Below are 57,671 nucleotides of genomic sequence, written 5' to 3'. Positions count from 1 at the left end.
AGTACTCCAAGTGAGCCTGAACAGGGCAGTGCAAATGCCCGGTATGGTTCAAAGAACCTGAAAAAAGGCAGTAAAGGCAGCAAAGTTAGAGTACTTCAGCAGGATTTGAAATCACTGGGATACAATATTGCTGTAGACGGTGACTTTGGCGCAAAAACGGAGAAGGCAGTTAAAGCTTTCCAGAAAGCGCACAAACTGACGGCGGATGGCATTGTTGGACCGAAGACCAGGCTGGAACTGTACATGGCTATCAAATACAGATAATGATTTGTATCTAAAAAAACGGAAATAAATATGGCTGCCAATGGATTCTGATTTCAGGAATGCCATTGGCAGTTTTTATGTTGATATTTTCAGGGGAAATGACCTTTTCATATTCCGACAAGAAATTTACGAAAATATTAAGAAAATGTCATAAATAACGAAAATGGGGTAAAAACGCACCTTTCCGTCGCCCATAATGGTCCTGTACCGAGAGGGAAGCAAACGAAAGGACAGGTGAGCGGGATGGAAATCAGGATCGCGGGAAAAACGGGGTACAGGATGAACTGGCTGCAGGCCGCGGGGAAAAAGGCGGCGGAGATCATGGAGCGGCTGGCAAAGGATACCGAACCCAGTGAGGAAGAGATCCGTGCCTGCGTGAAGGCGGAGCTGGAAGCGGAAACCGCCGCCATGTTCCGGGAGCTGATCATCTGACAGGACGGCCGGTTGCCGCGGCCCCTTCCGGATGGTATAATCCGGACAGAAAAACGAAAGGGGCGCCTGCGTATGATCCGGCCTATTGTCCACGATCCCCTGTTCCTGGCCCAGCCTTCGGAACCGGCTTCCCGGGAGGACCTGCCGGTTGCCCGGGACCTTGTTGACACCCTGACCGCCAACATGGACCGCTGTGTGGGCATGGCCGCCAATATGATCGGCGTCTCGAAACGGATCATCGTTATTGCCCGGGGCCCCATGGCCGTGGCCATGCTGAACCCGAAGATCCTCAGCAAAAGCGGGGAGTATGAGGCGGAGGAAGGCTGCCTTTCCCTGGAAGGTGTCCGGAAAACAAAGCGGTACAAAACCATCCGGCTTTCCTGGCAGGATATGCGGATGAAAGAGCATACCGAAACCCTGGAAGGCTTTCAGGCCCAGATCGTCCAGCACGAGCTGGATCACTGCGACGGGATCCTGATCTGAATAGAAAAAAGTGACGGCGCCGGTGGATGGCGCCGTCTTTTGAAAAAAGAGAAAGGAATGAAAGTGCGGATCAGACAGGTGCGTGGAAATATTCGATCCGCAGGGTAGGGCTCGTCCGGATGACAAAATTCAGGCCTTGCCATTCTCCGTCCGAGAAATCAAGATACCGGTTACTGCCCTGGATGATGAGTCGCTCCATGGCAAGCCGGTCCACGCGTTCCAGCAGGGCTGGATGGTTCTTTCGCAGGAAGTTCTTCATTTTCTGCGTAGCCTGCATCAGTTCATCCGGCTTGACGAAAGGATGATCGACGGTTGAGCCTCTCCGCTGGTCATATTCGCTGTTGTACAGATACAGCGCGTTGCCGTCCACAGACAGGTCGCACCGGAGCGTCCTGTCTTTTTCCGTAAAGGTGATCCAGCAGACATCATCGACCGTTTCCACGTTGGCGTTGGGATAGCTGTCAGGTGAATAGCCTTCCGCCTCCAGCAGTTCCCGGCCTTTGGCATACAGTCCGTCCAGGAGCTCTTCGGTCCAGATGCCTTCTGCAAACGCAGCGGAAGCAAAGACCGCGCACAGCACGATCGCAAGCAGGAAAGCAACCGGTTTCAGGTTACGCATAGTGTCCCTCCTTTGAAAGAATTCGGTATGAAGCATACCTGTCTATACAACGGTTCATCTCCCGGAATTATTCCAATTAAATTACAAAAATTTTACAAAATTATTTCGAGCCATAAAAACACCGGGGGAATAATGCTTCTCCCGGTTGTCATTGCTTTGAGATAGTTTATATTATTTTGTTTTCATAATCCTGCAGTTCGTGGAATATATTATCCACAATTGCTGTATTACCATTAAGTCGGTAGAGCATAAAATATCTGTGAGATAAGAAATGGATTTTTCTGTATCCAAGCGCTTGTAAACGTGGATTATCGCAAAGCTTTAAACTTCCAGCAGATCTGGATAAACTCAATTTGGTTTCTTCAAAATCATTAAGCACGTTTGCTGCTGCTTGCGGGTTTCTTTTTTCAAAGAGCAGATAAGAGATAAACTTGTCAAGATCTTCTTCTGCGTCTGAAGTAATTACTGCTTTATAATCCATATTTCGCCCTCATATCAGCTATCACTTCATCTGCATCCCTGTACATTCCCTGATCCGCATGCTGTCTGGATACTTCCAGCTTCTGGTATATTTCTTCTTCAGACATTGGCGTGTAAGGATTTGGAGCGGATCTTTTGATTTCAAAAGGAAATCCGTTATTGGCCACGGCCTGAGTCAGAAACATTCTCACAGCAGTTGTTGTATCTGTACCCAATTCTCTAAATAGCATATCTGATTTTTGTTTTAATTCATCATCGACTCTGACTTGAATTGTACTGGACATTGATATCACCTCCTATCTTGAATCAATGCTATTGTATTACAAATGCAATATAATTGCAATGATACAGTGCGATTGAGAAGAAAAGGAACGGATGATATAATCATTGCAAAGCAAAAATGAACAGAACGGGGGTGAACCGTCATGGCCTACAGTGAGCTGATCAAAAACTTCGGGAAGATCCGGTCCTATATGCGGGACTTTTATGTCTTCGGCTTCCGGGGCCGTGATGAGTTCAGCTTAAAGAGCACCCGGATCTATGACGATGAATCCCGCCGGGTGAAAAGCTGGCTGGAGGGCTATATCGATTCCTATTACGATGAGACCGGCAAGAAGGTCTTCCTCTCCATCGACAGCCGGTCTGTTCCCCGCAACCCTCTGTACACCGCCTTCAAAGCGAAAAGTTTTACGGACTGGGATATCACCCTGCACTTTTTCCTGCTGGATATCCTGCGCTCCGGTCCCGCTTCCGTGAATGCCTGCCTGGAAAAGATCACCGGGGAATACCTCGGGGATTTCAGCGCGGAGTTCCCGGACGAGGGAACCATCCGCAACAAGCTGAGGGAATATGAAAAAATGGGCATCCTGGTTTCCCGGAAGGAAGGACGCACCCTGACATATGCCCTTGCCGAAGACTTCAGGGAACTGCCGGCGTGGAAGGACGCCGTGGATTTCGGCTCGGAAGCCATGCCCCTGGGCGTCATCGGCAGCTATTTCCCGCGGGAGGGCGAAAGCGCCTTCCGGTTCAAGCACCAGTATTTCCTGGGTGCCACGGACAGCGAGATCCTGTATGACCTGTGCCTGTGCATGACGGAGCACCGGAAGGCGGAAGTGACCTGCGTCACCCGGAAGAAAAAAGAGGAGCGGAAGCAGGAGATCCTGCCCGTCCGCTTCTATTTCTCCACCCGCACGGGTCGGCAGTATGTCCTGGGATACAGCTATCCCTCCAGGCGGTTCCTCTTCTTCCGCCTGGACAGCATCCTGAAGGTGAAAGCCCTGGAAGCGGAGGAGGAACCCGAACGGTATGAAGCCCTCTGGCAGGCGTTTGACAGGCACCTGTGGGGCGTCGGCCTCGGGCAGCATACCCTGGACCATCTGGAGATGGTGATCCACGCCGAACCCGGGGAGGACTTTATCCCGAACCGGCTGGAGCGGGAAAAACGGCACGGCCGTGTGGAACAGGTGGACGAAACCACCTGGAAGTTCACCGCGGATGTGTATGACGCCTCCGAAATGCTGCCCTGGATCCGGACCTTCATCGGGCGGATCGACCGGCTGGAGTGCTCCAATCCCGGTGTCACGAGGGTCTTCCGGGAGGACCTGGAAGCCATGCGCCGCCTCTACGGAGGTGATCCGTGATGCTGTTCAGTGAATACTACGGTGAATACTATGCCTGCGTGGCGGAGATCCTGAGTAAAGCTGTGCGCGGGGAACTGACGAAGGAAAGCCTGCTGGAGATCACCCGCCGCAAAGGCTTTACGGAGAGCTCCCTGGTGATCCCGGAAGCCCTGAGGGACGGCTCCTGGCCGCTGCTCAGAAAAGACCTCACCACGCTCCTGAAACACGAACCGGTTCATCCCGTGACCCTGCTGCAGAAGCGCTGGCTGAAGACCCTGCTCACGGACCCGCGGATCCGTCTTTTCGATGTCCCCGAAACGGGCCTGGAAGAGGTGGAACCCCTTTTCGATCCGGAGAAGATTATCTGGTATGACCGCTACACCGACGGGGATCCCTTTGAGGACCCGGGATATATCGAGCGCTTCCGCGTGCTGCTGGAAGCGGTGAAGACCCGCCGGAGGGTGCAGGTGGACTTTACAAGCCACCACAGCCGGCGGAACGTGTGGAACGTGGTTCCGTACCGGCTGGAGTATTCCCAGGCGGATGACAAGTTCCGTCTGCTGTGCCGCAGCGGACGGCAGGAGCGGATCCTGAACCTGAAGCGCCTGGTTTCCTGCCGCCTGTTGGAGCCCGTTAGCCCGGCGGAGTATCCGGAACCCGTACCTGAAAACGAAACCGTGACCCTGGATATCACGGATGAGCGCAATGCCCTGGAGCGGGCCATGCTCCAGTTTTCCTACCTGGCGAAAAAGACGGAGCGCATGGGGGAGAACACCTACCGCATGACCCTGCAGTACCGGAAGGACGATGAAACGGAGCTGGTGATCCGCATCCTGTCCTTCGGGCCCCTGCTGAAGGTCACCGGACCGGACAGCTTCGCCGCCCTTATCCGGGAGCGGATCGAACGCCAGGTCAGGCGAAACGAAACCTGAAAAAACAGAGTTCGCAACTTTTTTTCCATGAACTTCTTTTTACAACCTGATACTCTGAGCATGCAGAGCAGATCACCCCGGTGATCAGGAGGCGCTGACAGCAGTCAGTCTATGCAGGCACCGTGAAGCAATTGGAAGGCTTTCCTTCCCCCGGTGTTCAGGTCCATACGGCTTCAGGAAGGGACCACGCGCCTAGGCTCTGGAAGATGCTTGCAGCAGTTCAAAGGTCTGTCCCGCGAGGGAAAGGGTTCAAATCCCAAAAGCATCTTGTACCTTTCAAAAGATGCCTGCAGCATTAAATGGCGGCACCTTACAGGAGCGGGGTTCAACTCCCCGGGCATCTTGTCTTTTGAGTGATTCGTGCAAAGAGGAGGATAAAACAATGCTTAAGGAACTGATGGATATGCTGAGGGGCAGCACCCGCACCCTGACAGAAAACGGCGCGGTCACCCTGCGGACTTCCGGATCGGACTGTGTGGACCTGTTCGGGACCATCGGGGCACTGCGGCGCGCCAGCGATCAGGATATCATCTTCCGTTTTGCGCTTGCGTATGATGAGGATCCGGACCTGGCCATGAAGATGCTGTTCTATTGCCGGGATGTCCGGGGCGGCCTGGGAGAACGCCGGGTATTCCGGACGATCCTGAGGCATCTGGCCGATGTGCATCCCGAATCCGTCCGGAAGAACCTGCGGCTTGTCAGTGAGTACGGCCGCTGGGACGACCTGACGGTGCTGCTGGGAACCAAATGCGAAAAGGATGCCCTGGCCGTGATCCGGGAGCAGCTGAAAAAGGACCTGGCTGCCCTGGAAAACGGGGAAGAAGTCTCCCTGCTGGGCAAGTGGCTGCCTTCCGTCAACACCTCCAATAAAGAGGCCTGCCGGATGGGAAAGCGGATCGCAAAAGCGCTGGGCATGACGGAAGAACAGTACCGGAAAACGCTGGTAAAGCTCCGGGCAAAGATTAAGATTATAGAAAACAACCTGCGGGAGAAGGATTATACTTTCGACTACGCGGCCCAGCCCGCATGGGCACTGCTGAAATACCGGTTTGCCTTCCGGAACCATGACAGGGAACGGTACGCCGCTTTCCTGGCTTCTGTGGAGCGGGGAGAGGCTACCATGCACACCGGCACGCTCTATCCCTATGACATCGTGCGGAAGGCGCTGGACTTCCGCGGGACCGCGTTTGACAGGAAGGCGCTGGACGTCACCTGGAACGCGCTGGAGGATTTTGCGCCGGAAGGCAACGCCCTGTGCGTCATCGACGGGTCCGGCTCCATGTATTCCTGCGGGAATCCGGTCCCGGCTACGGTGGCCCTGTCTCTGGGAATCTACTTCGCGGAACGGAACCGGGGAGAATTCCATAACCGGTTCATCACCTTCTCCCGTACGCCCCAGCTGGTCACCATCGACGGAAAAGACATCGTGGACAAGGTACGTTACTGCAGGCTCTTCAATGAGGTCTCGACCACCAACATCCGGAAGGTCTTTGACCTGATCCTGGACACGGCGGTCAAATACCGCATACCCCAGTCGGAAATGCCGGAAACCCTGTACATCATCTCCGATATGGAGTTTGACCGGTGCGCGGAGGATTCGTCCCTGACGAACTTCGAATACGCGAAGCAGCAGTTTGAGGCCCACGGATATAACCTGCCGAAGGTGGTCTTCTGGAACGTCCAGAGCCGGAACATGCAGCAGCCCGTCCGCATGAACGAGCAGGGCGTTGCCCTGGTCAGCGGCTGCACACCCCGGACCTTCGAGATGGTGACCGGCGGGAACTACAACCCGGCAACGGTTATGCTGCGGATCCTGTGCAGCGAACGGTACGCGCCCGTCTGCGCGTAAACAGAAGGAGAAAGAAAATGTTTGAGGAACTCTATGCCCTGGCCATCCTGTACGCGAACGGCTTTGACACCGGAAAGCAGTATCAGGACCTGCTGAACGAAATGACGCTGCAGGGCAGGGAAGACATGCTGGAACTGCAGTACCTGTCCCTGAAGGACGCGGCGGTCCATACCCTGTATATGGCGGATAACGGGACAAAGTATGACCCGGACACTTTCGGCAGGTACCTCATGCGGTATCTGCGGGAGACCTGGGAAGGCAAATCCCTGGACTTCCTGGGGGAACACCTGTACACCCTGTGGCGGGGCCTCCCCGAAAGCCTGCAGTATGAGTATCCCATTTTATTCTTTTGTTACGCAGATGACGAAGCAGGTTTCTGCAGGGAAAAACTCATTTCCGAAGCACAGTGCAGGATGTGGTTTGAGGATGTTTTCAACTTCTATGAGAACGGTAAAACCGTAAGGATCGGAATCTCCCTGTCAGACCACCTGCGTTACGCGGGCAAGCTTCCGCCGGCAGGACAAACTCCTGAAAAACCATAACCCCAATAAAACAGGCGGCGCATTGCGCCGCCTGCGTTCTTTTCTTCCGCCTTTATCCTTCCGCCTTTTCTTTCTTGATGCGGAAAAGGTAATATCCCGTGACCCCGATGGCCAGACCCACCGTCAGGCCTCCGAGGATCCGGAAGTGTCCGGTGTCGGGCTCCTCAGCCGTTACGGGTTCTTCGGCAGGCGCTTCCGCCACAGGTTCCGCGATCTCAGGCACACTTTCCAGGGAAGCCAGGGTCGGGATTTCCATGTCCGCTTCCTCAAAGCCCAGTTCGGTGATGGACCTGTTTCCGAACAGGCCTGTGGACAGGTTCAGGTCAAACGTGTCCCATTCCGGATCAAAGTGATAAACCGTCCCGTAGATGATGTCTCCCCAGGCGTCGTATTCCAGGACCAGGTCCCCGGCGGGAGTCCGCTTGTCCATGTACATGGAGGAAATCGTGCCGTCCTCATAAAAGATGGACCTTCTCAGGCCGTATTCTCCCATGCCGTTGAACCCCTGGGAGAAGGTCTTTTCCGTGTATTCCACAAACTGTCCTTCGTCCAGGGAGTACACCAGGAACCAGTCGTTTTGCTCGTTTTCGTTTTCCGTATGGATATATACACGGCCCTGCGGGGTAATGCTTTTGTTCCGGATCTGGCGGCATACGTCCCGGTCGGAAACAAACAGGGCATCGTAAAAGGTGCAGGTCACATTTCCCGCCGGATAATGATAAGTCAGCGCCGCGGCCTCCTCAGACCGCCAGTTCCGGTATACCACGGTCATGGCATCCGCGCCGGCTTTTTCAAAGGGATAGTCCGTCTCAATAAGCGGCTCATCCCTTTCATCGATGTCCACAAGGAAGGTGAAGTCCTCGGCCATGGGGATCAGGGAAACACTGGTATACCCGTAGTCACCAAGCGCTGCCCCGGGCAGCCCCAGGACAAACAGCAAAAGCGCGGCAGACAGGAGCTCCCGGATCCAGCGATATTCTTTTCTCATCATCTTCATGGTCGTGTACCTGCTTCCCGGCCGATCCGGGAAGCGTCTTCAACTCCTTTCGGAATTGATTCTACCCGAACCGCCCGATCCGAATAAAGGACAGAAACCGCAGGATATCCATCCCTATTTTTCCACTGACGCAATTGTTCCGCCCCGCCGGGGCTGATATAATAACCACAGACATACGGAAAGTATGCGAAGAAAAGAACCACCGAAGGGAGTGACCTTAATGTCATTTGATCCTGAAAGATATACCCATCCGTCGGACAGGGCAGCCCTGAAGGCCCTGCAGGCCATCCCGGGCTTTTCCCTGCTCATCAAAGGCTTCATGAACGTCTGGAACGAGCGCCAGGGAAAGATCCTGAACATGTCCACCCGCATCAAGCTGGGCGAGAACCAGATGCGGAAGTATTACGACATGCTTCCCCCCATCTGCGAAAAGCTGGGCATCCCGGTGCCGGACCTGTACCTGGAAATGAATGTGAACCCCAACGCCTACACCTACGGCGATACGGCCCCCTTCATCGTCCTGACCTCGGGCCTGCTGGACACCATCCCGGATGAACTGGTCCCCACGGTCCTGGCCCATGAGTGCGGCCACATCGCCTGCAAGCATTCCCTTTACCTGACCATGGGCCGGACCGTCCTCAGCGGCGCCTCCAATGTCCTGGGCAGTGTCCTGAAGCTGGGCGGCCTCCTGACCGTGCCCCTGCAGGTTGCCTTCTATTACTGGATGCGCTGCAGCGAGTTCTCCGCTGACCGCGCCGCCGTCCTGTGCGACGGAACGGCAAGGAAGTCCCAGGAGGTCTGCATGCGCCTGGCCGGCTGGAAAAAGGAAAACCTGGCGGAGGGCAGCATCGACGCCTTCCTGCAGCAGGCAGCGGATTACCGGGAGATGATCACCGGCAGCGCCTGGAACAGGACCCTGGAATTCATGGTCCTCAGCCAGGCCAGCCATCCTCTCCTGGCTGTCCGGGCTGCGGAGTGCGGCGAGTGGGAGAGAAGCGAACAGTACTCCCGCATCATAAGCAACCTTCCGGATGATAACACCAGCATCCCCGAAACCCAGCAGACCCAGCCGGAGGAAGACCCCGCCCGGACCGTGGAACAGAAGATCACGGAGGCCTTTGACGGCCTGTTCGGCTTCCTGAAAAAGGACCAGCAGGAAGGCACAAACGACACCACCCAAGACACCGAAACACAATCCCCCGAAGAAACCCAAAAAGCAGAAGAGATTGCCAACGAACTCCGCTGGTACAGAAAGATGGTGGAGGAAGGCCTCATCACCAAAGAGCAGTACGAACGCAAGGAACGGGAACTGCTGGGGAAATAAAAAACAAACGAACCCCAATAACGCACACGGCGCAGGGAAGCATCTCCCTGCGCCGTATCTTTCTTTCATATCCTATTTTCCGGCAATACTTGCCACCGCTTCATCGGTTCGGATCAGGAAATCCAGGTAGTTGAACTCAACCGGGGCATAATCCATCATCGGCTTTTCATACAGCTCCCCGGTCACAGCGTTCACCACGATCCCGATATACCGGGGATCCTTCTGTCCCACCGCGGAAAAGGCCCTTTCCATCTCTTTGTCATACCGGGCCATTGCCGCGTCTGTGGAATAGGCTTCCTCAAACCAGGAGTGCTGCTGCAGGCCGAAGAAATACACCGGCGTTCCGTCCAGGACATAATAGGCGGATACCCATTCCACAAACAGTCCCGGCATATCCTCTGTCCATCCCGCCGCCTTCACCAGCCCCTCCAGGCCCAGCCGGCGCGCAACCGCAATATCCAGCACGTTTTCCGGCGGAACGGTGATCCCCCGCCTCAGCACACCGACATACTGCGGCCAGATTTTATCAATTTCCTCCCGGCTGACGGAGGCCAGCTTCTCATTCCATTTCGCGCAGACATCCGCCAGGTACAGATAACTGTTCTCCCGGTGAAAGCAGGCCTTCAGCTCCCTTTCCAGCTGCTGTTCCAGGTTGATCTTCGACGGCCGGTCCAGTTCGATCAGGTTTCCGTCGTTATCCATATCCCCGGCATACAGCCCGTCTTCATCCTCCGGCGGATCCAGCAGCACCACGCTGAATCCCCACACCCCGTCATCATACACGATCTGCCCCTTCCTGAGCAGATCCCGGGTAACCCCGGTCTCCCTTTCCACCAGCGCAAAGGCCATATCCCACGCCTCAGACGTACTCATCTTCGAAGACCCGGCCAAAGCACAGGAGCACATCCCCACAGCCAGCACCAGACAAACAACAAGCACCATACACCGTTTCATATCTCACATCGTCCTTTCTTTCATGTGGTCTCAAACATGTAGACGACGCGAGATACAGATATTATTCACATCTTTATAAAGTGTCATCCTGAGCAAGCAGTATGCAGTGAGCACAGCTGAAGAACCTCCCCGCCGTAGCGCCGCTTCCGTGTCATTTCGACCGGAACGTAGTGGAGCGGAGAAATCTAAAAAAGCAACAGAAAACTGTTGCTTTTTGGAATAGCAACAAAAAAGTGTTGCTATTTTGGAAAGTATCAAAATAGTGATGCTCTTTCTGAATAGCAACCAAAAATGGTTGCTATTTTATCAGTGCAAACAGAAATGTATGCACATCAAAAGTGCAATCAAATTCGATTGCACTTTCCAATACAATGCAATACAACCACCCGCAAAAAAGAGACGACGCCGAAGCGCCGTCCTTTATGGGGGAAAGAGAAAAAGAGAAGAACGCATATAAGAGAAACACCACTGCCGGAAAACAAGCATAAACCGGCAGGATGGGAATCGCCGAATCAAGGTTGGCCGTTATCCCTGTTGACATGTGTATCATAACCAGGGAACCTTAAGTGAGCCTTAAGGAAAAAAACAAAAAAGAGACGTCATGCGATTACATTCTGTTCTGGAATCGGTGAGGTGTAACGGCTAGAAACGTTGAATTATAAGGACTTTCGTTTTTGGACGATTACATGGGTCAATGTAATTCATAGAGAAAAGAGAAAAAACGACACATTTCAAAAGTGATTGTAAAAAACAGTATCAAAACCTGTCTCTGCCTTGATATCGTTATTTGTTGAATGTTATAATACGTACATATAAAAACACACAATGATATATAGCCTTTGCAGATAACATAAACATATACATAAGATATTGAAGGGCAGGTATAAGCATGAAGAAGTGGATAGGATTAGCGTTGGTTATTGTGCTCATGTGTCTTTTGCCGTATGCATTGGCGGATAATATAGTTGAATCCGGCCAATGCGGGGATGATGCATATTACATGCTTGATAAAAACGGCTTATTGACTATTACAGGAACCGGAAGGATATATATTGATTATTTTCGGGAAAGAAAAGATATAAAGCATGTTGTGGTTGGTGAAGGCATCATGCATGTTGATGGTTTTAGTGGATGCTCTGAATTGACCCAAGTGGATTTGTCAAAAAGCGTAAAAGAAATAGGTTCATTTAGCTTTAGTTCATGTAATAAGCTAACAAGTATTGATCTATCAAGCGTTTGTATAATATGGGATTGGGCGTTTCTTAACTGTCACAATTTAACAACTGCAACATTATCAAACAACCTAAAAGAAATCCATACCGCTGCGTTCCAATCTTGCCATTTAACAAGCGTAACATTATCGGATAGTATAGAATATTTAATGCTTCCATTCTCAGGAAATTCGAATTTAATATATTATATCCAAACATGTAATTCATATGCACATAAATGGGTTTTATTAGAGGGAAATTATGATACTACCATTATTATCCAGCATCACCAGAACGTTGTTATTGATCCGGCAGTTGAGCCCACTGAAACTGAGACAGGGCTAACCGAAGGAAAACACTGTACAGCTTGCGGAGAGAAAATAGTTCCACAGACAGTAATCCCAGCGCAAGATAAAAAGACTGCTTTTGTGACCAGGTGCTATGAACTGATTTTAAACCGAAAGCCTGATAATGATGGTTTGTTCTATTGGGTGAGTGGTTTGTTGACCGGCTCAAAGAATGCCTCAGATGTTATTAATGGTTTTATATCCAGCAATGAATTCAAGAATCGCAGCTTATCCAAAGACGCTTCTGTTGAGCTTCTGTATAAAACTATGCTGAACCGCTCTTCCGATGTGGAAGGAAAAGCATATTGGTTAGGCAAACTGAATGCTGGTGAGCCTTTATCAACAGTTGTTAATGGCTTCTGCTCTTCCAATGAGTTTAAAAAACTCTGTAAAGAATATGGTATTAATCCCGGATCGGGATTAGCTGTGAATACAGATGAACCCAATATAATACTGGAAGATTTGGTAACGCCTGAACAGTATGAAAAGATCAAGCAGTATGTTGTTCGGTGCTATGAGCATATCCTGAATAAATACCCTGATTCTGAAGAACTCTCCACATGGATAAACCTGCTTGCAGCTAAGAAGAAAGGGGCAGTAGATATAGTATATCGCTTCTTCTTAAGTGATGAATACAAAAAACGCAATCTAAACAATGAGGAATTCGTGAATGCTTTGAGCAGGTCCATGTTTGGATATTATGCCATGGATAAAATACCATCCTGGGTTAGGGAGATGGAAGCTGGAAGCACGATCAAAGAGATTATTAATGAAATTAGTGAATACTATGTTTTTGTTGAAATGTGCTGGGAATACGGAATGGATACGGGATATATCATTGCAGATCCCAGAGTGGTTCCTGACTCTATTACAGCAGAACAAAAAGAAAAAATCCAGGGCTTTGTTACTCGGTGTTATAAGATTATCCTTGGCAGAGAACCGGACCAGAAAGGCCTTGAAGAATGGGTTGGACTTCTGACATCCGGAAAGAAGGCGGCAGCGGAAGTTGTTTATGGTTTCCTGACAAGCACCGAATTTAAAAACAAAAAAATAAAGGATGAAGATATTATAGAAATCCTGTATAAAGCTATGTTGGGCCGCGGATCCGACGCGAAAGGAAAAGCAGAGTGGTTATCCAAGCTCGAATCAGGTTATCCTGTTGGTGCTATTATCAATGGTTTCTGTACATCAACTGAATTCAGGAGAATCTGTGAGGAATACGGAATCGCACCGGGATCAGTCAAAACCGAGGATTTCAAAAAGGAATCCCAGGAACCGACACCGGCGCCGGTTGATCCGACACTTCTCACATCTGCCAGACGGACAATTAACAAAGAAAAAGCCGAAGAATTTGTCCAGCGCTGCTACAAATATATCCTTGGCAGGGAAGCAGATCAGGGAGGACTCAATGACTGGGTAAAGCAATTGACAGGCGGACAGAAGTCTCTTGAACAGGTTGCTAAAGGTTTCTTCGCTTCTGCAGAATTTGCGAACAGAAACCTGGGCAATGAAGAGCTGGTAAAGATTCTTTATCGTGTACTCCTAAACCGTGAAGCAGACGAGACTGGCCTTGCAGAATGGACTCAGAAAATGAATGAGGGAACATCGCTTGATAGTGTGATAAAAGACATGACAAAATCAACGGAGTACAGAACAATCTTCAAAAAGATGCTGGAGTAAAGCAATGAATAAAGCAAACAGCACCCATCTGATCAGACACTCTCATTTCTTTGATCCGGACGAATATGAATGCTCCAGGTGCGGAGCAGTATTTAAGGACAAACTCAATAAGTGCCCAAACTGCGGTGCCGGCTTCCTGGGAGAAAAAGATGACGGTGGTTGGGTTGACGAGGCAGAGGAAATGGACTGGCTGATGGGGGATGACGATTGATATCAGCCAAGTATTGAAACAAATACATATATATGTGGAATTGAAATAGATAGTAAAGATGATCAGCTCCTTATAAGAAGTCATCCTGAATGTGGGAGGAATACTTGTGTTGAAGATTAAGCGGATTATAGCGATCATACTGAGTGCTTGTTTGATGTGCTCTGTTGCTTGTGCTGAAGAAAAAAGCAAAACAGTATTTGATTCTGTTGGCGGTTGGTTTGATCAAGCATGGAAAGATTCAAGCGATTGGGTTGGACAGGCATGGGATGACTCTTCGAAGTGGGTTGGACAGGCGTGGGATGATTCAACAAAATGGGTTGGCCAGGCCTGGGATGATTCATCAAAATGGGTCAGCCAAGCATGGAATGATTCTACAAAATGGGTAGGAAAAGCCTGGGAAGACTCTTCAAGATGGGCTAGTCAAGCCTGGCAAGATAGTACAACGTGGGCGGCGAAAAACTGGTCGAATTTTGTGATATGGCTAAAAACAATAACTTCTGACAATCCGTATTCATGGATAAGGGATATGGTTCTAGAAGAAGGAATCATTGCTTATGATGATTATGTCTCTATCCGCACTTTTTTATCTGAAAACCCGGATCCCTTTGCTATTAGGAAGAAGTGTTATGATACATTGTCGGTTTTTTCTCTTCTAAATGAGGAAAAAGATATTCTGTGGGATATGTTTTCTAGATGGGCAGAGGAACATAAAATAACAGCAGAACAGGTAGGTATACTTGCAATTCCATTTTTAGAAAGACTGAATATTAAGGGAGAAGAAGCTCTCGGAGAAGATATTGATATAACAGGACCGGCAATTGCGCAATATATAATTACTATCCTTGAAGCAATGAATATAAATTCTCATGAAGATGCAGAATCAAGGATAAAAGCATTGAGATCAAGCCTGGATAATCTTACCAGACCTATTGTTATCGGCGAACAGGATCAGAATATTGTTATTACGCAAGATCATTGCTATATCGAGAACTTTACATATAAAGATGGAAAATATCAGATCTTCATGCTTGTTTCTCCTAAAGAAGGAAACAATTCTGATATGCCATTAATGAGAGGGAAAAAGAATGATCAACTGATAAAACAGTATTTTCAAGAAGTGGAATCGTGGGGAACTCTAGAAAAACTGGAGATTAATGGCAATTTGGCCCAAGCACGTAGATTTAATACAACAATTGTAGAGAAAGCTGTTTTCTGTGAATCTTTGCAGGTATGGACTAGCAAAAATGATTATCTTTTCTTCGTTATAACTGATCAAGATTGGAAAGATGATGAGTTTAAGTCATGGTTAACATCTGTTACGTTATCGGAAGATGGAAAAGTCTCATTTGAAGCCGATTTTGCATCAGATGGCGCGTTTTACGGATTTAATCAGGCTGCTCAGAAGTATACGATTAACAGATATTTTGTTGAATCTAAGTTCGTTGTGGCAAAAACGGGACATGGATGGGCTGCTGAAAGAGGTAATAATCTGATAGACAATATAAAAGGTTTTTTCAAAAGAGAACACTCAACAGTTATAGGTGATAATAATGTCAAGAATGGGGCTGACAGAGTAACAACCAAAATAATCAATGGAAAAGAAACAATTATTAGTCTGATACAAACAAAGTACTATTCTACTGCAGCTCGGACTGTTAATGCATGTTTTGATGAAACCGGTTATCGATATGTTGATGCTGAGGGGAATCCAATGACAATGGAGGTTCCATCCAATCAATATGAGGCAGCGGTAAAACTAATGGAGAAACGTATTCAGAATGGAGAAGTAAGGAATGTGGATCCATCTGATACTGAAATGGCAAGAAAGATTGTTCGAAAAGGATCTCTTTCTTATCAGCAGGCAAAACACTTGGCAAAAGCAGGAACAATAGAATCACTTATGTATGATTCGGCACATGCATGCGTGTATGCAACTTCTGCAATGGGAATAAGTGCGCTTGTTGAGTTTGCATTTAGTTTATGGAATGGTGAAACAATGGAACAAGCTATTGAGCATTCTATATACAGAGGACTCAAAACAGGAGGCATTACTTTTATTGTCAGTGTATTATCCTCACAATTGTTGAAAACAGGGTTGAATACCACATTGGTACCAGCTAGCGATGCGCTGGTGCGAGCACTTGGACCCAAAGGTGCTGCGGCTATAATAAATGCATTTAGACCAGCAGGCAGTGCTATATATGGCGCTGCTGCTATGAAAGCTGCTTCCAGACTTTTACGAGGGAATATAGTAACCGCGGCTGTATCTTTTATTGTGCTGACTTCATTTGATATTGCAGAAATCATTCAAGGAAGAATATCCTGGAAGCAATTGGCTAAAAATGCAACAACAAACATTGCGGGCATATCAGCAGGCGCATTGGCATATATTGGAGGAAAGGCATTGGTTGGAACTGCGATTGCGCCTGGTGTCGGTACTGCGGTTGGTTTAATTCTAGGTGTAGTTGCTGCATGGGGGGCATCTGAAGGAGCAAAAGCATTAACAGACCTGATTGCTGAAGATGATGCTGAGGAAATGATCAAAATCATCAATGAGCAGTTTGCTATAATAGCGGAAGAATACTTTTTAACAGAAGTTGAAGTTAACCGTTCAATTGAGAACCTTCAAGGCTTATTAACACAGAATATGCTTAAAGAAATGTATCAATATGGTAACCATGAAGCATTTGCACGACAACTGATTGAATTGTGTATTGATCCAGTTGTCATGGAACGCCAGTATGTGTCTCTTCCTACCGAAGAAGAGTATTCGACAGTTCTGACAGAAACGTTAAAGGAGATATATTCAGAAATAGGAGATGCAGATCCTGCATAATATAATAAGGAGGACAAAAGAAATGACAAGTTTAGCGACTATTTTGCTGAAAGAATTAAAAAAGAAGCATATCATTTCTGATATAGACAAAGAATCAGAACGAGTGATATATGAAACAATTACATTCAACAAACCCGGAGACTTACATATTCGTGATGCTATCTTTGGCATGGGAACGATTTTGAAGGAAGATCTTGACAATCATTATTACATAACAAGTGTGAAGACTGGATTATTCAATAATGTTTTAGCATATGCCATTATTCAACGGAATGAAGAGGGGACCGCAGATATAGCTGTTTATGCTAAAGAGGGAATTATAAAACAGAACCTGGCGAGAAAAGCGTTAGAACGGATTCAAAAAGCGCTACAATAAAATGTTTGGTTGTTTAATGAGGACGTGCGAAAAACAACGGTAAACCTAGCCTTCTGTTATAATTTATTATAGGATTTAGTGCTGAGAAACAAACATATAAGCAGGTGAGAAAATGGGTACAATTCAGATTCTAAAAACTGGGATTACCAGCCTTCAAACAGATGCATTAGTGAATGCTGCCAATGAAGGACTTTGGCAAGGCGGTGGAGTATGTGGAATCATATTCAACGCTGCTGGAGCCAGTCAACTGCAAGCAGCCTGTAATGCCATAGGTGGCTGCAAAACAGGATCAGCAGTTATAACTCCCGGATTCAATCTGAAGTCTAAATATATCATTCATGCAGTTGGACCTCGATGGACAGATGGTAAACATAATGAACCAAAACTACTTTATAGTGCGTATAAGCAATCTTTGATCCTGGCAGTGAAAAATGACTGTAAATCCATTGGCTTTCCGTTAATCTCTGCTGGTATATTTGGTTATCCTGTTGATAAAGCATGGAGAAAAGCACTTCAGGCCTGCTTGGATTATCAGGAGAATAATCCAGATGTGGATATTGATATTCAATTTGCTGTGATTGATGATGATATCCTGGCGGAAGGCAAGAAAACCTTGGCGCAGCTACAAAAGGATAGAGAAACTCAGAGCTTATGAAATGCTTAAGGATATATGGATAGACTTGTGGGTTAGAAGATACTTGTGCGATAAATAATAAACATGATGTATATATGACACTGTTTCATATGATTTTAACCGCCAGGGACGTATCTTCGCAATAAAACGATGTGGAGTATATATGTTTATATACGAAAACAGCTAAATATTCATTCTTGTTGGCGGAGGACTAAGGACAGGGCATCACGACAAACAATACTATTATATATAATGTATGAAGAAGTATAGTTATTTGCTTGAGCTTATATTGGAATAAAAATGTATATTAACAAATAATTATGAGTTGGAGGATTATATGATTAAACATTTGGATCAAATGAAAGTATCCCAAATTTTTTCTATCAATGGTAATAGTGTATATAGCATTCCAAAGTATCAGCGTGAATATACCTGGGGCTATAGCGAGTGGAGTACACTCTTTAATGATGTAATGGAGAACGAAGAAGGTTATTTCCTAGGATCGTTTATCTGTGTGAATACTAGTTCACTTGGTACCAACAATTTGGAGATTATTGACGGGCAACAGCGATTTACAACGTTAATGCTTCTTTTTACTGCGCTGTATACAAAACTTAAGCAGTATGAGGATAAGATGGATGAGGACGAGAAGCATGATTTGATTAATCTGCGGTATGAACTTACAAATCGTGATAAAAAAGAATTCAGGCAAAGGTTGATTCTTCAGAAACAGAACAGTAATGATGAAGATTTCTCTTATGTTCTATCATCAAATGGAATAATTTCCGAAACCAAGACTGAACCATATTGGTTTGGAAATCGGAGAATAGCAAGGGCTTTCCGCTATTTTGCTAAACTTATTAATGACAAAATCGAAGAAGACAAGAATACCAGACCGATTGATGATTTGTTTTCCATAAAGGATAAGTTTGAGAAAGCTGTTCTGGTTGGGATTGAGGTTGATTCAGCAAAGAGTGCTTATATGCTATTTGAATCGCTGAATAATCGTGGTGTACCTCTTTCAGCAATTGATCTAATGAAAAACACATTAATTCGTTTTGCTGGTGATGAGGCGGATAGTTGCTATAATCAATGGAAAAGCATTTTAACAAATATTGGACCGGATGATTATTCGGTTCAGGAACGTTTCTTCCGCCAGTATTACAATGCATTTAGAAGCGAATTAAATAATCCTTTTAAGACGCCAGAAGATAAGAGGGAATATCCTCTTGCAAACCTTGCTACAAGGACAACTTTATTGGATATATATGAGGCTTTAATCAAAAGGGATCACCAAAAAATCCTTATGGATCTTCATGAAAAATCATATTACTATGCGATTCTGGTAAATAATAGTGATAAAGAATTTGTGTATACGCCGGCATTGAGAAATCTTGCTCGTATAGGAGGTGCCCCTTCATATATTTTACTTCTGTATTTGCTGTCTAATCAGAAGGCCCTTGATCTTCAGGATGAGCAGATCAACAGAATTGTGAAAACATTGATTACTTTCTTTGTCAGACGAAATGTAACGGATGTTCCTCCGACCAGGAAATTGATATTGCTGTTTATTGACATTGTGGGGAAAATCCATGATTATACAGGAAATGGAATTGCAGATAGCATTTTGGAACAGCTTAAAGCAGTTTCGGCACCAGACACACAATTTGAAGAAAAACTCCGCGGACCGATTTATGAAGAATTGACGGATGCTACCCGCTTTATTCTGTGCAGTATTGAGGAAAAGTATAGCACGAAAGAGATTCATACTGATCTTTGGATCCGGAATAATAAACAGTATGTCTGGACGATTGAACATATCTTCCCGGAAGGAGAGAATATCCCGGATCCTTGGGTAACTATGATTGCAGGAGAAGGAAAACGGGATCTTGCAAATGAATACCGTCAGAAATATGTTCACACACTCGGAAATCTGACGATTACAGGATACAATTCAAATCTGTCAAATATGTCTTTTGAGGAAAAACGTGACAGGAAAAAAGATGGAAAAGATATAGGATATCGTAATGGGCTGTATCTGAATCAGGATGTTGTTTCAGAAGATAATTGGACAATAGATCGGATAACTGCCAGAACAGATAAACTGGTTAAGATGCTGCTTGAGATGTACAGTTGGTAATATATAGTATTGTAGATATGTATTATATTGAAAGAATATATGAGGGAGAAGTACTATGGGTATATTATCAGGAATCCTTATTGCGGGGGCTGTTCTTGTTGGCAGTAAAGTGTTATATAGTGGTGGTAAAGCGTTATATAACGACATAAAGGAAGAACAGAAACGTAGGAATACACCCTGCTTATTTGAGGATGGATTTACTGAAGAACAGTTTGTTGAAATGGTAGTTGAGGCCAAAAAAGATATAAAAAGGCTTAAGAAGTATTATGTTGAGACTGCTATAGTCCATGGAACAGCTTTATCGCAGAGTGGATTGTCCGAATGGAAATTCACAATCGATTTTAATGATTATGGGCACTTGACTGGAAGATACTGGATCAAATCTGATAATATAGATTCGACGCTTCCTAAGGTATTTGCTGATAGAATAAGCGAGAGAATAATTCAAAATCGTCGATAAAGAATAAATGATATGAAATAATGATTGTCTGGATTTCTTCAAAATAATAACCGGATATATGGAGAATGAAGGGTGGAAATATGAGTCATGTTATTCAAGGCATGAATGATCTGAAAACACAACGTCCGGATCTTCTGAAGGATTGGGATTATGATCTGAACGCAGATGTCAGTCCTGAACAGATTTCTATAGGCAGCGAAAAGAAAGTATGGTGGAAGTGTAATAAAGGACATAGTTATCAGTTGAGTGTCGGACAAAAAGCACATGGCCAGGGTTGTACGCTTTGCGCAGGAAAAACTTGCGTGACAGGAATCAATGATCTTGCAACAATGCGACCAGATCTTCTGGAAGAATGGGATTATTCTTCAAATGGTCCGATTGATCCACGCACTATATACTATAGAAGTTATACTTCAGTTCAGTGGAGATGCGCTCTGGGGCATACATGGAGTACAAAAATAGTTACTAGAACAGAACAAGGAGCCGGATGCCCTGTTTGCAGCGGAAACACTATTCTTGCAGGCTTTAATGATTTGCTGTCTGGGTTTCCGGAAGTTGCATCTGAATGGGATTATGGGAAGAACGGTTTCCTGTTACCTTCTATGGTTGCCAGATTTTCAACAAAAAGGGTATGGTGGAAGTGTAAAGAATGTAATTATGAATGGAAAGCACAGGTCGCCAATAGGACTCGAAATAAAAGCGGATGCCCAAATTGCAAAAGATATTCGCACACATCTTTCCCGGAACAAGCGTTGTTTTTTTATTGCCGTCAGGCATATCCGAATGCTGTTAATGGATATCGATATAGCTTATCCAATAAAAGATCAGAACTTGATGTATATATTCCTGAACTAAAAACAGGAATAGAGTATGATGGTGTTGCCTGGCATAAAAATGATCATTCGTTTACCAGAGACTTAAAAAAATACGAGTCCTGTCAAAAAGAAGGAATAAGACTAATTCGTGTTTCAGAATTTCAACTGGAACAGGATCATCAAGCCTGTGATGCTTTTGTTTTTCGAAAATCTAATGATATGCGGAGTTTGCAGGCTGTCATAGAAGATGTTTTACATATACTGGAGGTGGATAGTGTTGATGTTGATGTCATCAGGGATCGGGATTTTATTATGTCGTTGTATATTAATGTCCAAAAAGAAAAATCATTGGCATTTTGTTATCCGGAAATCGCTAGACAGTGGCTATATGAAAAGAATGGTGATGTAACTCCAGAAAAAGTTAATTCAACTACTGACAAATGGTTCTGGTGGAAATGTGATAAGGGACATGAATGGCGAAATCCTGTTGTACGAAGGACATCAGCACATAGTGGATGCCCGTATTGTAGTGGGAAAAAGCTGTTGAAAGGATATAACGATCTGGAAACAAGATATCCAGAGGTGGCTAAATGGTGGGATAATGAAAAAAATGTTCCGTTACGGGCTTGTGATATCATGCCGGGAAGTGTTAAGTATTATTGGTGGATATGCGAAAAAGGGCATTCATATCAATGTAAGCCGAATGTGAAGACAGGAAAAGGAACGGGTTGTCCTATATGTTCGAATTCAATGATAGTGTCCGGCATTAATTCTTTTGCGGATTTATATCCGAAACATTATGCTTTTTGGAATAAAGATTTAAATGAAGGTGTCTGTCCGGATAAAATATCTGCTGGTTCAATGAAGACCTGTTACTGGAAGTGCTCGGTAGGCCATCTTTGGAAAGAAAAAGTAGCAGCTTTTTCCAGAAGAAAACCTGAATGCCCATTCTGCTCGGGTTTATGGCTACTTACGGGCTTTAATGATCTTGAAACAGAACATCCGGATTTAATTATGGATTGGGATTATGATAAAAACACGATTAAACCATCTGAAGTGCGGTCTAACAGCACTGTGCCAGCGTACTGGAAATGCCATTCATGTGGTTATGAGTGGAGAAATCAGATTAGAAGACGTGCGATTGATGGTGCAGCATGTCCGATTTGTTGCTACACGGATAAAGTTGTTACAAGTCGAATGAAAACGTTGCTATCTAGTGGAAGAAGCCTTGCTGAACGTTTTCCTGAAATTGCTGCAGAATGGGATTATGACAATAATAATGGCAGAACACCGGAAAATGTAACATTCGGAAGTAATTTGATGGCATCCTGGATATGCCCCAAGGGACATAAGTATAAAGCCAGGGTTACTGATAGAACCGGTAAAAAGAAATGTGGCTGTTCTTATTGTCGATATGAAAAAGCAAGTCAGTCAATGAAAAAGAAGAAGTATAATAAAAGATAGATGGATCAGAATTTGTTGTTTATCATCAGGGAAAAGATGCAAATGAAGCCATGGCTCTAGCAAACCGGCATTCCTTTGATAGCGCAAGGATCATAAAGATTGAAGAAGAGAAAAGAACAAAGATAAGCTGATGAATTAACATATTTCGATATGGCTGTCGAGATCTTCAAGTAACAGGAGGATAATTATATGGCTACTTGTGCACTGGAACTATACTTCAGAAAATATCTTCAAGAGAAAACCTCTTTGAAGCAAAGCTCAATAAAGCATTATTCGGAGGCTTTGAGGTGGATATCGGTCCATTTGCTGAATAAGGGACTTGTAACTAAAGATATCTATGAAGTATCAGATATAAACCGCCTTTATGAGTTTCGGGCTGTCTTGTTTGCAGATGAAGAATTTAGATCATTGAATATCAGAGGAAACAGTATGTATAGCGCGGGGTTGAACCATTATATAGCATTTGCGGAAGCAACAGATCTAGAGGATCATACTGTTCGAATTGACAAGATGGATACCCCAGTAGAACCGGGAGAGTATATTATTGAACAGGGGGTTAAAAGATGGAAGAGATCTGCCTTAATAAGAGAACAATCAATCCACAGTGCGGGATATCTATGTGAAATAGAATCCAAGCATACAACGTTTATAGCCGCAAGTACGGGCAGACAGTATATGGAAGGTCATCATCTAATTGCTATGCAAAGACAGGATATTTTCAATAATAGTCTTGATATCTATGCCAATATTGTGTGTTTATGTCCTTTATGCCATAGGATGCTGCATTACGCAACCAAAGACCAGAAAATGCCGGTGCTAAATCAACTATATGAGGCAAGAAAAGATAGATTGGCGAATAGTGGCATAAAGCTTAGCAAAGAAGAATTTGTAGAAATGACCTGCTGTTAGTTATAGTTTGAGACACATATGGTTATGAGAAAAATAGCATGAAGGGATGATAAAGGAATGGCGGTACCGAAATTCTTCGATTTTTTAGGGACGTTTTTAGTAGCCTTAGCAGATGGGAAGACTCATACATCTAAAGAGGTTAGGACTTTTGCCTCGGACGAAATGAAGCTTACTGCCGAAGAATTGGCTGAGTTGCTTCCAAGCGGGAAACAGACAACTTTTGCCAATCGTGTCGCCTGGGCAAGGACATATCTGGATCGAGCCGGTTTGATAAAAACACCATCCAAAGGCCATTATTGCATAACTGAAGAAGGGAAGAAGGCTTTAAAATCTGGTGTCAAGATAGATTTGGCTTATCTTGAAAAGTATCCTTCTTTTGTTTCTTTCCATAGTGTACAGACAGGCGAGTCTACTCAGAGTCCGATAAATAACAATGAAGAATCGGAAGAATCAAAAACACCTATGGAAATCTTGGATGATGCATTTAAAAAGGTAAACTCATCTCTGGCCAATGATTTGATGGTGGAAGTTATGAAGTTGGATCCCGGCGATTTTGAAAAGTTGGTGGTGCAACTTTTGCTGAAAATGGGTTATGGTAGCGGCATAGATAATGCTGGAGTAGTCACCAAACTTTCTAATGACGGCGGAATTGACGGGATCATCAAAGAAGATCTGTTGGGATTCAGTTCGATATATATTCAGGCAAAACAGTGGGCAATGGAAAATACAGTGGGAAGACCGGAAATACAGAAGTTTGCTGGGGCATTACAAGGGGAAAAGGCATCTAAAGGTTTGTTTATTACAACCGCTCATTTCAGTAAGGAAGCAAAACAGTATGCTGATAACCTTCATGGATCTAATATTGTCTTGATCGATGGTGATGCTTTAATGCGACTTATGATCAAATATAATCTGGGTGTATCTGTTGAGCAAACATATGAGGTAAAGCGGATCGATTCAGATTTTTTCAGTGACAGTTTCTAAATGTAGTCAAGCAGATGAATACATAGACTGCTGTTGTTATTTCTGGCAAGACTGCTATTGATATAAAGACATAATGTACCTTTTAAACCATAATAATTCAGTCATAAAAACAATGTGGAAAAAAGGGATATTGAATGATATAATAGCCATGATTTTGTTCGTCCCGTAGAATAAATCAATTATATAATGAGGTTGGTATAATATGGCATATATAACAGCTGCGGAGGTCGCAAAAAAATGGAATGTTTCTCAGCGCAGGATACAGATACTTTGCGCTTCTGGTCGTATTCCGGGGGTTTTCAAACTGGGAGCAGCATGGGCTATTCCCGAGAACGCGATTAAGCCGCTTGATATACGTAAGAATAATGGAAGGAAGATAAAAAACAGTGAATGTCATTGATTTGTTTTGTGGATGTGGAGGCTTTTCTTGCGGTTTTGCAATGGCCGGATTTAATACTGTTTTAGGGATAGATATGTGGAATGATGCTATTGTGACTTTCCTAAGGAACCATCCTGATGCAAAAGCTATTAATGAAGATATAACTAAAGTATCTGCCGATGAATTACTAAAAGTAGCAGGCAAAGAAGCTGCAGAGATAGATGTAATTATTGGCGGTCCGCCTTGCCAGGGCTTTTCAATATCAGGTAAAAGACTAATAGATGATCCAAGAAATAAACTATACAAATCATTTGTTGATATTGTTTCATATATTCAACCCAAAGTCTTTGTAATGGAGAATGTTCCCGGCTTAATCAGTATGGGAAATGGGGCGGTAAAAGCACAAGTTGTTGAAGATTTTGAAAAAGCGGGATATATAGTAGAAACTAAAGTACTAACTGCATCTGACTACGGAGTGCCTCAATCAAGACGGAGGGTTTTCTTTGTTGGAATTAATCCTCGTAAAATCCTTAACACTGAAAGATTCGCTTTTCCTGAGCCAACACATGGAGATGCCTTTTTTTTACAGCCTTATGTGACGTGTGAGGATGCGCTGTCTGACCTTGATTTTGTTTCGGAAACAGAAGTTTTACCAGAAGAAATAGATTATCAAATGCCTCCAAAGACAGAATATCAGCGTATGATGCGCGAGAATAGTCCTAAACTACATAATCATTCCATAACTATTCATACTCAGAAAACTAGAAGCATTATTGCTATGGTGCCGGATGGTGGAAATTATAAATCCCTACCAAAGGAATTATGGCAAACTCGAAAGGTGCATATCGCTTGGACGAGAATGAATAGCAAAAAGCCTTGCTTCACAATAGATACCGGCCATAATCACCATTTTCATTATCATGCAAACCGTGTTCCGACAGTTAGAGAATCAGCAAGGCTCCAATCATTTCCTGACAGTTATGAATTTATTGGAATAAAAACCAGTCAGTTGAAGCAGGTGGGGAATGCGGTTCCGCCATTACTGGCTAAAGCTATAGCAGAAGAAGTTGGAAAAGTTATTATACGAGGATAAATGAAGCAGGAATGCTTAAAGGCAGGGAGGACTTTGCGATGTACAATCCTGAGAATCAATATCGGTGTACAATAATTCGAGGTAAATCTCAGAAAGATATTGAGGATTTTTTGCCGGCTTATGCTCAGATTATTAATGAGATATGTCCGTGTGAAGAAAGTATATTTGAGAATGAATTTAATAAAAAATTGAGTGGCCTGATACCGCCGAATTCTCCACAAAAGACATTTAATAATCATCGTACTGAAATAGCTGGAAAGCTTTTCGGTATGTATTATAAAGTACATTCGGATTATAATGATGATATATATGTATATCCGGGTGAAAGGACAATAAAATATCTTAAAGATCAGGATCAGCCGGCGTTTTTTAAAGATATATGTTATAAAATGCAGTTTCCAAACGGCATGACTAAATTTGAAACAGTTAAAGAAAGGCTTGGCCTGGGCATATCTATACGACCATGCTGTTATATTGTTGAGGTTTTGATAGAGGCGAGCAGACATGATATTGTACTAACTAGAAATGATATCGGGTATTATGTGTTAAATGCACTTGATGCCTTAAAAAGAATAGCTTCTCCATATGAGATTGTGGAAACAATAGTGAAAGATCGTAACAAAGGTATTACATCTCATGTTATTGGTAATCCGGAAAAAGCATCATCATATAATGTGCAGCATATAAATGAACAACTTAATTATATGGAATTAGCTAACCTTATTGTTTTACACAATGATGGTACTGTCAGGCTCAATGAACGTGAGATTGTTACAATTAATCTGTTTGCTTCTCATTGGGATGATGATCCGGCATTTAATGTTGCTGAATATGATCTGAATTCGGTACAAGCCAGAGAATTTTTCGAATTTGCATGGGGTCAGTATTATTCTGCATTAAGCGCTGATGCGGCATCTTTTGAAACATCTTTATCTGCTTTGATTTCAGATAATGATCATAGCAATGACACTCAGACAGAGCAAGAAGATGATAATACTGTTGAGCTTGGTGATGAAGGTGAAAAATATGTCTATGAATATGAAAAGAAACGAGTCTCGGAATTTAGCGCAAGATTGGCAAATAAGGTCTTGGCTATGGGAAAAACTAGAGGCCTAGGCTATGATATTCAAACAGTTATGGCAATTCCGGGTGATAAGGCTGAATATGTTAAGTATATTGAAGTCAAAGCAACAAAGAGAATAACAGCACCGGATATTAATGATTCTTTATGGTTGGATACAATAAACATGACAAGGAATGAATGGGTTGCTGCGCAACAACATGGAGATTATTACTCTATATATCGGGTATACTTTGTTAGAGGCAATGTACTGATGTATATCATAGAAAACCCATATAAACTTTATGAGAAAGGGACTTTGTCCATAACACCAACAACATATAAAATGGACTTTGGCAATGATGCCATAGATAGAGTGATTAGTAAAGTAGATAAATGAAAGAGATGGATAGAATGTATAAAGTTGTGTCATTGTTTTGTGGGTGTGGCGGTGCAGATCTTGGATGCATTGGAGGATTTGATTATAATAATCAGCATTATGAACGGTTGCCTTATAATGTTATCTATGCAACAGATATAGACAAAAATGCAGTGGCCACATACAAACAGAATTTCCAGGAGGCCACGGTCGTTTGTGATGATATATGTAAAATAAAAGAAGATGTTATCCCTGATTGTGATATTATTCTGGGCGGCTTTCCATGCCAGAGTTTTAGTACTGTTAATCCAACAAAAAACCCTTTCGATGCCAGAGGCAACCTATATAAAGAAATGGTTCGAATAGTAAAAGCAAAAAAACCTTTGGCATTTATAGCTGAAAATGTCAAGGGATTTATGACTCTTAAGAGTGGCATTATTTTCAAAACTGTTGTAGATGCTTTTGAAGCGGCTGGATACAGAGTTTATTCAAAGCTGGTTAATGCATCTCATTATGGTGTGCCTCAAAAAAGAGAAAGATGTATACTGGTTGGCCTGAGAAAAGATATCGTCTCAGAATATGTTTTTCCTGAGGAAACCACGAAAGACAATCCGGTTCCTCTTTCTGTAGCAGTGAGAAAAATGGATATATCTGATAAGAAGTATTACTTTTCCCAACGAGCGGTTGAGGGTATGAAGAATGCAAGACCCAACATGAAACGCGGATTATGGCAAAGCCTTGATAAACCATGCCTGACGGTGACGAGCCACCTTGCTAAAGTCAGCCTTAATTCAAGAGATCCTGTACTACTAGTTGATCCGGAAAAGGAATTGTATAGAAGGTTTACTCCTAGAGAAGCGGCACGAATTCAATCTTTTCCGGAATCGTTCCAATTCGTAGGTTCTGATACTCTTGCTTATCGTCAAATAGGGAACGCTATTGCACCTGTTATGTTCTGGTATATTGCTAGAGAACTTGCTGAACTGCTTAATAAACAATAATAACTGTCCGATAAAGCGTAACAGGAGGCTGACTGAATGGATATCTATGAATCTATCAGGAATGCAAATGTTATTGATTATGGCCAGAAATTTGAAAAGTGGGCGCCAAGAATTCTTGTGGATCAATATAGTGACAGAACCCATTTTATCTATGAACTTCTTCAAAATGCTGAAGATGCAGAAGCTTCGTTTGTTAGTTTTCATCTATATAAAGACCGCTTTATACTACGGCATGATGGAAGAGCATTTAATGAAAACGACATTCGTGGAGTATGCGGAGTAAGTGCAAGCACGAAAACAGACAATTATAGAATTGGGCGATTTGGTATTGGATTTAAATCAGTATACGCATATACAAGTCAGCCCCATATACAATCAGGCGAATATGACTTCATTATCAAAAATCTGATTATGCCCTATCCAGTTACAACGAACCGGTTCTTTAATCAGACGGAAATTGTTTTGCCATTCGACGAAGATAAAAACATAGACAAAACATATGATGAAATTGCTTGTGCATTACGTAGATATATTATACCTGATTGTATGCTTACACTTTGTCATATCAAAAAAATAGAATATACAACATATGAGCCGATAACAAAAAGAATAATAACGAAAGAAATAAGACAACTATCCAGAAACGTTCAAGATATTACTGTTTCTGAAGATAATAGTTTATCTATAACCGGTATTACAAGACTTCTGGCTTTTATTTCAGAAGAGAAAAGGCCGGTGATGATAGCATACAAGATTGAAGAATCATATGGCGAGAAAAATGTTATACCATCAGACAATCCTTTGCTCTATGCTTATTTTCCAACAGCAATAGAAACTCATCAGTTTTTTTATATACATGCCCCGTTTGATACTACACCAGCGAGAGATAATATAAAGAATAATGATTACAATAAAAACCTGGTTATGAAATTATGTGGTGTCTTCCGGAAGAGCATTGATTGGCTTCGTGACAATAAACTAATCAATTTAAAATTTTTCAATCAAGTATATCCTATATATAAATATACTACGGATAATATTCTATCACCTTTGATGACTGAAGGTATAGAATTACTCAAATCTGACGATGCTGTTTTGCCAACAGCAGAGAAAGGGGAATATGGATGCCTTGCAGATTTGTATATACCTGAGAGCCAGAATATACTCGCTTGTTTTGATGATGCTTTACTGACAGAAATAGTGCAAAATAAAAAAGCGCGCTGGATGGATAAGACAATAGCATCGGAACCATCAAGAACTTTTCGAGAGTATCTGCACAATTATTTCTGTCCGAAGGTACTTGGATGGAAACAATTAGTGCAGAAAATACCGGTTTTAGCGCTGGAAGCGCAATCTGATTCCTGGCTGATTATGCTTATGAGAAGTATTCAGCCGTATTGTTATCAAGATCGAAGTGAAGACAGGATTGATGTTCGCAATATACCACTTGTGCGTCTTGAAAATGGAAAGCATTGCTGCGCACAGGATGGGACAGGAAAATACCTGGTATATCTGAATAATCCCGAAGCATGTAATAATACAATCAAAGCAAGCATTCTTAAGGACTTTTTTGCATATACTTTTTATTCACAAGTTTTGGGTATCAGGAAATATGATATTGTTGAAGAAATAACAAATGAGATTTTGCCCATATACATAAGTGAAAAAGAAAATGTCTCACTTGAAACAAACATTAAACATATAAAATTGATTTGCAAAGCGCTAACAACTGATTACATACGCGTAAGAGATATTATAGCGGGTCATCCGTTTATTTCAACTCAAAATGGCTGGAAAGCGCCGGAGGATTCATTTATACCATATAAATACTTTGATCAGACCAAGACTGAAAATGATCTGTTGGCATGGATGCAGGTTAATTGGTTGACTGATTTATACAAAGGCTGGTTAACTGTTGATGAACTTGTGTTAATAGGTTGCAAAACAGAACTGGAACCGGCTGATGTAAATTTATATGCTTATAAAGCATTGTTGAAAGAATTTAATGAGGAAAAGTATAACGAGTATTGTGATCGATATTTATCAAGAACATATCATGCGTCCAGAGATGACTATCATCTTTTGCGATCAATAAAAGGATTACCGGCATCTATCGATGGTCTGCCATATAAAGCCTCTGTTGCACTGGCAGAATATATATCGCGAAATATAACAGTGTACAAACTATTCGGTACTGTTTTAGCAGCAAATGATGCTGCTTTGAGAGGGAAATCATTATATACATTAGAAAACATACCTTCTGCATTAGGTCTTCTTTTAATGTATAGTCGTTGGATATATAAGGAAGATCAGAGAACATTTTGCTCTCCGTTTGAAATTAAGCGTTCGGAAATATCTTCTGTTTATGAAAAAAAAGGCAGACCGTTGCTCGACTTGCTACCATTTATACATGAAGATAATGCAGTACAAACATTGTTGGAACATTATGATCCCAGATATCACGAGTTTTTAACAGAACTATTAAATAACCCGAATGCACTGAATGATGCTTTTTCACTATATTCCAAAGAAAAAGACTCTTCAAAAGAAAATAACCAGAATGACAGCAGCCAGGAGAAAAAGCCCGCTGCGACAAATGCTGTAATAAAATATGATGCCAATGATGATTCTGAAGAACATAAAGATATAGAACGTGTAACAGAAGAAATCATGAAAAAAGCAGCTGAAGTAAGGAGGAGAAGAAAAAAAGAAAAAGAATGCGGAGAGGAACGTCATCAAGACAGAATCAAGAATATAATACAGGATTCCGAAGGCGTTGAAGAAGATGAATATACAAGAGCAACGGTAGACTTTGCTGGTAAGATAGAAAGAGCAAAAGAGAAAAGCGTTGAGGAAATAGAGAAAATAGCCAGATATGAAAAACTGTATAACTCAGTCAGAAATTCCGCACGTTATTCTTATGGCTGGTTTTGTACACTTCTTGAAATGGAAGCATTGAATAGCTATGAGAGCAGTCAGAATTCAAGAGAAATATCCGTCAGCTTCGGTAAAATTGATAGAGAACCGGGTACATCAAGGACGTTTGTATTGCGCTATCCTAGTCGAAGTATTCCTCGCTTTTTGGAAGATCTGTCTGATATACCTCTACTTTTGAATGGTGAAAATCAAACGAAAAAAGTAGCTATTGAGGTTGCCAGTGTTCAATCATATTCTTTGCGTGTAAAACTGAAGAATGGGTATGAACTTGACGATTATGACCTTCATTCAGTGAAGGAAGCACATATTGACGCAAGAAATCCTGTGTTCCTGATAGATTCATTATATGAGCGTTTTCTTGAACTGGGATTACCTCGGAATTATTGTATGCAGAATAATTTGTGCGAGAATATAGAGTTTATTTTCGGCCCTCCTGGTACAGGTAAAACGACATATCTATCTTCACAAGTGATATTACCGCTACTTAAAGAAGATGAAGTCAGGATACTGGTGCTAACGCCTACAAACAAAGCTGCAGACGTTTTGACAAATCGTATAATGGCTGTTTGTGATAATACTTCCTGGAAAGAATGGCTTATACGTTTTGGAATAACAGGTGACGAGACAATTGAAAAAGCCGGTGTATATAGAGACAAATCATATGATGTGCGGAATATAAAAAAAAGTGTTACAATTACAACCATAGCTCGGTTTTCTTATGACTATTTTATGCCTGGAAATGAAAGACTATATATTCGTGAATTAAACTGGGATTATATAATTATAGATGAAGCGTCTATGATACCTATCGCAGATATAGTGTATCCACTTTATAAGAAAACCCCGGTACGGTTTATTATCTCCGGAGATCCTTTTCAGATAGAACCGGTATCTACGGTTGATTTATGGAAGGATGAGAATATATATACGCTTGTTAAACTGAATTCATTTACCAATCCGGTTACAGTTCCAATTCAATACAAAATAAAGCTGTTGACTACGCAGTATAGAAGTGTGCCAACAATAGGTGAAGTATTCAGTCGTTTTTCCTATGGCGGAGTTTTGCAACACTACCGCAAGAAAGAATCACAGAAAACACTGAATATTGATGATTATTTAGACATACAGACATTAAATATAATAAAGTATCCTGTAAGCAAATATGAAAGTATATACAGACCGAAGTTGTTACAGCACAAGACACCTTATCATATATACTCTGCGTTATTTACTTATGAATATACGAATTATCTGAGGAATGCTATAGCTTCAAAAAATCCGGGAGTAAAATATAGTATAGGGATAATAGCTCCTTATCGTGCCCAGGCTGATTTAATAGAAAAATTAATGTCTTCAGGAGGAAAAACAGATAATATCAGCATCAGTACCGGGACTATACATGGTTTTCAGGGTGATGAATGTGATATTGTTATTGTTGTATTAAATACCCCACAAGCAATTTCAGAGTCAAAAGGGATGTTTCTCAACAAACAGAATATACTCAATGTAGCAATCAGTAGAGCTAAAGACTATCTGTATATTATTATGCCTGATGATGATACTGAGAATATATCAAAGCTAAAGCTTGTTAAGGAACTGGAAAGTATAATAAAAGAACAAGATTCTTACAATGAATTTCAATCCCATGAAATTGAACGGCTGGCATTGGGAAATGAAAGGTATATCGAAAACAATACTTTTTCTACAAGTCATCAAGTGGTAAATATCTATGGTTTACCGGAAAGCAAATATGAAATAAGAAGTGAAGAAACTGCGATTGATATTCAGATTCATACGAATAAAGCCTTGAAATAAATGGATGGTGGTGAAACTGCTTTGGCAGATATAGTTAGTCGAGAAAGACGCAGTTGGAATATGGCACGTATAAAGGGAAAGGATACTTCTATAGAGATCAAGGTGAGAAAGTATCTCTTTAGTCATGGGTTTAGATATAGAAAGAATGTTAATTATCTTCCGGGTAAGCCTGATATTGTACTGCCAAAATATAGAACAGTGATTTTTGTTCATGGGTGTTTTTGGCATAGACATCCTGGCTGTAAAGACGCTACCATACCGAAAACAAGAACAGATTTTTGGCAGCATAAATTTGACAGGAATGTTTATAATGATAAAAAGAATAAAGAAAAGCTTATCGAAACAGGTTGGAGAATAATTACTGTCTGGGAATGTGAAATTGAAAAGAGGTTTGAAGAAACAATGAATAGAATCGAGACAGAAATCAAGAACGAATAGGCTGATAGAATCCTAACAGGTTTAAAAGTTATATTATAATGGGGGCGCAGTATGTTTAGTATTGGTTATAAAAAAAATGAGATTGTATTTCATGATGATTTATGCAAAAAGACGAGCTGCGGATGTATGGGTGGTATCCGTTATTCAAAGAAAAATAATATATTGGTTTTATTCGTAAAGAAAAATAGTCAATATGAAAATGTCTGGGAAGGTGACTTGCTGAAATATATGGGCTCTGGAAAAGGAAATCAGTCAATTTATAAACAGGGGAATATAAAATTAGCAGAAGCAACAAAAAACAATACAGATATATTTCTGTTTGAATGGCTAGATATGTATCAGTGTAGATATATTGGCAGAATGATTTTGGACAATGAACCGTATTATGAAATGCATCAAAATAAATATGGTGAAATGGAACGAAAAGTTATTTTCCCATTAAAAATGCTGAATTAATTTCGGGAATAAAAATATCTATACCAGACGCAAGTGTTTTCTTATGGAGAATTGGAGGGGGGGCAGAATGAATCAGAATGAAATGATTGGCCATCGTATTAAGAATGCTCGTAAGGCTAAAGGGATGAGTCAGAAACAGTTGGCAGATAAATTAGGAGTTTCTTATCAGGCTGTTAGTACATGGGAGAATGATAAGTATCTTCCGGATTCTAGCCATCTGGCATCGATGGCGAAAGAACTGGACCTTTCGGTAGGGACTCTGTTTGTGGAAATAGAAAATGAATGGAAATTGAAACCTATTAATATTGATGCCAAATGTTTGTACTTGTATGTGAAGAGATCAGCACTGAATATGAGTATGACTCAGACTTTGGCTGCCTTGGAATTGTTATGGAAAGAACGCGATAATCAAGTGTGCCGATCTAAATTTGGATTTAAGTATTCCTGCATAGTACATTCATTAACTATGGCTTGTCATGCTTTGGCTATGGGATTGAAAAATGACAATATTATAGCAGCTTGTTTAATGCATGATATACTGGACAACACGAATATAAAACTGGAAAATCTACCTGTTAACGAGCGTATTCGAGATGTAGTTCGATTAATTTCAAAGTCTATGTACAATCCGAACGATCCGGATAAAAGAAAAAAATACTATGAAAATATACGGAGAAACCAACTGGCTTGTATGGTTATATGTCTAGATCGGGTAAACAATCTTGCTGGAATGGCAGACGTATTTTCAAGGAGAAAAATGATCTCTTATATCGAAGAAACGGATACGGAATACCCGGCACTTTTAGATATAATCAAGAAAGTACCGGAATGGAATAATGCGTGGTGGTTGTTACAGTACCAATTGGTTACGTTGCTTGAAACATTTAAAAGAATATTATGAACAAAACAGTATCTTAGCTCTTGTTGTGTTTTTGACTCCGAATGAGGTTTACGATCATATCAATTGAAGAATATATTCCTTTCATATATTCTTCAAAATTTACATTATCAAATAGATTCAGATAATCTATGTTTTCCTGTTTGAAGTTGGCATTGTTACATTTGTGCAAATATGCCCACCAGTAATAATTCGCATCATTTTCATGTGTCAGAATACTTGGCGGTGTTAGGTGCTCACGGATATATTTAGCGGCTTCTTCTGCTTTTGCTTCAATTGGCCGTATGCCGAAGTATAATCGTTGATGAATCTCAAAACTTAGGACGATTTTTCCTTCCAAGGCTTTGTCGGACACAGGAATATTATAATTTATATGGGGGAGGGTGATGCGGCTTGTCTTGTAATAATCTTCGCATTCTTTCACATAGTAATCTTTGCTTTCGGTAATTCCAAACTCTGCCATATGGCTTTTGATAAGATCGAATATCTTTTGCATAAAGCGGGCTTTGATATCTGGCAGCGCATGTGTAATCTGTATTGCTGCCATGATGTTCTCACTTGAGGACTCAATTACATCTGTGATATCATTCATCATATTTCCTTTCTGCATGCCTGTCAGCTTTCTTATTACGTTCTCAAACTGGCCAAGGATTTCTTTTACCGGTTGAATTTTATCCATTTCCGGCGCGTTTATACATTCACCCAGCCAGACAAGTATTTCATCTGCAAATGATATGCAATCAAGTTTCACCTGCGCCGTATCACTTTTGCTTATACTTATATCGGAAGGTTCATGGCCGTCTAAAGTCAGATAGAATATTTTAGCTTGGGGATCTATTCTAGATGCATACAGATAATAATCCCTGCATTGATTTGCCTGATCATCTGCATAGATTTTTACTTCAATGGGGAACAATCGGCTTTTGATATGGATAACAAGGTCTATTCTCCTTGCCTGATTAATTGTTTCTTCCTGGATAACGCTGGCATGCCGGTATTCCTCATCTGTAAACTCATCTGTTTTGAGTACTGTCTTCATAAACCTGTGAAGAAAAAAAATTCCCTGGCCGTGGCTTCCTTTAGGGTCTAAAAGCTCCCTTATAAACCGGCATACTTTTACTTCATCGCTGGCGATACCCTGAACCAAAAAGATGTTAAACTCTTTTCCCTGTTTAAAAGCCTCATCGTGGTAACGGGCGACAATCGGTTTTATTTCATCCAGGAGATGAATAATACGGTTTTCTTGCATGGCAACTCCTTATAGGTATTCGTCAACTTGGAAGAGTATCTCCACCGGCTTTCTGCTGCGCGTATTTGATCACCCTTCTCAGATTCTCTGTGAATGTTTTGATTTCAGCTTCCTGAGTTTCAGCATCTAATAAAGCTAATGCGTTTCCAAGGAAGAATGCGGAGGTTTCTTCTGTAACGAACAAATAATCCTCCATCTGATGTTCCATGGATTCACTGTCTACACCGCAATAATGAGCAGAGAGGTAATTGGTAACCTTGTTATTAGCTTGATCATAGATCTCCTGGGAAAGTTGAATCAACTCGTTGTAGTGTTTCGTATCCATACTGTCTCCATATTATTCATAGAAGTATACGTTGCCGAATATGGGTTTAATAACCTCAAGAAGGAAATCGAGCTTTTTCCGCAGGTGAGGACGCTCTGCCCACCAATCCTGATCATACTTAAACAATGCTTCGATGACTGTCGCTCGATCTTCCATTGCATCGACCATGCTATAACCACGTGCGAACCAGTCTTCTTGAGGTGTTGCTTGTTCCCAGATGTCTTGCATGAAATAGTCTTCTGAATACTCGAAACCTTCAGGATTCAGATCATTCCAGTGATCAAAGATGTATGGATCCTCTGAAGTGATTCTGTATTCCATAGCATGCCATATCTCATGATGGATATTCAAATAATTAAACATTCCAACAGCTAAGAATATGTTATAGTATCCATCTTCTATGGTTGAAACACCGGCCATGGGATTGCTTTCATAGAGAAGCTGGTCAGGTATCAGGATGCGGAAGCCTTTAGGGGCTTCGCTGCATTTGAATAGATCAAAAAAACCTGGGGGATAGATAGAGAATGTATCATCTATTGTCTGGATTTCCTTAGTATAACTATACAACCCGGCGATGTTCATAAAAGGTGTACGGCCTTGTGGTTTGTCACCTATAGAGAAATAATCGTCCTTTACAGCCGACTTGCATTCTGATCCGATTAATATGGATACATCATAATGTGTTTCCATAAAGTTTGCAATGGATCGCGCAGTTTCATAATCCGTTTCTCTATCGGGGTCTGCTGAAGATGGAATGGGAAAAGCAATTAATAGGATAATCAGAAATGAGAAGAGTTTTTTCATCTGTTATGACTCCTATCAAAAACTGTATGTATTTACATATAGTATGACATAAAAAAGGATACCTCGTCAAAAGGGAAAAAGAAACTATGACGCAAATCTTCAAAGAAGATATTGAGAAAAGTCTGCCGCAATTGAATAACGTCTATGAAGAGCGCACGAGAGACAATCCCTGTAACCGCATGACAACCTGCCGGAAACGGTAAGGGTGCCAAAGCTTGACCGGTTGGATGAAATAACGCGAAGCTATCCTGTCAGAATGAGAGGATGGCTTTTCTATACCCTGTATGAAAGCATGGAAAAGAATAAGTGAATCGACAGTTTTCAGAATGTTTTTTTTGTTGTGGAGCACGACAGAGAATGATATATTTATAGCATATAAACAGCATAGTATTTGTATTGAGCAAACATATAAGAAGGAGGTGCCCGCATGTATCTTCCTCCAAGTGAACATCTTGCCGTTGATACCCTTTCGGGCATCTTCTCTGATATGAGTGAATCCTATAAGATTTTCTGGTTCAACAGCATACTGCAGGGAATCGCTTCCGGACATGTCCGGCAGACGTTTGATGAGATCATCAACCGTATGGTTGTGGATGCCTGGTATATGGTAACAGAGTATCACCTGAACCTGGGGCCCTCTGACGGTCTGGAAAAACTGGTGCATACTGTACAGGCGGAAACGGGCCTTCCGTCCAACGCGAAAGAACAGGATATCCTTGCGTCGCTGGGAGAGAATACAAACAAAGAGATTAGTAACCTGAAAAAGCGCCTGATTCTGTTTGTGCCCTATCGGCTTCAGGTTCCTTTCATGAAGGATATCAGGGGAAAGATGCTGGAGAATCATGCAGTGTTGCGGGAGAGAATCAACAGCGATGAAAGCATGATCTATTCCTTCGGAGATGGGAAAGGACTTTCCAATACCATTGAGGTTTCTACGGACTGGATGGATTACCTGTATACCAACAACGCGATTGTTTCCGGCTGGGTGGAACTGTGTATGATCAAATATCTGCAGCGCAGGAATCCCAGTGTTCCCGGACTGGCGGATAAGATCCGGCCGCCGGAGGTGCGCAAACTGAAGAAAGCGAAAGATTTTTGGAATGCCGTGGTGGACTATACACCGGTGGAGAATATCTATATTCCGGGACAGATGATGAGCACGGCAGACCTTTCTCTGGATCATTTTGTACCCTGGAGTTTTGTGGCTCATGATGAACTCTGGAACCTGGTACCGACTACAAAAGCAATCAACAGCAGCAAAAGTAATGACCTGCCCAACTGGGAAGTATTCTTTCCCAAACTGGTGGAGACAGAATACAAAGCCTACCAGACAATCTGGGAGGCGGATAAGATTCATGAGCTGTTTGACAGATGCGCCAAGGAACATGTGAACAGCAATGAAGCAATGACAGGATTATACAGGCCAGGAATAACGAAGGACGAATATGTTGTTCATCTGGTGAACCTGCTCTGGCCGACCTACCAGGCAGCAAAGAACCAGGGATTTATGGAATGGCATTTAGGGACATAAAGTAAGGATAAGCAGAAGAATACATCTCAAGCTACGCTTGAAATCATAAGTACAACTTCAACCCCCATCTGCTGTTCTCCATTCCCTCCTTCTGCTATGCTGATCATGCGGCTGGGCCGCTGACAGAGCGAAGGAGGGATTGTTATGTGTGGAAACAAAACTGATCTGCTGGATCGAGCTGTGGCGTTTGCTGCGGCAAAACATGCCGGAGCCAAGAGGAAAGGAACCACAATTCCCTATATTACTCATGTGGTAGAAGCCATGGAGATCGTATGCCATCTGACAGAAGATGAAGAAATCCGGGCAGCCGCAGTGCTACATGACACCCTGGAGGATACAGATACCACCAGGGAAGAGCTGGCGGAACTCTTCGGGGACAGGATTGCAGACCTGGTTGCCGCTGAAAGCGAGAACAAACGTGAAGGACAGCCGGAGGAAGATACCTGGACGATCAGGAAGCAGGAAACAATCCGGCATCTGTCTGATGCAAGCACAGACATCCGGAGAATTGCCTTGGGAGATAAACTGGCGAATATCCGTGCAATGTACAGAGACTATATTGTTATCGGAGAAAAACTGTGGGAACGGTTTAACCAGAAGGATCCTGTAATGCAGGGAATGTATTACGGCCTGCTTGCCAATATGTTCTATGAAGATGAAAAACTCAGAAATACTCCTGAATACAGGGAATATGTTGTACTGTGTTCTAAAGTGTTCAGTGGGACATATGACGGGGAAGGAAACCCGATCGAAAAAGAAGAGACTGAAGAAGAATTCTATCCCGGGATTCCGCTGGAAGCCTTCAGGCAGAACCTGAATGAGTGGCTGGAGAATCCGGCATGGAGGGAATACTATGAGACTGCTCCGTCCATAGAATGCCAGACATTGATCGCTCTGGAATTCTGGTACAGCGAAACTGAGTCAGAAGCAGCGGTGGAAGCAATGGAAGGTGTGGAGACAGATCTGAAACTGGATGACTGGAAACACCTGTATAAGTGGTGCGGGAATAACCCGAGAAAAGGATTGATTGCAAGGAAGATTCAGGAGATGGAAGAAAAAATTGACAATGCTGAGTATTAATGCGGAGGAATGGGCCGCCTGGGAGTATGTTTTTCCAGGCGGCTTATGCTTTGTGATGGTTTATGGGTTTGGAATCTGCAAAAAGAAAAATGTTTATATGTTCTTATAGGACATGAAAAACCTATCACATGTGTGGCAATAACTCCGAATGGCTTATGCGTGAGCGGATCAGAGAATGGCTTTTTGCGGGTTTGGGATATATGTACTGGTAAATGTGTTAACAAACTGGATTATTTGAATTTGCGTGGGATGAATATTTCTAGAGCACAATTGGATACAGAGTTGAAGATGGTTTTGCATGCAAATGGAGTAATCGAATAATAGTTATTTGGTTTTATAGAATATGGGAAGATGGTTCTGAACAGAGATCTTTTTCTTTTGTTGTAGAGTGATTGTTCGATACTCGTAGTCGGGGAAGAACAACTGCTCACAGTGCGGCAGTCCAGCCCCCAAATGTTGTGCTCTGTGATTGTCGATATCTAAGGGCTTCATAACTCGGTGAATTCTGATTATGAATTGGAAGGTCCTGAGAATAAGGTATGGCTAGGAAACTTTTTCAGCTTGGCTGTTGTGTTTGTTTACAGCCTGCTGGCACTGTTTGATGTGTTCTCGGTAGTAACGCAGAACCTTGTGGTATAGATGCTGAATCAGGTGTGACGTTTCTGGGATTGATCAGCGTGACTGTGGCTCCGATCACAGCGGGGAGGGATAGTGAACGAGCCGTGGGGTATGAAGAACCGTGGAATGAAACTAAATAATTGTATAAAATATGTATTAGGCATTCAATGCGAACCGGAGGCCTTTTTCTTTTTGCAAAAATATGCTATTGTTTTGCAAAACGCATGTGATGGTGGAATAAAATGGAATCTAAAAATGATATATTACGGCAGAAAAGGATTTATTTGGAAGCACCTAGTTACTTCAATAAGTGGTCACAATTTGAAGACCCAGATGGACTTTTGCGACAATATTTACAAGAAAGCTATCATTGGACGAATAGTATTGTACTAGAAGCAGGAGCGGGGACTGGAAGAATAACGGACTATTACGTAAATGTAGTTAGCAAAGCTTTTTTGACGGATAATTCAGAAAATATGATAAGACTACTGAATGAAAAGTATGGAAACATGAGTAACGTGGTTCCGCTCTTGTGTGATCATAGAGATTTATGGGAAAAGCATACTATACATCCGACGGTTTTCATAAGTGCATTTAGTTTGGGATATGCTTTTTCTGATAATTTATTATCTTCAAAGGAGATTGAGGAACAGTTAAAAAAGATAATTCCCCCAAATTCCAAAGTGTTTATTATAGAATGCACAGGAATGTTTAATCGATTCGAAAATGCTACAAAGAGCTTTCTTAATTATGTGGATGGACTTAATTCTATGTTTGAATCTGAAACGTTAAAGACATGCTTTCGGTTTGGTTCTGCTTATGAAGCTGTAGAATGCGCTGAAGGTCTTTTTTCAAAAGAAGTTGCTAAAAAAATAGAAAAAGGTGGCCTTTTGGAATTCCCTGATTATATAACCATTTGGCACAATTAGTTATAAACATAACAACAATATAGTTTATCAGCAAATAATCATGGAGGAATTGGAGATGCGTGGATATTATACATGGTATACAAAAATAAGTATTGCAGCAGCTGTTCTTGTTATTTCTCTACAAGGCGTGTTTGAAAAACTAATTATTAATTCTGCATTGATACCTGAAGATAATAAAGTTCTTGCGATTATAATAGAAATTGTAGTTTCCTTAGGCGTATTTGCGATGGTTTATCAATTCGCAATTTGGTTGTATGAAAAATATATATGGAAAATAGTATTAAAGCGCATTAATGTAACGGGTAAGTGGTATGTGGAAGTGCAGGTTGACTATGGGGGAGGGAAAGTGGTTTCTCGTTATGGAGAAGTCAATATAGATCAATCCATGGGAGAATTAACTTTAACAGGATATCAATTTAGTAAAAACAACGAGACAGAAGTGAAAAATACTTGGACCATATGGAATTCCACGTTTGCAATGATAGATTCAAAAGGAACAATTCAAATGAAATATAATTCTCAAAGATGTGCAACAGATAAATCAGATGAGTATGCTCATCCGGCTAAAGAAGGTATTGTGGAAATGAATGTGGATTGTAATGAAAAGGGGGTTCCATGTACTATGAAAGGATCATATACAGAATATCTCCCCAAATTTGTTAAAGGCTTCATTAGAATGAGAAGAACAACGTATGGTATTCCAAAGGAATATCTTGAAGAAATTAACTCTTTATACTTATTACCGGATGAAGAATCTTGATTTCTGAATCTATATACATAGGAGAGCAACCATGACAAACAACTGTCATCTTTTAATTGTTGGGTTCGATGAGATTGTTGCAAATAAATACATGGAAGTTGTGCTTAAATGTATTCAGGAAGGTATTGTGTCTGGATACTCCATTATTGATTTATGTGGTCAAGAACGCAGAATAGAAAAGTGGATTGGTGAAACTGAGGCAAAACCCGATGCGTGTTATTATATGCCATATAGCGCATGTAAAAATGGGATAAAAATAGATGAGCAAAGTTTTAAAAGAATAGTTTTTCAGTTGATAGATAAAAATATGAATTTGAAAGTGTATATAGCGACTGAAGCAAGTAGTCACGAGTATTATTTGCGTTTTTTTATGAGTAAAGGGATATCTGTTCTTTCTGAAAAACCAGTTATATGCCCAATGAAGGATGGACAATTTGATCCAATTAGAATAACGCCTATTATGAAGGAATTATGTACGTATTTGAACATATACCATAATAGGTGTTCAGTCATGAATTTTGATAGATATCACAAATTGTTTTATGACAAGGTCTATGAACCCGTAAAGCGATTAGTTGATACTGAGGGATCACCTATAACATCTATTCATATAAAACAATGTGGAGGGGTATGGAATACACATAAAGAGTTCGATACAAGAACAGACCATCCTTACAAATATGGATATGGAATGTTGATGCATGGTGGATACCATTACATAGATTTAGCTGCTCAATTTCTAAAAATCAATAAAGATTTATATGCTAATATTCCTTTGTCGCTGTCGTTTGTTACATATATGGCAAATCCCATGGATCAAGAGTCTAGAATAGGTAGTAGTCCAAGTAATCTAATAAATGATATCAGAACAGAAAATGATTTATGCGGACCAGGGTATGGGGAAACTGATTTTGTCACTATTTTAAAACTTTCTAATATGAATACTCATGCAGTTATTACTCTTGGCTCAATTTGTCTTGAACAAACAACAACATCAATACGAAATTGGGAAATAATACCTGAAGGACAGTATAATAAAAACGGACGTGTAAGTGATATCGAATTGGATGTATCAGTATCTGTTGTACATAGAACGCATCTTCATAGTTATGATATGCCAACTAATATAGCTTGCAATGTTGATAGTTTAAAAACAAATGTACGGATTTCCACGTGGAATAATATATCTCTATTACCGGAAGAAAATGCATATGAAGAAAAGGAGTTTTGTAATATTCATCATAGCGATGGAAATAAACAAGTATTGTATAAATGGCTTCATAATGATGATAATAGAAGCACGTTTGAATCACATTTGTTAACAATGGAAATGGTGCAATCGATAGCATTATCTATGAAACAGCCAGGTAAAGAGATAAGGATGGTTTTATAATGATGATGTAATGAACTGAATATACTTTTTATCAGATGCGTTGTATGAAAAACAAAATCGTAAAAAAAGAAGCATGAAAAAGAGAAGAACATTAATATGTCGTGTAACTATTTGGGTGATCTATAGCGTGCTTGATAAAGTAGTATAAGGCTCTAGCAGATACTGACTATAACTTCTCTCAATACTTAAAACATGGAGTTTTTGATTAGTTTAAGGAGAAACTCACATCTGAGTATTAAATAACAAATCGAAATTACTCTCTGAACATTTTTACTTCCGTTCCATATGAATTGTTCTTTTCAAAAGATAAAGATGCTGCACTATCATTTATACTTGGTGAATATAATAGTGATGATTTTACAAATTTATAGCAAGAACTCGATATGAATTATCAATTCGTGACCAAATAAAAACCGTGGCGGATAAACAAGGTATGCGTCTGGATGTTATTGATATACTATGTGTGGAAGCGAAATATCAAGGGAAGAATTGGAGTAATAGTTCAGTTTCTACTCACATGACATATGTGGCAAATAAGCAAATATCTGAGTTAAAGGATTACTTTGAAATAAAACCCAAGATTGAGACATTGAGTTAATATGTATTCATGATGAGGCATATGCTATAAAATAATGAAGTCGTCAAAAAGTCATCAATATATGGACTTTTGATAAAACGAGCCTTGTGACTGCTGGTTTATAAAGGCTTCCGATCTTGGAGAATTCTGACTATGAATCAAAAAGTTGTGGGTTCGAATCCCGCCGGGATCACCATAAGGGAGACGCTGAAAGGCGCCTCTTTTCTTTATGTTTCAATGGATTGCTGGTTTTTGGAAATTTTGACGATTTGACCGGATTATACAGGCTTATGATTGCGTAACACGTAAAAAACACGTGTTAACATGTCCTGTAAGGGGTCAAAACAGGGTCAAAATGAAGGGTTTTGGTGCTATATAAATCAAGGATCAGGAGAGATTTGATGTGTACCTAGGGGGCAAATATGATTGCTTTGGACAGTATAAATCGCCGCGCTTGAATACGTGAAAAACCAGCAATCCCTTACGGGATAATGGGTTAATGTATTACCATGTGGTTGTTAGGCTTTGAATCTATCGTTGTTGAAGTCATTCGGCTTAATAGCATCATATGATAAAACACTTTTAGAAATCCTTATCTTTTGATTGGTACGCATGAAGCCATGCGGCACCAATAGCAATGGCGGCTGATCCGATAATGGGGAATAGCTTTTTCAGCATAGACCATACAAGTTTTTTGTCCATTCCGCGTTTCTGTGCGTCGGAGATGGTTTGCAGATAGGCACGGCTTTCTTCTTCAGTATCAATATACTCTTCAGTCTCTTCTTGATTGAGAAGGATATCCAGAGCTTGACGTAGAACGACATCGCCATTATCATTTCGTTTATCAGCTTCGTCTTCAAAAGCGGTACGTAAAGAGACATAGTAACCAGGAGATAGACGAACGCTGTTAGTTTCAAGATTGTGGATGCTTTGCTTGGTAAGGCCGACTTTTTTTCCTAATTCTTCTGCTGTCCATCCAGCTAATTTTCGAAATGTATTTAGATTTCGCTGAAATCGTCTGATTTCTGGATCTTTGCTTTCAACCTTTTTTGTTATGGTTGATTTGCTTTTCATTTTATGCACCTCTTTCACTATAATAATATCATGGTTTCCATTTTTTATCAACAAACTATAATATGTTATATATTCATGAAATGACTAAAAATACTTGACAAAACGACGCAAAGTAAATCATAATACAAGAGGTTGATAGTTATCGACTTGTTATTTGATAAAAAAGGAGGTGTTTGGTGTGGAATGGGATTATGCTGAATTGTCGAAAGAAGCAAAAAAAGCCGGCGGCCCAGAGAAGTATGTTGATTCACTTATAAAGAACGCTGAGCAAAATGGGCAACAATCAATGTATCCTTGGGTTGTGGTTGCGACAGTCGGAGGAGCATTAATAACAGCTGGAATTGCCAAACTTGTGTCGTATTTTAGAGAAAAAAAGGCAGTATCAGAAAAAGAATTAGAAGCAACAAGAGCAAAACTGATACAAGGTATAAAAGATTATGAAGCAGCATATCCGGAGAATGATGCTCAAGATGAGAATAAGCAGGATCATATTAAAGAAGAAGTGAACGAAAAGAAGAATACTATAGAGCATTAATGATGCGGATTGAAGTAATGATATAAAGCATATATGTAAATCGAATGTTAAATGTACCTAAGAACCCGAATTCAGAAAAAATACGGAATTCGGGTTCTTGCAATTATTGAATGTTATGGCTGGGAGGGGGGAACTCCTTCGGTATATTTATTGATTATGTTTACAGCCTGCTGGCACTGATTAATGTGTTTCCGGCGGTGAAACAGAACACGGCGATGCAACTGCCGAACAATGTGCTGACATTCCTGGGACTGATTGGTGCGATCGTGGATCGCACTACTGCCAAACTGGAAGACAGCGATCGAGCCATGGGGTATCAGGAACCATGGAATGATAACAGAGAATAATTGAATATTGTAGTTATCTGCTCTGGAACAATTTTTGTTCTAGAGTTTTTGGGGTCATTAAATACATAGCAAATGCAAATATGTTATATCAAAAGAGTAAATGGAGTTGATTCTCAATATGATATGTGATATAAACTTTTTTAGAATACACGGGGCTTAGGGTTTAGAGTATAGCTCCGTGTTGGTTTTTATTTTTTCATATGTAGTTGCTTGTGATTTGCTTCTAGTTAGGAAGAAAAAATGGGATTGTGCTATAAATGATGCTTCTGAAAGTGATGCTTTTTTGGTTAATACTTTATGAAACCATGACAAGATATAAAACGAAGGATAGGAGCTAGTAAAATGAAATCAAGGCAAAAAAAAGAATTAACTAGAAAACTGAAACTGGAAAATGGTCAATATGAAGCATATTTATTTTCTGGCGATATAATACGCCATATAGATTTATCAGATAAAACAGGATTACAAGAACTGAAACAGAAAAAGAAAAAAGCGCAAGTGTTGGCTTGTTACGATGAAACAAGTAATAATACAAGAGCAGACTTTGGTGAAGTTGTAATCAAGCATGGTGTACAGAATATAAAAAAGAGGATTTCTGTCGAGAAATTGCTTGATGAATGTAAGTTAGTCAAGAACTCTGACATTGGGAAATCGATAAGGCGAGGACAATCTTCAAAACCAGTAATCGTTTTGGTCCCCCAAAGGGCGGAAAAAAGTGTGGAGAAGGTTAAAACGAGGCTTAGGTCAGCAGATATACAACCAGCGGTAATTAGCATTGATTCAAATATAAAACAAAAAAAAGTAAGCCAGAAGATAAAAATATCAGATGTAAAGGGGTATCAACATTCTGTCTTTTCACGTGCAGATTATATAATAGGACCTGGTGTATCAAGACAGGCAATAGGAAAAGTTGTCGTTCCCAAAAAGGATGATAAAGATGAGGAAGAACAGGAGGGCCAGAAAACAAAACCACAGCTTCCGATAGATTGATGATGTGAAGGAGATTATGTTCTGATGATATGGCAAATGACAATTAAAGATTTGCTAGTGTTGTTTTTCCCAGGATATATTGTTATTCAAGCTTGTCAGTTTATTAGAAAGAGCTCAGTGCGTAATGATGCAAATATAGATACGGGAATTGGGCGTGAAATACTTTTAAGCATTCTAATAAGTGCGGCCATAAAATATATTGTCGACTCTTGGATAAGGCCTGCTTTACCTAAGAACTGGCAAGAAGAGAATCAGATAATAATCATTTCTTTTGGGGTTGCAATACTATTTGTTTTGCTTGTCTATTTCAGTTCGAAGTCGAAAAGGATAATGAAGATTATCGTGGACTTCTTTGGTATAAGTCCATCGGCAAATATTTGGAACTATATGCTTGAAGAAGGAGCGTATGTGGAATTCCAAACAGAAAGGAAAGGCAAAAAAGTATTTGTAAGGGGACAAATAGAAGCTTATCAGGTTGACGATGATGGCGATTGTCGATTGGTTTTAAGGGATTATATAATTCGTGATTATAATATGCATAAGGATGTAATATTGCCTGCGGATGCAGATAGAGATGCATTCTTTGTAGTTTGTAGCAAAGATTTGTCTCATATAGAGGTAAGAAAAGACAAGGCGTATGATTCAAAGAAGAAACGGAAAAAATTGAACAAATTGGTATCCCAACAAGATAAGTTGGAAAAAAGAAAGGCAAAGTATGATTCTGAAAAGAAGAGTATTGACGACTCTAAACAATGGAAAGTTATAAGATTCATACGAAAAATCCCTATATTTATTAAAGAATTACTATTTGTGAAACTTTGGATGGGACACGGTAGCGCATCACGACAAACTGAATTAAAAAAAAGAAAGGAAAAGTATGATTCGAAAAAGAAAATTATTGATGATACGAAACAATGGGTAGTTATAAGATTCATACGAAAAATCCCTATATTTATTAAAGAATTACTACGTGTGAAACCTTGGCTGGGACGTTGTGGCAATAAGATAAAGACTGAAGTGAAGTCAGAATGGTATAAAAATGAAGTATATAAGGATATGATGCAGTTCGCATATCGGCATTGTGAGGAAAATGGTGTTGCAAACAAATATAACGAGCTTTCATATGAATTTTCAGGTAATATGATTAATTACAATCATGTAAAGTATGAAGATAATGATGAAAAGTTAACATTGGTTTTATCAGTGGAAAACGTGATAGCTGATGGTGACAAGAGCAGGATTTTTATGAAAGAAAAAACAGAACCTTATAAGATAGAGATTACTGATGATGGTAAAAAAATTCTTGGGTTACAAGAATGATGAGGAAGATAAAGAATCCTGAGTTGATGATAAAATGAGATCCGCAATATTAGCACCGGAGTGGTGAACCGCATCCCTTCAAGTGGACAGTGAAATAAAAAGAAGTGAACGAGAAATCTCTGGTGACCAGCAATGGTTATCAGAGATTTTCTTTGGGGAGTGCACGGCAAATAGCACCCTGCTGTCATCCGGTCAAGGAGCAAATTCATCTTACCGCGCACAGTCAAGGGTGCTTTCCTTCCTTCCCCCCCTGCCGCGGTGGGCACCCCCCTTTTCTCCCGGTACCGCATCGCTCTGGATTATCTCGTGACGGTAAGGATTTTTTACATCGCTCGGTAAGCAGATTTTTACATCGGGGCGTCCCGTTTCAAACGGAATGAGCGTCCCGCTGGCGCGGAACGGGTGTTTCGTTTCTCCGGAATTTCCACACGGAACATTTTTTTATTTCAACAATCCCTTTTCTTTGAGATCTGTAAAAACAAGTTTATCAACTTGTGAAATATTCTCCATATCATCTGTAGTTAACCACACAATTTCTGCAATCTCAGAATCAGCTTGTAATTGACCAATATAATCAGCCATATAACATGTCATTTTTATTTTTTTGTTGTCTTCTTTTCCATGGGCTTGCGCCTCAAAAATGCCATAAAATGTGGCAGAATCTTCGATGATATCTACACTTAATTCTTCTTTGACTTCTCGTACAAGCGTTTCTATATCTGTTTCATTTCCCTCTCTTTTACCGCCTGGGATATAATACTTATCTTTTCCTTTAGAACGAGTACTCAATATTTTCCCATCTTTCAAATACAAATAAGCAACCTTATCAATAAAAGCCATTTGTGAAACCTCCCAATATGGATAGTTGTATATAAACAACCATAAAGTGTAGAATTTTCTTCCAATAATACAAATCAACGATATCAAATATAAGATATTATTGCAGAAAGAAATCTGCTTTCATGTAGATGAGGCTGGATATCCCACTGGTTAGAACCATATTAGAGCCATATTAATGATCACTGTAGTTTGTACATGGACGACTTATATAAATATTCCAAGGAATATATAGAAATAACAGCAAAAGAAAATGCAAGATTTTTTGCTGGATGAGATTCCTGCCTTATAGACTTAACATATATAGTATGACATAAAATGAAGGATTCGTCAAAACTTTACTATATACTCTATGACTAGGCTGGCTATACTTTAACATTTATTAATGTCAGGTTCTCCGGGATAAGTGCTATCATACACATAGGCTCTTTGATCTGATAACAGTATTCATTTGTATCTGTATTTATAGATGACATTAGATATTTACAATTGTACTTTTCGCCTTTGTTTTTTTGTTTGAATACTTTTTCAGTACAAGTATATACATAATACTTATTGTGTGGAGTAGGAAAATATATGAAAATCACAAAATATACAAAAAAAGATTGACAGTGTTCTATTTGCAGAATATCTTATAATCATAAAAAAGTAATGACAAATTTTTAAATGAAAAAGGCGTAAGAAAGTAGGTGGATACAAAAGGGATCAGTCTATTTATTTATCGTTGCCATTTCTACTTTTTTTATTTGGATTATCATTATTCTTTACTTGCTGCAAACGTTATCACGAGCAATACTATACTACTATTATTTTATCGAAACGGAGGGCCCCCCGATTATGCCTGTTGCAAAGTGTTTTTTCTGCTATGCATGGAATAAAGAAGATGAGGAAAAAGAGAAGGATCGGTATGGAAGACTTGAACATTTGTGCAAACGCATAGAAGAGGAGTCACAAAACCGTGTTAAAGTGGTTATCGACAGGCAGGATTATCCCGATGCTGTAGATTTCGATAAAATGTGCAGGAAGATCAAGACATACGATTTAATTGTCGTAATGTGTACACCTGATCTGAAAGTCATTTTTGATGAAGAAGAGGAAAGTAAAGGAAAAGAAATAAAGGATAGCAAGGAGAGAGAATTAAGGAAAGAATACAGGATTATTCGTGAAATGTATTTAAGGAACAAAAGTTCTCTTTTCCCTGTTATTTTAGAAGGTAATATCGAATATTCATTACCTAATCTGTTTGGCAGAAGAAATGCAAGACGTTACGAAGAATTCAGAATTCATAAAAGCGCCCATGATCATTATGTTGTACCAACAGAAACCAGGAGAGAATTTAATAGATTTATAAAAAGAGTGATTCATAATACTCTATATAATCAATGGAACAAGTCTCCTGAGTATAAAACTATGCAGGATTCGTTTGACAACCTGTTCTATTTGACTGATCGGGAAAGTATTCCACATGATTGCCTGGTTAGACCTATGGTATATCAATCCATACATTCGCAAGCAGCTATTTTTGTTTTAGGTAGAAAAGGTTCGGGAAAGTCAACATTAATTAAGAATCTATGTTTTATGGGAAATGATGAAGAGGATGAGAAAGAAGAACATTTCAGATCCTATGTACCATTCGATGTAGAAAAAATAGACTTTGATACTATATATGCTTTATTATATCAAGGACACTTAAAAGATCGGGATATTGTATCGCCACATACTCTTTTATGCCTTTTTTGGCAGTTGTTTATTATCTTTCATTGTATAATTGTCATTAGAAAAGATATAGATGATAAGACGATAGAGCAAACTGATAAAAGATACAAGCTTTTTGATAAGGTGTCCAAAGCCTTGTTAAAAAACATAGGCCTGAAATCCGGCAGGCAATACGAACTAATAGATAATTATCCTAATATACATCAATTGTTGGCTACAGCAGCTGTTGAAGTTATAAATGATAGATTTATGACTGCATTAGATGATATGAATGAAAACGAATGGATCTATTCTTCATATCAATCAAAATTTGCTCTGAAAAAAATCTTTGCAGATTTATTCGGATTGACAAAAACAGAAGTAAATAATCTGGTACTAGCTCTAGAAGAAGATGATAAAAAAATCCTAGTAACATTGGATGGCTTTGATACTCATTCAGATGATTTCCATAGAGTGACGGAGATGCAGGATCATGAAACAGATGAATATAAAAATCGGGTAGATTTTGAAGTTTTACTTTTTAGAACGCTCATGGAGGTGGCTACTCAGATAAGAGACAAGGATGGAGATGCATTAACTTCTGCTCTAGGTACAGTAACGCATTTCTGTATTTTGTTGCCCAAAGATCGTTATGATCAGATCAAAATGCTAGATCGTGACAGTTTCAAGAAAAAAGTAGTGTCTTTATCATGGGGAATAAGAGATTTACTAGAAATTCTTGTCAGAAGATTGGAGATTCTGGCTAAATTTCAGAATCCTTCGTATACGGTCAAAAATTCGTCTGATCCTGTCAGGAGAATGAATTTGGTTCTTGAAGCGCTAAAGCTTCCGACATCAATCGGTATGAAAACCGGAGATAATGTTATGAAGATGAGCCTGTTTAATTACATTCTGCGCTCAACGTTTTGGAGACCTCGTGATGTTATCTCACATATGAGTGTTATTCTGGCTTCTGCTTTTAAAATTTCTGGTGAGAATAAATTAGAGCCGCTAAGCTATCATCTGAATGAAGACAGCATTAAGCTTGCAATAAAAAACAATGCGGACAAGATAATCGAAAAAGAATTTTATCAGGAATATCAATATACATTTTATAATATAAGAGAAGTTCTGAAGTCTTTCCAAGGAATGAATGAACAGATGAATGTGAAAGATTTTAGAGACATGATACAATACGTGCAATTTGATACATCCTTTGTTCATGATATGAATGTTACAGAAAACAAGATGCTTGTTCTATATCAATTGGGTGTTATAGGTTTATATTTTAGCAAAGAAATAGCAGATCGTTATCATTATGGGAATCGTATGTGCTTTAAATTCAATGAAGGAATGTCTCCGTTTAATGATTTTCTGAGATGGAATATTGAAGATGAAAAAGATGCTCGGATAATTTTTAATCCCCTTTTCTCCAGAAATCTTGGATTGAAATACAATACTAAAGAATTGATTGGGAACTGGAGCGACGATTATATAAATAATCCCACATTACTACATGATGATGAGTGAATAAGAAAAGGAGGAAAACAACAATGTCCGTAAACAAAAAAACACTAATACGACGTTATGTAAAAGCCATACATGAAGGAAATGCGGCTGTTTTTGCTGGTGCTGGATTATCTCGTTCATCGGGATATGTTGATTGGAGAGGGCTGCTACGTCCTCTTGCAGAAGAGATAGGTCTTGATGTTGATAAGGAATACGATTTGCTATCTGTTGCTCAATTCTATAAAAATAAAAGACCAGGAACACCAACAAGTCAAGCAATACTTGATGCTTTCTCAAAAGAAGTTTCAACTAATGAAAACATAAAGATTTTGTCCAGATTGCCCATTTTTACGTATTGGACAACGAATTATGATGAATTACTTGAGAATGGGATAAAAAATGCCAATCGAAACCCTGATGTTAAGTATAACTATAGGCAGTTATCTTACATACTTCCTGACAGAGACGCTGTAGTATATAAAATGCATGGTGATGTGAAAGAACCGGATATGGCTGTTTTGACAAAAACAGATTATGAATTGTATCAAATAAAATACCCATTGTTCAGAACCATATTAAAAGGTGACTTGATTTCAAAGACATTTTTATTTATTGGCTTCAGTTTCCAGGATCCGAACTTAGACTATGTTCTTGGACAGATACATTCTTTGATTGGTGATAATGCAAAAGAACATTTCTGTTTTGTTCGTAGAGTACAGGAATCAGATTATCCAGGTGATCCGGAACTGTATGCATATTTCAGAGCAAGGCAGGAACTACAAGAAGAAAATTTAAAGAATTATAGTATTCAAACCGTATTTGTTGATTCGTTTGCTGAAATCACAGATATTTTAAGAGATATTGAAAAAGCAACTAAGATGAGGAATGTATTTGTTTCTGGAAGTGCGGTTGAGTTTTCAAGCCCATGGGATAAAGCATCAGCGGAATCGTTTGTTGCGAAATTGGCAGGTGAACTAGTTCATGCCAATTGTAAAATCACATCTGGTTTTGGCTGGGGTATAGGTTCAGCTGTTGTCAATGGCGCTTTAAAAACAATATATTCAGAAAAATACAAACATGTAGATGAGCATTTGTGCTTGCGTCCTTTTCCATTAGATATTATTGATCCTGAAGAGAAACGAAAACAGAGACAACAATACCGAAATGATATGATTGTTGAAACTGGTGTTTCGATCTTTGTCTTTGGTAATAAAATAATAGATGGGGAAATGGTGGAATCTCCTGGATGTATGGAGGAGTTTGAAATCGCCAAGAAGCAAGGAAATCTTATTATACCAGTAGGTTCTACAGGGTATGCCGCCAAGAAAATACTTGATGAAATAAAGGATAATATAAAGGATTATGTATACTTGACGGATTATATAGATGTTTTAGAGAAAGAAACAGATGCTGATATTCTTATTGAAGCGATTATAAAAATAATAAAAGACAAGCATAGACAGATGGGCTTAAATTAATAGGATAAACATCAAATAAATGCATAAAAGGCAAACAACAGGTATCTGTTGTTCGCCTGCAAATTCCGGAAAAACGGTACATCTATTTCGCACCAACGGTGCGCTCATTTCGCTTGAAACGGTACAAGTTTAACTTTCCCAGACGGCTTGCGGCACCGGGAGAAAAGGGGGGGCCACCGCGGCAGGGGGAAGGGTGTAAATGTCAAGGACTTTTTTACATGGTAGGGTATAAAATACTCCCCATGTCAAGGACACATGAATCTACTACCTTATCTCCTTGTCTTTCTCAGTAACATTCATATCCACACTTTGGGATTTTGAGTTGATTTCGTGTCCACAAAATGGGATTTAAGTTGATTCGTATGTCCAGTTTACGGGGAGTATTTTAAGTTTACGGGGAGTATTTTAGTGAGGCGGCAGTAACCAGGCAGTAAATTTACAGTTGAGTGACAGTTAGCGTACACTTGAAATACAGCAGGTGCCGGGTTTATCATTAAAATGCGAAACCAGAGATTCCAAGCGGATCCCTGGTTTTTTTGTACCCTGAATGACGGATGTCTGACAAAGAATCTATTTGTTAATGTGGCGGGCTGCAGAACGGGCGGCCAGGCATCAAAATGCGGGAGGGATGTAACATGCCGAAACCGGAAGAGAATAAAACACTGAACAACAAGATCCGGAAGCTGGCTCCGGATGCCATTGAGGCCATGGGGGACATGCTGCGGGATCCGCACACACCGGCGCCGACCAAGGCACAGATCATCGGGTTTATCCTGGAAAGAACGCTGGGAAAGCCGGACACAACGATCCACCTGACAACCGGCGGAGGAACCCTGAAGGATTCAGAGAACCGGCTGATCGCCATTGCCCGGGAGATCAAGGAAGAAGGCAACATGAATCAGGATTACGCACTCAGCAATCCGGTAAAGGATGAGAATGAAGAGGAGGTGGACTATGGCGAGACCTCCGCGGAAGACGAAGAGGATAACTTCGAAGAAGAGTACGGCGAAAACGACGAAGAGTAAGAAAATCAGGTATAGTCCGGAAGACGCAGCGAAAGAGCTGCTGAAGCATCCCGAAGAGATCGGCAAGCAGATCGGCTTCGAAGACCTGACACCACTGCATGGGATGTGGATCAGGGAAATCGTCTTCGGAACAGAGGATTATACCCTGCAGGCCCACCGGGGAAGCTATAAGTCTTCCAGCCTGGCGGTGGCCATTGCCATGATCATGATCCTGGACCCGACACATAACATCATCTTCCTGCGGAAGGCGGATAACGATGTGGCGGAAATGCTGCGGATGGTGACCAAGATCCTGAAACAGCAGATCATGAGCGATATCAGCATGATCTTTCACGGGAAACCGGTGGAGATCGTGACAGAAAACGTGGACCAGATATCCACTAATCTCTGGAATTCTCCTATGGGAGCGCCACAGCTGCTGGGACTTGGCATCAAAAGCTCCATCACCGGAAAACATGCCCAGTATGTGATCACGGACGATATCTGCAATATCCAGGACTACCAGTCCGCCGCGGAACGGGAGCATACCAAACTGCAGTATGATGAACTGCAGAACATCCGGAACCGCGGAGGGCGGATCATTAATCTCGGTACGCCATGGCACAAGAGGGATGTGTTCCGGAAGATGCCGAACATTCACCGGTATGACTGCTATACCACCGGACTCATCAGCAAGGAACAGCTTGCCAAACTTCAGAAATCCATGGCACCGAGACTGTTCGCGGCGAACTATGAACTGAAACTGCTGGCCAGCAGCGAGCTGATATTTACGGAACCGCCGAAGTTTGTAACCAAAGAAGAACTGGACGATAAATATGGAGGAGTATATGGAATTGAAGCACATATAGACGCGGCCTTTGGCGGACAGGATTATACCGCGTTAACGATCGCCAGAAGATCCCGCCAGGATGAAAAAATTTTTATGTATGGAAGATTATGGCACCAGGATGTACAGAGAATCCTTCCGCAGATCATAGAAGAGATCAAACGATTTGGATGCTGGAGGATCATGTGTGAGAGCAATGCCGATCACGGCTTTCTGAAAAACACCCTGATGGCCCAGAATATCTGGAGCAGGACTTATCATGAAAGCCAGAACAAAAGAATCAAAATACTGACCTATCTGTATAAATGCTGGAAAGATATCTACTTTTTACCGGGGACAGATCCGGGCTATATCCGGCAGATCGTGAATTACACAGAGCAGGCGGAACATGATGACGCTCCGGATTCGGCCGCGACAGTATGCAGGTATTATCTTACGCGCAGCTGGGAACCGAAACCGGGCTGATGGAGGGAATGAATGTACGATAATGAACCGGTACTGATCCCGGACGCACCAGGGAAAATCACCTTCAAGAAAAAGAAGGGCAGTGAATATGTTCAGTACGTGACCGGGAGAACGTATGACCCGGTCAGGAAATATATGCTTCCGGAAAGAAAGATCATCGGGATCCGGATCCCTTCCATGCCGGATATGATGCTTCCCAATGAGAACTATCATCAGTATTTCACGGGGGATAAGGAAATGAACGAAGAACAGAAAACAGCAGCGAAGAACTATGAGAAGGACAAGAAGCAGTTCGTTATGCTGAGGGAACTGTTTGACCAGATGTACTATGAATTCCAGCTCCAGAGCAGGAGGAAACCGGATGATCCGGTCAACCCCTATAAGATCAGGAAGATCAACAGCATCCTGGAGCCGTTGAAAGAACTGATGGGAAATGAAGAATACGGGCAATATCTGGATCTTATAGAAAATGCAGAATTAAAGGCTGAAGCGGAACAGGGACATTCATCGGAGAATGGAACAGGTGGAGATGGATGTAATGGGAGAACATACAGTGATGTGGCACTTATGCTTACGCAGTATAAGGGAGCGATGAAACGGTTCAATAATGAGAAAATGTGACAGCGGTTCCCCTCAAAAACGGTTCCCCTCGTGCCTTCTGAATCTCCGGTTCAGAAGGCAATGAATTATGCCAAAGCAATGTGCTGCTTTGGCATATGAATTATTCGTTTGCGATGAATGTGAAGGATACGGCAGACTGGGCAAATTGGACAAAGATGCAAAAATGGGACAAATTTGCATTTGTAAATCGTTTTATATATGGAACGGTTCCAAAGAAATTCGTACGGATTGTACTTTTGCGCGCATAAAGCTTTAATCAATACATTATACAAGAATCTATGAACAAAATGATATTTGATTGTAGAAGGAGGAGTAAATGAAAAAAATACTGTTTTATCTTGCTTTGATTGTTTTGATACTCGCTGTAATTCCTGCTTTAGCTACTGTAACAAAAGAGGGTGAATACTATACAGAACAGGATTACAACTGCATGGGTGGAGGCCATGTAACAGCAACAACATATAGTGCCGATACATTAGATGGATGGAATGATTCTAGTCATTTCTTCCATTATACAGCCTGGAGACGCTGCCAAAATCCGCATTGTGACTGGAATGATGGTGGAACAATAGTAAACGATAGTAAGCCTCATTTTAAAGCAAGTAATACACCACGGCGGATCTATACATCAAAATGCCAAAGCTTAGAAAATCCTTCAACGCAGC

52 protein-coding genes (2 of these 52 running past the window's edge) are annotated in these 57,671 nt (G+C 41.2%); 42 read left to right on the top strand and 10 right to left on the bottom strand.

The annotated features are described in order from the left end of the window. The 3 genes from JYE50_RS10750 to JYE50_RS10740 all read left to right on the top strand — a co-directional run. On the top strand, positions 1-264 hold the 3' end of the coding sequence (locus JYE50_RS10750; RefSeq protein WP_283399181.1) for a peptidoglycan-binding domain-containing protein. It extends 321 nt beyond the left edge of the window; 264 of the gene's 585 nt are visible here — the last part of the coding sequence; its start codon lies off the left edge, out of view; the stop codon is at positions 262-264. Positions 265-507: 243 nt separating this feature from the next. Further along, on the top strand, positions 508-696 hold the full coding sequence (locus JYE50_RS10745) for a hypothetical protein (protein ID WP_084095538.1): 189 nt from the start codon (positions 508-510) through the stop codon (positions 694-696). Between the two features lie 72 nt (positions 697-768). Continuing rightward, on the top strand, positions 769-1,179 hold the full coding sequence (locus JYE50_RS10740; RefSeq protein ID WP_084095537.1) for a peptide deformylase: 411 nt from the start codon (positions 769-771) through the stop codon (positions 1,177-1,179). Positions 1,180-1,249: 70 nt separating this feature from the next. On the opposite strand, the gene JYE50_RS10735 is transcribed toward JYE50_RS10740, so the two are convergent. The 3 genes from JYE50_RS10735 to JYE50_RS10725 form a co-directional block, all read right to left on the bottom strand. Further along, entirely contained in the window at positions 1,250-1,798 is a 549-nt protein-coding gene (locus JYE50_RS10735) for a hypothetical protein (RefSeq protein ID WP_084095536.1), read from the bottom strand. 166 nt (positions 1,799-1,964) lie between these two features. Next, positions 1,965-2,279, bottom strand: a complete 315-nt coding sequence (locus JYE50_RS10730; protein WP_084095535.1) for a type II toxin-antitoxin system RelE/ParE family toxin — start codon at positions 2,277-2,279, stop codon at positions 1,965-1,967. Next, positions 2,269-2,562, bottom strand: a complete 294-nt coding sequence (locus tag JYE50_RS10725; protein ID WP_084095534.1) for a type II toxin-antitoxin system RelB/DinJ family antitoxin — start codon at positions 2,560-2,562, stop codon at positions 2,269-2,271. Before JYE50_RS10725 ends, JYE50_RS10730 begins: the two co-directional genes overlap by 11 nt. Positions 2,563-2,703: 141 nt before the next feature. On the opposite strand from JYE50_RS10725, the gene JYE50_RS10720 reads away from it, so the two are divergent. The 4 genes from JYE50_RS10720 (at position 2,704) to JYE50_RS10705 (ending at position 7,220) form a co-directional block, all read left to right on the top strand. After that, a complete protein-coding gene (locus tag JYE50_RS10720; RefSeq protein ID WP_084095533.1) occupies positions 2,704-3,918 on the top strand; it encodes a WYL domain-containing protein in 1,215 nt (404 codons plus the stop codon). Then, complete coding sequence (locus JYE50_RS10715) at positions 3,918-4,829, top strand: WYL domain-containing protein (RefSeq protein WP_084095532.1); 912 nt, start codon at positions 3,918-3,920, stop codon at positions 4,827-4,829. The genes JYE50_RS10720 and JYE50_RS10715 overlap by 1 nt, the downstream gene beginning before the upstream one ends. A 382-nt stretch (positions 4,830-5,211) precedes the next feature. Further along, a complete protein-coding gene (locus JYE50_RS10710) occupies positions 5,212-6,678 on the top strand; it encodes a DUF2828 family protein (RefSeq protein WP_084095531.1) in 1,467 nt (488 codons plus the stop codon). 17 nt (positions 6,679-6,695) lie between these two features. Next, positions 6,696-7,220, top strand: a complete 525-nt coding sequence (locus JYE50_RS10705; RefSeq protein ID WP_084095530.1) for a hypothetical protein — start codon at positions 6,696-6,698, stop codon at positions 7,218-7,220. A 52-nt stretch (positions 7,221-7,272) separates the two neighbouring features. On the opposite strand, the gene JYE50_RS10700 is transcribed toward JYE50_RS10705, so the two are convergent. Continuing rightward, the gene (locus JYE50_RS10700) at positions 7,273-8,217 is read right to left on the bottom strand and encodes a hypothetical protein (RefSeq protein WP_084095529.1); all 945 of its coding nucleotides are present in this window, start codon (positions 8,215-8,217) and stop codon (positions 7,273-7,275) included. Between the two features lie 220 nt (positions 8,218-8,437). Between JYE50_RS10700 and JYE50_RS10695 the strand changes: the two genes are divergently transcribed. After that, positions 8,438-9,541 carry a M48 family metallopeptidase gene (locus JYE50_RS10695; RefSeq protein ID WP_179138296.1) on the top strand — a complete coding sequence of 368 codons (1,104 nt, stop codon included), beginning with the start codon at positions 8,438-8,440 and terminating at the stop codon, positions 9,539-9,541. A 72-nt stretch (positions 9,542-9,613) separates the two neighbouring features. Here the strand turns inward: JYE50_RS10695 and JYE50_RS10690 are convergent, their stop codons facing one another. Next, positions 9,614-10,495, bottom strand: coding sequence for a hypothetical protein (locus JYE50_RS10690; protein ID WP_143763589.1), 882 nt, complete (start codon positions 10,493-10,495; stop codon positions 9,614-9,616). An 889-nt stretch (positions 10,496-11,384) separates the two neighbouring features. On the opposite strand from JYE50_RS10690, the gene JYE50_RS10685 reads away from it, so the two are divergent. From JYE50_RS10685 to JYE50_RS10600, 18 genes are all read left to right on the top strand, one after another. Further along, entirely contained in the window at positions 11,385-13,733 is a 2,349-nt protein-coding gene (locus JYE50_RS10685) for a DUF4214 domain-containing protein (RefSeq protein ID WP_084095526.1), read from the top strand. A 4-nt stretch (positions 13,734-13,737) separates the two neighbouring features. Further along, the gene (locus JYE50_RS10680) at positions 13,738-13,944 is read left to right on the top strand and encodes a zinc ribbon domain-containing protein (protein ID WP_084095525.1); all 207 of its coding nucleotides are present in this window, start codon (positions 13,738-13,740) and stop codon (positions 13,942-13,944) included. Positions 13,945-14,050: 106 nt separating this feature from the next. Continuing rightward, positions 14,051-16,780 carry a YeeR family protein gene (locus tag JYE50_RS10675; protein WP_084095524.1) on the top strand — a complete coding sequence of 910 codons (2,730 nt, stop codon included), beginning with the start codon at positions 14,051-14,053 and terminating at the stop codon, positions 16,778-16,780. Positions 16,781-16,802: 22 nt separating this feature from the next. Further along, positions 16,803-17,156 (top strand): hypothetical protein, encoded by a 354-nt coding sequence (locus tag JYE50_RS10670; protein ID WP_084095523.1) that lies wholly within the window; start codon positions 16,803-16,805, stop codon positions 17,154-17,156. A 112-nt stretch (positions 17,157-17,268) separates the two neighbouring features. After that, positions 17,269-17,811 (top strand): macro domain-containing protein, encoded by a 543-nt coding sequence (locus JYE50_RS10665; protein ID WP_084095522.1) that lies wholly within the window; start codon positions 17,269-17,271, stop codon positions 17,809-17,811. A 316-nt stretch (positions 17,812-18,127) separates the two neighbouring features. Beyond that, positions 18,128-19,930, top strand: coding sequence for a DUF262 domain-containing protein (locus JYE50_RS10660; protein WP_084095521.1), 1,803 nt, complete (start codon positions 18,128-18,130; stop codon positions 19,928-19,930). Positions 19,931-19,985: 55 nt separating this feature from the next. Then, positions 19,986-20,390, top strand: coding sequence for a hypothetical protein (locus JYE50_RS10655; protein WP_084095520.1), 405 nt, complete (start codon positions 19,986-19,988; stop codon positions 20,388-20,390). A gap of 80 nt (positions 20,391-20,470) precedes the next feature. Continuing rightward, positions 20,471-22,669 carry a zinc-ribbon domain-containing protein gene (locus tag JYE50_RS10650; RefSeq protein WP_179138295.1) on the top strand — a complete coding sequence of 733 codons (2,199 nt, stop codon included), beginning with the start codon at positions 20,471-20,473 and terminating at the stop codon, positions 22,667-22,669. Positions 22,670-22,858: 189 nt separating this feature from the next. Next, positions 22,859-23,578: an HNH endonuclease gene (locus JYE50_RS10645; RefSeq protein ID WP_084095518.1), complete on the top strand. Its 720-nt coding sequence runs from the start codon at positions 22,859-22,861 to the stop codon at positions 23,576-23,578. Positions 23,579-23,635: 57 nt separating this feature from the next. Then, on the top strand, positions 23,636-24,562 hold the full coding sequence (locus JYE50_RS10640) for a restriction endonuclease (RefSeq protein ID WP_084095517.1): 927 nt from the start codon (positions 23,636-23,638) through the stop codon (positions 24,560-24,562). A gap of 202 nt (positions 24,563-24,764) precedes the next feature. Continuing rightward, positions 24,765-24,962, top strand: coding sequence for a helix-turn-helix domain-containing protein (locus JYE50_RS10635; protein WP_084095516.1), 198 nt, complete (start codon positions 24,765-24,767; stop codon positions 24,960-24,962). Then, positions 24,949-26,034 carry a DNA cytosine methyltransferase gene (locus JYE50_RS10630; RefSeq protein WP_084095515.1) on the top strand — a complete coding sequence of 362 codons (1,086 nt, stop codon included), beginning with the start codon at positions 24,949-24,951 and terminating at the stop codon, positions 26,032-26,034. The genes JYE50_RS10635 and JYE50_RS10630 overlap by 14 nt, the downstream gene beginning before the upstream one ends. A 38-nt stretch (positions 26,035-26,072) precedes the next feature. Beyond that, positions 26,073-27,494 (top strand): protein NO VEIN domain-containing protein, encoded by a 1,422-nt coding sequence (locus tag JYE50_RS10625; protein ID WP_179138294.1) that lies wholly within the window; start codon positions 26,073-26,075, stop codon positions 27,492-27,494. 14 nt (positions 27,495-27,508) lie between these two features. Continuing rightward, positions 27,509-28,474: a DNA cytosine methyltransferase gene (locus JYE50_RS10620; protein ID WP_084095513.1), complete on the top strand. Its 966-nt coding sequence runs from the start codon at positions 27,509-27,511 to the stop codon at positions 28,472-28,474. A gap of 36 nt (positions 28,475-28,510) precedes the next feature. After that, on the top strand, positions 28,511-33,226 hold the full coding sequence (locus JYE50_RS10615; RefSeq protein WP_084095512.1) for a DEAD/DEAH box helicase: 4,716 nt from the start codon (positions 28,511-28,513) through the stop codon (positions 33,224-33,226). Next, positions 33,227-33,664 (top strand): very short patch repair endonuclease, encoded by a 438-nt coding sequence (locus tag JYE50_RS10610; protein WP_084095511.1) that lies wholly within the window; start codon positions 33,227-33,229, stop codon positions 33,662-33,664. Positions 33,665-33,715: 51 nt separating this feature from the next. Further along, entirely contained in the window at positions 33,716-34,120 is a 405-nt protein-coding gene (locus JYE50_RS10605) for an SRA domain-containing endonuclease (RefSeq protein WP_084095510.1), read from the top strand. 67 nt (positions 34,121-34,187) lie between these two features. Beyond that, positions 34,188-35,021, top strand: coding sequence for a helix-turn-helix domain-containing protein (locus JYE50_RS10600; RefSeq protein WP_283399180.1), 834 nt, complete (start codon positions 34,188-34,190; stop codon positions 35,019-35,021). Between the two features lie 13 nt (positions 35,022-35,034). Here the strand turns inward: JYE50_RS10600 and JYE50_RS10595 are convergent, their stop codons facing one another. The 3 genes from JYE50_RS10595 to JYE50_RS10585 are packed head-to-tail and all read right to left on the bottom strand — an operon-like array spanning position 35,035 to position 37,396. Continuing rightward, positions 35,035-36,267 (bottom strand): PDDEXK-like family protein, encoded by a 1,233-nt coding sequence (locus JYE50_RS10595; protein ID WP_084095508.1) that lies wholly within the window; start codon positions 36,265-36,267, stop codon positions 35,035-35,037. A gap of 22 nt (positions 36,268-36,289) precedes the next feature. Continuing rightward, positions 36,290-36,592, bottom strand: a complete 303-nt coding sequence (locus tag JYE50_RS10590; protein ID WP_084095507.1) for a hypothetical protein — start codon at positions 36,590-36,592, stop codon at positions 36,290-36,292. A gap of 12 nt (positions 36,593-36,604) precedes the next feature. Continuing rightward, positions 36,605-37,396, bottom strand: a complete 792-nt coding sequence (locus JYE50_RS10585) for a hypothetical protein (RefSeq protein ID WP_084095506.1) — start codon at positions 37,394-37,396, stop codon at positions 36,605-36,607. A gap of 427 nt (positions 37,397-37,823) precedes the next feature. On the opposite strand from JYE50_RS10585, the gene JYE50_RS10580 reads away from it, so the two are divergent. From JYE50_RS10580 to JYE50_RS10560, 6 genes are all read left to right on the top strand, one after another. Continuing rightward, positions 37,824-38,927 (top strand): HNH endonuclease domain-containing protein, encoded by a 1,104-nt coding sequence (locus JYE50_RS10580; RefSeq protein WP_084095505.1) that lies wholly within the window; start codon positions 37,824-37,826, stop codon positions 38,925-38,927. Positions 38,928-39,071: 144 nt separating this feature from the next. Continuing rightward, positions 39,072-40,007, top strand: coding sequence for an HD domain-containing protein (locus JYE50_RS10575; RefSeq protein WP_283399179.1), 936 nt, complete (start codon positions 39,072-39,074; stop codon positions 40,005-40,007). Between the two features lie 9 nt (positions 40,008-40,016). After that, positions 40,017-40,328 (top strand): WD40 repeat domain-containing protein, encoded by a 312-nt coding sequence (locus tag JYE50_RS15510; RefSeq protein WP_084095504.1) that lies wholly within the window; start codon positions 40,017-40,019, stop codon positions 40,326-40,328. A gap of 539 nt (positions 40,329-40,867) precedes the next feature. Next, entirely contained in the window at positions 40,868-41,554 is a 687-nt protein-coding gene (locus tag JYE50_RS10570; protein WP_143763588.1) for a class I SAM-dependent methyltransferase, read from the top strand. A 55-nt stretch (positions 41,555-41,609) separates the two neighbouring features. Next, entirely contained in the window at positions 41,610-42,314 is a 705-nt protein-coding gene (locus JYE50_RS10565) for a hypothetical protein (RefSeq protein WP_084095501.1), read from the top strand. A gap of 31 nt (positions 42,315-42,345) precedes the next feature. Next, positions 42,346-43,707, top strand: a complete 1,362-nt coding sequence (locus JYE50_RS10560) for a hypothetical protein (RefSeq protein WP_084095500.1) — start codon at positions 42,346-42,348, stop codon at positions 43,705-43,707. A gap of 1,159 nt (positions 43,708-44,866) precedes the next feature. On the opposite strand, the gene JYE50_RS10555 is transcribed toward JYE50_RS10560, so the two are convergent. Then, on the bottom strand, positions 44,867-45,358 hold the full coding sequence (locus tag JYE50_RS10555) for a helix-turn-helix transcriptional regulator (protein ID WP_084095499.1): 492 nt from the start codon (positions 45,356-45,358) through the stop codon (positions 44,867-44,869). Positions 45,359-45,536: 178 nt separating this feature from the next. On the opposite strand from JYE50_RS10555, the gene JYE50_RS10550 reads away from it, so the two are divergent. The 4 genes from JYE50_RS10550 to JYE50_RS10535 all read left to right on the top strand — a co-directional run bounded on the left by JYE50_RS10550 (position 45,537) and on the right by JYE50_RS10535 (position 48,550). Beyond that, a complete protein-coding gene (locus JYE50_RS10550; RefSeq protein ID WP_084095498.1) occupies positions 45,537-45,893 on the top strand; it encodes a hypothetical protein in 357 nt (118 codons plus the stop codon). A 110-nt stretch (positions 45,894-46,003) separates the two neighbouring features. After that, a complete protein-coding gene (locus tag JYE50_RS10545) occupies positions 46,004-46,240 on the top strand; it encodes a phage holin (protein ID WP_084095497.1) in 237 nt (78 codons plus the stop codon). Positions 46,241-46,582: 342 nt separating this feature from the next. Next, positions 46,583-47,230 carry a hypothetical protein gene (locus tag JYE50_RS10540; RefSeq protein WP_084095496.1) on the top strand — a complete coding sequence of 216 codons (648 nt, stop codon included), beginning with the start codon at positions 46,583-46,585 and terminating at the stop codon, positions 47,228-47,230. Between the two features lie 24 nt (positions 47,231-47,254). Next, the gene (locus JYE50_RS10535; protein ID WP_084095495.1) at positions 47,255-48,550 is read left to right on the top strand and encodes a hypothetical protein; all 1,296 of its coding nucleotides are present in this window, start codon (positions 47,255-47,257) and stop codon (positions 48,548-48,550) included. 441 nt (positions 48,551-48,991) lie between these two features. On the opposite strand, the gene JYE50_RS10530 is transcribed toward JYE50_RS10535, so the two are convergent. Beyond that, positions 48,992-49,390, bottom strand: coding sequence for an NUDIX hydrolase (locus JYE50_RS10530; protein WP_084095494.1), 399 nt, complete (start codon positions 49,388-49,390; stop codon positions 48,992-48,994). A gap of 834 nt (positions 49,391-50,224) precedes the next feature. Here JYE50_RS10530 and JYE50_RS10525 point away from each other — a divergent pair. The 6 genes from JYE50_RS10525 to JYE50_RS10500 form a co-directional block, all read left to right on the top strand. Then, positions 50,225-52,612, top strand: a complete 2,388-nt coding sequence (locus JYE50_RS10525; RefSeq protein ID WP_084095493.1) for a P-loop ATPase, Sll1717 family — start codon at positions 50,225-50,227, stop codon at positions 52,610-52,612. A gap of 23 nt (positions 52,613-52,635) precedes the next feature. Further along, on the top strand, positions 52,636-54,069 hold the full coding sequence (locus JYE50_RS10520; RefSeq protein WP_084095492.1) for an SIR2 family protein: 1,434 nt from the start codon (positions 52,636-52,638) through the stop codon (positions 54,067-54,069). Between the two features lie 635 nt (positions 54,070-54,704). After that, positions 54,705-55,094, top strand: coding sequence for a hypothetical protein (locus tag JYE50_RS10515; RefSeq protein ID WP_084095491.1), 390 nt, complete (start codon positions 54,705-54,707; stop codon positions 55,092-55,094). After that, positions 55,024-56,385 carry a hypothetical protein gene (locus JYE50_RS10510; protein WP_084095490.1) on the top strand — a complete coding sequence of 454 codons (1,362 nt, stop codon included), beginning with the start codon at positions 55,024-55,026 and terminating at the stop codon, positions 56,383-56,385. The genes JYE50_RS10515 and JYE50_RS10510 overlap by 71 nt, the downstream gene beginning before the upstream one ends. A 12-nt stretch (positions 56,386-56,397) precedes the next feature. Next, positions 56,398-57,006 (top strand): hypothetical protein, encoded by a 609-nt coding sequence (locus tag JYE50_RS10505; RefSeq protein ID WP_084095489.1) that lies wholly within the window; start codon positions 56,398-56,400, stop codon positions 57,004-57,006. 316 nt (positions 57,007-57,322) lie between these two features. Continuing rightward, a protein-coding gene (locus tag JYE50_RS10500; protein WP_143763587.1) for a hypothetical protein crosses the window boundary here: on the top strand, positions 57,323-57,671 show its 5' portion. It continues 182 nt past the right edge of the window; the window shows 349 of its 531 coding nt (coding positions 1-349); it begins with the start codon at positions 57,323-57,325; its stop codon lies off the right edge, out of view.

The organism is Aristaeella lactis (genome assembly GCF_018118585.1).
Lineage (GTDB): Bacteria > Bacillota > Clostridia > Christensenellales > Aristaeellaceae > Aristaeella > Aristaeella lactis.
This window is presented reverse-complemented; position numbering and strand designations above follow the sequence as displayed.

What these genes read in the sequence shown, in the direction of transcription:
- JYE50_RS10745 (WP_084095538.1), top strand. Translation starts at nt 508, where the DNA reads ATGGAAATCAGGATCGCGGGAAAAACGGGGTACAGGATGAACTGGCTG.
- JYE50_RS10740 (WP_084095537.1), top strand. Translation starts at nt 769, where the DNA reads ATGATCCGGCCTATTGTCCACGATCCCCTGTTCCTGGCCCAGCCTTCG.
- JYE50_RS10735 (WP_084095536.1), bottom strand. Translation starts at nt 1,798, where the DNA reads ATGCGTAACCTGAAACCGGTTGCTTTCCTGCTTGCGATCGTGCTGTGC.
- JYE50_RS10730 (WP_084095535.1), bottom strand. Translation starts at nt 2,279, where the DNA reads ATGGATTATAAAGCAGTAATTACTTCAGACGCAGAAGAAGATCTTGAC.
- JYE50_RS10725 (WP_084095534.1), bottom strand. Translation starts at nt 2,562, where the DNA reads ATGTCCAGTACAATTCAAGTCAGAGTCGATGATGAATTAAAACAAAAA.
- JYE50_RS10720 (WP_084095533.1), top strand. Translation starts at nt 2,704, where the DNA reads ATGGCCTACAGTGAGCTGATCAAAAACTTCGGGAAGATCCGGTCCTAT.
- JYE50_RS10715 (WP_084095532.1), top strand. Translation starts at nt 3,918, where the DNA reads ATGCTGTTCAGTGAATACTACGGTGAATACTATGCCTGCGTGGCGGAG.
- JYE50_RS10710 (WP_084095531.1), top strand. Translation starts at nt 5,212, where the DNA reads ATGCTTAAGGAACTGATGGATATGCTGAGGGGCAGCACCCGCACCCTG.
- JYE50_RS10705 (WP_084095530.1), top strand. Translation starts at nt 6,696, where the DNA reads ATGTTTGAGGAACTCTATGCCCTGGCCATCCTGTACGCGAACGGCTTT.
- JYE50_RS10700 (WP_084095529.1), bottom strand. Translation starts at nt 8,217, where the DNA reads ATGAAGATGATGAGAAAAGAATATCGCTGGATCCGGGAGCTCCTGTCT.
- JYE50_RS10695 (WP_179138296.1), top strand. Translation starts at nt 8,438, where the DNA reads ATGTCATTTGATCCTGAAAGATATACCCATCCGTCGGACAGGGCAGCC.
- JYE50_RS10690 (WP_143763589.1), bottom strand. Translation starts at nt 10,495, where the DNA reads ATGAAACGGTGTATGGTGCTTGTTGTTTGTCTGGTGCTGGCTGTGGGG.
- JYE50_RS10685 (WP_084095526.1), top strand. Translation starts at nt 11,385, where the DNA reads ATGAAGAAGTGGATAGGATTAGCGTTGGTTATTGTGCTCATGTGTCTT.
- JYE50_RS10680 (WP_084095525.1), top strand. Translation starts at nt 13,738, where the DNA reads ATGAATAAAGCAAACAGCACCCATCTGATCAGACACTCTCATTTCTTT.
- JYE50_RS10670 (WP_084095523.1), top strand. Translation starts at nt 16,803, where the DNA reads ATGACAAGTTTAGCGACTATTTTGCTGAAAGAATTAAAAAAGAAGCAT.
- JYE50_RS10665 (WP_084095522.1), top strand. Translation starts at nt 17,269, where the DNA reads ATGGGTACAATTCAGATTCTAAAAACTGGGATTACCAGCCTTCAAACA.
- JYE50_RS10660 (WP_084095521.1), top strand. Translation starts at nt 18,128, where the DNA reads ATGATTAAACATTTGGATCAAATGAAAGTATCCCAAATTTTTTCTATC.
- JYE50_RS10655 (WP_084095520.1), top strand. Translation starts at nt 19,986, where the DNA reads ATGGGTATATTATCAGGAATCCTTATTGCGGGGGCTGTTCTTGTTGGC.
- JYE50_RS10650 (WP_179138295.1), top strand. Translation starts at nt 20,471, where the DNA reads ATGAGTCATGTTATTCAAGGCATGAATGATCTGAAAACACAACGTCCG.
- JYE50_RS10645 (WP_084095518.1), top strand. Translation starts at nt 22,859, where the DNA reads ATGGCTACTTGTGCACTGGAACTATACTTCAGAAAATATCTTCAAGAG.
- JYE50_RS10640 (WP_084095517.1), top strand. Translation starts at nt 23,636, where the DNA reads ATGGCGGTACCGAAATTCTTCGATTTTTTAGGGACGTTTTTAGTAGCC.
- JYE50_RS10635 (WP_084095516.1), top strand. Translation starts at nt 24,765, where the DNA reads ATGGCATATATAACAGCTGCGGAGGTCGCAAAAAAATGGAATGTTTCT.
- JYE50_RS10625 (WP_179138294.1), top strand. Translation starts at nt 26,073, where the DNA reads ATGTACAATCCTGAGAATCAATATCGGTGTACAATAATTCGAGGTAAA.
- JYE50_RS10620 (WP_084095513.1), top strand. Translation starts at nt 27,509, where the DNA reads ATGTATAAAGTTGTGTCATTGTTTTGTGGGTGTGGCGGTGCAGATCTT.
- JYE50_RS10615 (WP_084095512.1), top strand. Translation starts at nt 28,511, where the DNA reads ATGGATATCTATGAATCTATCAGGAATGCAAATGTTATTGATTATGGC.
- JYE50_RS10610 (WP_084095511.1), top strand. Translation starts at nt 33,227, where the DNA reads ATGGATGGTGGTGAAACTGCTTTGGCAGATATAGTTAGTCGAGAAAGA.
- JYE50_RS10605 (WP_084095510.1), top strand. Translation starts at nt 33,716, where the DNA reads ATGTTTAGTATTGGTTATAAAAAAAATGAGATTGTATTTCATGATGAT.
- JYE50_RS10600 (WP_283399180.1), top strand. Translation starts at nt 34,188, where the DNA reads ATGAATCAGAATGAAATGATTGGCCATCGTATTAAGAATGCTCGTAAG.
- JYE50_RS10595 (WP_084095508.1), bottom strand. Translation starts at nt 36,267, where the DNA reads ATGCAAGAAAACCGTATTATTCATCTCCTGGATGAAATAAAACCGATT.
- JYE50_RS10590 (WP_084095507.1), bottom strand. Translation starts at nt 36,592, where the DNA reads ATGGATACGAAACACTACAACGAGTTGATTCAACTTTCCCAGGAGATC.
- JYE50_RS10585 (WP_084095506.1), bottom strand. Translation starts at nt 37,396, where the DNA reads ATGAAAAAACTCTTCTCATTTCTGATTATCCTATTAATTGCTTTTCCC.
- JYE50_RS10580 (WP_084095505.1), top strand. Translation starts at nt 37,824, where the DNA reads ATGTATCTTCCTCCAAGTGAACATCTTGCCGTTGATACCCTTTCGGGC.
- JYE50_RS10575 (WP_283399179.1), top strand. Translation starts at nt 39,072, where the DNA reads ATGTGTGGAAACAAAACTGATCTGCTGGATCGAGCTGTGGCGTTTGCT.
- JYE50_RS15510 (WP_084095504.1), top strand. Translation starts at nt 40,017, where the DNA reads ATGGGCCGCCTGGGAGTATGTTTTTCCAGGCGGCTTATGCTTTGTGAT.
- JYE50_RS10570 (WP_143763588.1), top strand. Translation starts at nt 40,868, where the DNA reads ATGGAATCTAAAAATGATATATTACGGCAGAAAAGGATTTATTTGGAA.
- JYE50_RS10565 (WP_084095501.1), top strand. Translation starts at nt 41,610, where the DNA reads ATGCGTGGATATTATACATGGTATACAAAAATAAGTATTGCAGCAGCT.
- JYE50_RS10560 (WP_084095500.1), top strand. Translation starts at nt 42,346, where the DNA reads ATGACAAACAACTGTCATCTTTTAATTGTTGGGTTCGATGAGATTGTT.
- JYE50_RS10555 (WP_084095499.1), bottom strand. Translation starts at nt 45,358, where the DNA reads ATGAAAAGCAAATCAACCATAACAAAAAAGGTTGAAAGCAAAGATCCA.
- JYE50_RS10545 (WP_084095497.1), top strand. Translation starts at nt 46,004, where the DNA reads ATGTTATGGCTGGGAGGGGGGAACTCCTTCGGTATATTTATTGATTAT.
- JYE50_RS10540 (WP_084095496.1), top strand. Translation starts at nt 46,583, where the DNA reads ATGAAATCAAGGCAAAAAAAAGAATTAACTAGAAAACTGAAACTGGAA.
- JYE50_RS10535 (WP_084095495.1), top strand. Translation starts at nt 47,255, where the DNA reads ATGATATGGCAAATGACAATTAAAGATTTGCTAGTGTTGTTTTTCCCA.
- JYE50_RS10530 (WP_084095494.1), bottom strand. Translation starts at nt 49,390, where the DNA reads ATGGCTTTTATTGATAAGGTTGCTTATTTGTATTTGAAAGATGGGAAA.
- JYE50_RS10525 (WP_084095493.1), top strand. Translation starts at nt 50,225, where the DNA reads ATGCCTGTTGCAAAGTGTTTTTTCTGCTATGCATGGAATAAAGAAGAT.
- JYE50_RS10520 (WP_084095492.1), top strand. Translation starts at nt 52,636, where the DNA reads ATGTCCGTAAACAAAAAAACACTAATACGACGTTATGTAAAAGCCATA.
- JYE50_RS10515 (WP_084095491.1), top strand. Translation starts at nt 54,705, where the DNA reads ATGCCGAAACCGGAAGAGAATAAAACACTGAACAACAAGATCCGGAAG.
- JYE50_RS10510 (WP_084095490.1), top strand. Translation starts at nt 55,024, where the DNA reads ATGGCGAGACCTCCGCGGAAGACGAAGAGGATAACTTCGAAGAAGAGT.
- JYE50_RS10505 (WP_084095489.1), top strand. Translation starts at nt 56,398, where the DNA reads ATGTACGATAATGAACCGGTACTGATCCCGGACGCACCAGGGAAAATC.